The 57,671-nt window shown below is 50.8% G+C and carries 41 protein-coding genes; 23 read left to right on the plus strand and 18 right to left on the minus strand.

The features are described from left to right. Nucleotides 1–462: 462 nt before the first annotated feature. The gene (locus ACN0YR_RS19475) at nucleotides 463–1,515 is read right to left on the minus strand and encodes a type II secretion system F family protein (protein WP_417850884.1); all 1,053 of its coding nucleotides are present in this window, start codon (nucleotides 1,513–1,515) and stop codon (nucleotides 463–465) included. Nucleotides 1,516–1,731: 216 nt separating this feature from the next. Between ACN0YR_RS19475 and ACN0YR_RS19480 the strand changes: the two genes are divergently transcribed. From ACN0YR_RS19480 to ACN0YR_RS19490, 3 genes are all read left to right on the plus strand, one after another. Beyond that, nucleotides 1,732–2,829 (plus strand): hypothetical protein, encoded by a 1,098-nt coding sequence (locus ACN0YR_RS19480; protein WP_417850885.1) that lies wholly within the window; start codon nucleotides 1,732–1,734, stop codon nucleotides 2,827–2,829. A 219-nt stretch (nucleotides 2,830–3,048) separates the two neighbouring features. Then, on the plus strand, nucleotides 3,049–5,886 hold the full coding sequence (locus ACN0YR_RS19485) for a glycosyl hydrolase-related protein (protein ID WP_417850886.1): 2,838 nt from the start codon (nucleotides 3,049–3,051) through the stop codon (nucleotides 5,884–5,886). A 19-nt stretch (nucleotides 5,887–5,905) separates the two neighbouring features. Further along, nucleotides 5,906–6,460 (plus strand): O-acetyl-ADP-ribose deacetylase, encoded by a 555-nt coding sequence (locus ACN0YR_RS19490; protein WP_417850887.1) that lies wholly within the window; start codon nucleotides 5,906–5,908, stop codon nucleotides 6,458–6,460. Between the two features lie 54 nt (nucleotides 6,461–6,514). On the opposite strand, the gene ACN0YR_RS19495 is transcribed toward ACN0YR_RS19490, so the two are convergent. After that, complete coding sequence (locus ACN0YR_RS19495; protein ID WP_417850888.1) at nucleotides 6,515–7,162, minus strand: bifunctional 4-hydroxy-2-oxoglutarate aldolase/2-dehydro-3-deoxy-phosphogluconate aldolase; 648 nt, start codon at nucleotides 7,160–7,162, stop codon at nucleotides 6,515–6,517. Nucleotides 7,163–7,531: 369 nt separating this feature from the next. Between ACN0YR_RS19495 and ACN0YR_RS19500 the strand changes: the two genes are divergently transcribed. From ACN0YR_RS19500 to ACN0YR_RS19545, 10 genes are all read left to right on the plus strand, one after another. Continuing rightward, the gene (locus ACN0YR_RS19500) at nucleotides 7,532–8,236 is read left to right on the plus strand and encodes a 3-keto-disaccharide hydrolase (RefSeq protein WP_417850947.1); all 705 of its coding nucleotides are present in this window, start codon (nucleotides 7,532–7,534) and stop codon (nucleotides 8,234–8,236) included. Between the two features lie 192 nt (nucleotides 8,237–8,428). Beyond that, on the plus strand, nucleotides 8,429–9,481 hold the full coding sequence (locus ACN0YR_RS19505) for a substrate-binding domain-containing protein (RefSeq protein ID WP_417850889.1): 1,053 nt from the start codon (nucleotides 8,429–8,431) through the stop codon (nucleotides 9,479–9,481). Between the two features lie 214 nt (nucleotides 9,482–9,695). Further along, entirely contained in the window at nucleotides 9,696–11,114 is a 1,419-nt protein-coding gene (locus ACN0YR_RS19510) for a hypothetical protein (RefSeq protein ID WP_417850890.1), read from the plus strand. A 132-nt stretch (nucleotides 11,115–11,246) separates the two neighbouring features. Beyond that, a complete protein-coding gene (locus ACN0YR_RS19515; RefSeq protein ID WP_417850891.1) occupies nucleotides 11,247–13,085 on the plus strand; it encodes an ATP-binding cassette domain-containing protein in 1,839 nt (612 codons plus the stop codon). A 208-nt stretch (nucleotides 13,086–13,293) separates the two neighbouring features. Beyond that, the gene (locus ACN0YR_RS19520) at nucleotides 13,294–16,329 is read left to right on the plus strand and encodes a VWA domain-containing protein (protein ID WP_417850892.1); all 3,036 of its coding nucleotides are present in this window, start codon (nucleotides 13,294–13,296) and stop codon (nucleotides 16,327–16,329) included. 142 nt (nucleotides 16,330–16,471) lie between these two features. Continuing rightward, nucleotides 16,472–17,479 carry an AAA family ATPase gene (locus ACN0YR_RS19525; RefSeq protein WP_417850893.1) on the plus strand — a complete coding sequence of 336 codons (1,008 nt, stop codon included), beginning with the start codon at nucleotides 16,472–16,474 and terminating at the stop codon, nucleotides 17,477–17,479. Between the two features lie 50 nt (nucleotides 17,480–17,529). Then, the gene (locus ACN0YR_RS19530; RefSeq protein WP_417850894.1) at nucleotides 17,530–18,351 is read left to right on the plus strand and encodes a prolyl oligopeptidase family serine peptidase; all 822 of its coding nucleotides are present in this window, start codon (nucleotides 17,530–17,532) and stop codon (nucleotides 18,349–18,351) included. Between the two features lie 6 nt (nucleotides 18,352–18,357). Further along, entirely contained in the window at nucleotides 18,358–19,257 is a 900-nt protein-coding gene (locus tag ACN0YR_RS19535) for a DUF58 domain-containing protein (protein ID WP_417850895.1), read from the plus strand. Between the two features lie 238 nt (nucleotides 19,258–19,495). Further along, nucleotides 19,496–21,421: a vWA domain-containing protein gene (locus tag ACN0YR_RS19540; RefSeq protein WP_417850896.1), complete on the plus strand. Its 1,926-nt coding sequence runs from the start codon at nucleotides 19,496–19,498 to the stop codon at nucleotides 21,419–21,421. After that, nucleotides 21,421–23,640 (plus strand): hypothetical protein, encoded by a 2,220-nt coding sequence (locus tag ACN0YR_RS19545; RefSeq protein ID WP_417850897.1) that lies wholly within the window; start codon nucleotides 21,421–21,423, stop codon nucleotides 23,638–23,640. Before ACN0YR_RS19540 ends, ACN0YR_RS19545 begins: the two co-directional genes overlap by 1 nt. A gap of 110 nt (nucleotides 23,641–23,750) precedes the next feature. Here the strand turns inward: ACN0YR_RS19545 and ACN0YR_RS19550 are convergent, their stop codons facing one another. Then, complete coding sequence (locus tag ACN0YR_RS19550) at nucleotides 23,751–24,386, minus strand: hypothetical protein (RefSeq protein WP_417850898.1); 636 nt, start codon at nucleotides 24,384–24,386, stop codon at nucleotides 23,751–23,753. A 142-nt stretch (nucleotides 24,387–24,528) separates the two neighbouring features. Between ACN0YR_RS19550 and ACN0YR_RS19555 the strand changes: the two genes are divergently transcribed. From ACN0YR_RS19555 to ACN0YR_RS19570, 4 genes are all read left to right on the plus strand, one after another. Then, on the plus strand, nucleotides 24,529–25,416 hold the full coding sequence (locus ACN0YR_RS19555) for an NAD(+)/NADH kinase (RefSeq protein ID WP_417850899.1): 888 nt from the start codon (nucleotides 24,529–24,531) through the stop codon (nucleotides 25,414–25,416). 514 nt (nucleotides 25,417–25,930) lie between these two features. Next, complete coding sequence (locus ACN0YR_RS19560) at nucleotides 25,931–27,832, plus strand: 2-oxoacid:acceptor oxidoreductase subunit alpha (RefSeq protein WP_417850900.1); 1,902 nt, start codon at nucleotides 25,931–25,933, stop codon at nucleotides 27,830–27,832. A gap of 146 nt (nucleotides 27,833–27,978) precedes the next feature. After that, nucleotides 27,979–29,004: a 2-oxoacid:ferredoxin oxidoreductase subunit beta gene (locus ACN0YR_RS19565; protein WP_417850901.1), complete on the plus strand. Its 1,026-nt coding sequence runs from the start codon at nucleotides 27,979–27,981 to the stop codon at nucleotides 29,002–29,004. Nucleotides 29,005–29,017: 13 nt separating this feature from the next. Continuing rightward, on the plus strand, nucleotides 29,018–30,382 hold the full coding sequence (locus tag ACN0YR_RS19570) for a hypothetical protein (RefSeq protein ID WP_417850902.1): 1,365 nt from the start codon (nucleotides 29,018–29,020) through the stop codon (nucleotides 30,380–30,382). A 111-nt stretch (nucleotides 30,383–30,493) separates the two neighbouring features. On the opposite strand, the gene ACN0YR_RS19575 is transcribed toward ACN0YR_RS19570, so the two are convergent. From ACN0YR_RS19575 to ACN0YR_RS19585, 3 genes are read right to left on the minus strand one after another with little or no spacing between them, the layout of a single operon-like run. Then, complete coding sequence (locus ACN0YR_RS19575; RefSeq protein WP_417850903.1) at nucleotides 30,494–30,991, minus strand: MOSC domain-containing protein; 498 nt, start codon at nucleotides 30,989–30,991, stop codon at nucleotides 30,494–30,496. Between the two features lie 23 nt (nucleotides 30,992–31,014). Further along, nucleotides 31,015–32,415, minus strand: coding sequence for a UDP-N-acetylmuramoyl-L-alanine--D-glutamate ligase (gene murD, locus ACN0YR_RS19580; RefSeq protein WP_417850904.1), 1,401 nt, complete (start codon nucleotides 32,413–32,415; stop codon nucleotides 31,015–31,017). Nucleotides 32,416–32,427: 12 nt separating this feature from the next. Then, a complete protein-coding gene (locus ACN0YR_RS19585) occupies nucleotides 32,428–33,480 on the minus strand; it encodes a Gfo/Idh/MocA family protein (RefSeq protein ID WP_417850905.1) in 1,053 nt (350 codons plus the stop codon). A gap of 334 nt (nucleotides 33,481–33,814) precedes the next feature. Between ACN0YR_RS19585 and ACN0YR_RS19590 the strand changes: the two genes are divergently transcribed. Next, nucleotides 33,815–35,026, plus strand: a complete 1,212-nt coding sequence (locus tag ACN0YR_RS19590) for a GIY-YIG nuclease family protein (protein ID WP_417850906.1) — start codon at nucleotides 33,815–33,817, stop codon at nucleotides 35,024–35,026. Nucleotides 35,027–35,037: 11 nt separating this feature from the next. Here the strand turns inward: ACN0YR_RS19590 and ACN0YR_RS19595 are convergent, their stop codons facing one another. The 6 genes from ACN0YR_RS19595 to ACN0YR_RS19620 all read right to left on the minus strand — a co-directional run bounded on the left by ACN0YR_RS19595 (nucleotide 35,038) and on the right by ACN0YR_RS19620 (nucleotide 42,329). Beyond that, nucleotides 35,038–36,207: a hypothetical protein gene (locus ACN0YR_RS19595; protein ID WP_417850907.1), complete on the minus strand. Its 1,170-nt coding sequence runs from the start codon at nucleotides 36,205–36,207 to the stop codon at nucleotides 35,038–35,040. Nucleotides 36,208–36,276: 69 nt separating this feature from the next. After that, on the minus strand, nucleotides 36,277–36,957 hold the full coding sequence (locus tag ACN0YR_RS19600; protein WP_417850908.1) for a potassium channel family protein: 681 nt from the start codon (nucleotides 36,955–36,957) through the stop codon (nucleotides 36,277–36,279). A 102-nt stretch (nucleotides 36,958–37,059) separates the two neighbouring features. Beyond that, nucleotides 37,060–38,919 (minus strand): TrkH family potassium uptake protein, encoded by a 1,860-nt coding sequence (locus ACN0YR_RS19605; RefSeq protein WP_417850909.1) that lies wholly within the window; start codon nucleotides 38,917–38,919, stop codon nucleotides 37,060–37,062. Nucleotides 38,920–39,012: 93 nt separating this feature from the next. Then, nucleotides 39,013–40,035 carry a hydantoinase/oxoprolinase family protein gene (locus tag ACN0YR_RS19610; protein ID WP_417850910.1) on the minus strand — a complete coding sequence of 341 codons (1,023 nt, stop codon included), beginning with the start codon at nucleotides 40,033–40,035 and terminating at the stop codon, nucleotides 39,013–39,015. Further along, entirely contained in the window at nucleotides 40,010–41,059 is a 1,050-nt protein-coding gene (locus ACN0YR_RS19615; protein ID WP_417850911.1) for an ATP-grasp domain-containing protein, read from the minus strand. The genes ACN0YR_RS19610 and ACN0YR_RS19615 overlap by 26 nt, the downstream gene beginning before the upstream one ends. A gap of 163 nt (nucleotides 41,060–41,222) precedes the next feature. Further along, the gene (locus tag ACN0YR_RS19620) at nucleotides 41,223–42,329 is read right to left on the minus strand and encodes a hypothetical protein (RefSeq protein ID WP_417850912.1); all 1,107 of its coding nucleotides are present in this window, start codon (nucleotides 42,327–42,329) and stop codon (nucleotides 41,223–41,225) included. A 423-nt stretch (nucleotides 42,330–42,752) separates the two neighbouring features. Between ACN0YR_RS19620 and ACN0YR_RS19625 the strand changes: the two genes are divergently transcribed. Beyond that, nucleotides 42,753–45,257, plus strand: a complete 2,505-nt coding sequence (locus ACN0YR_RS19625; protein WP_417850913.1) for a hypothetical protein — start codon at nucleotides 42,753–42,755, stop codon at nucleotides 45,255–45,257. 35 nt (nucleotides 45,258–45,292) lie between these two features. Here the strand turns inward: ACN0YR_RS19625 and ACN0YR_RS19630 are convergent, their stop codons facing one another. Then, the gene (locus ACN0YR_RS19630) at nucleotides 45,293–46,207 is read right to left on the minus strand and encodes a JmjC domain-containing protein (RefSeq protein ID WP_417850914.1); all 915 of its coding nucleotides are present in this window, start codon (nucleotides 46,205–46,207) and stop codon (nucleotides 45,293–45,295) included. Nucleotides 46,208–46,299: 92 nt separating this feature from the next. Further along, on the minus strand, nucleotides 46,300–47,505 hold the full coding sequence (locus tag ACN0YR_RS19635; protein ID WP_417850915.1) for a GNAT family N-acetyltransferase: 1,206 nt from the start codon (nucleotides 47,503–47,505) through the stop codon (nucleotides 46,300–46,302). Nucleotides 47,506–48,156: 651 nt separating this feature from the next. Between ACN0YR_RS19635 and ACN0YR_RS19640 the strand changes: the two genes are divergently transcribed. The 3 genes from ACN0YR_RS19640 to ACN0YR_RS19650 all read left to right on the plus strand — a co-directional run bounded on the left by ACN0YR_RS19640 (nucleotide 48,157) and on the right by ACN0YR_RS19650 (nucleotide 52,473). Then, on the plus strand, nucleotides 48,157–49,662 hold the full coding sequence (locus tag ACN0YR_RS19640; protein WP_417850916.1) for a sulfatase: 1,506 nt from the start codon (nucleotides 48,157–48,159) through the stop codon (nucleotides 49,660–49,662). A 153-nt stretch (nucleotides 49,663–49,815) separates the two neighbouring features. Continuing rightward, the gene (locus ACN0YR_RS19645) at nucleotides 49,816–50,661 is read left to right on the plus strand and encodes a hypothetical protein (protein ID WP_417850917.1); all 846 of its coding nucleotides are present in this window, start codon (nucleotides 49,816–49,818) and stop codon (nucleotides 50,659–50,661) included. Nucleotides 50,662–51,405: 744 nt separating this feature from the next. After that, nucleotides 51,406–52,473: a P-loop NTPase gene (locus ACN0YR_RS19650; RefSeq protein ID WP_417850918.1), complete on the plus strand. Its 1,068-nt coding sequence runs from the start codon at nucleotides 51,406–51,408 to the stop codon at nucleotides 52,471–52,473. A gap of 69 nt (nucleotides 52,474–52,542) precedes the next feature. On the opposite strand, the gene ACN0YR_RS19655 is transcribed toward ACN0YR_RS19650, so the two are convergent. After that, nucleotides 52,543–53,403 (minus strand): formyltransferase family protein, encoded by an 861-nt coding sequence (locus ACN0YR_RS19655; protein ID WP_417850919.1) that lies wholly within the window; start codon nucleotides 53,401–53,403, stop codon nucleotides 52,543–52,545. Between the two features lie 248 nt (nucleotides 53,404–53,651). Then, nucleotides 53,652–54,500: a sugar phosphate isomerase/epimerase family protein gene (locus tag ACN0YR_RS19660; protein WP_417850920.1), complete on the minus strand. Its 849-nt coding sequence runs from the start codon at nucleotides 54,498–54,500 to the stop codon at nucleotides 53,652–53,654. Nucleotides 54,501–54,910: 410 nt separating this feature from the next. On the opposite strand from ACN0YR_RS19660, the gene ACN0YR_RS19665 reads away from it, so the two are divergent. After that, nucleotides 54,911–55,306, plus strand: a complete 396-nt coding sequence (locus ACN0YR_RS19665; protein ID WP_417850921.1) for a YraN family protein — start codon at nucleotides 54,911–54,913, stop codon at nucleotides 55,304–55,306. 120 nt (nucleotides 55,307–55,426) lie between these two features. On the opposite strand, the gene ACN0YR_RS19670 is transcribed toward ACN0YR_RS19665, so the two are convergent. Both ACN0YR_RS19670 and ACN0YR_RS19675 read right to left on the minus strand, forming a co-directional pair. Continuing rightward, on the minus strand, nucleotides 55,427–56,320 hold the full coding sequence (locus tag ACN0YR_RS19670) for a D-amino acid aminotransferase (RefSeq protein ID WP_417850922.1): 894 nt from the start codon (nucleotides 56,318–56,320) through the stop codon (nucleotides 55,427–55,429). Next, nucleotides 56,320–56,817 (minus strand): peptidylprolyl isomerase, encoded by a 498-nt coding sequence (locus ACN0YR_RS19675; RefSeq protein WP_417850948.1) that lies wholly within the window; start codon nucleotides 56,815–56,817, stop codon nucleotides 56,320–56,322. The genes ACN0YR_RS19670 and ACN0YR_RS19675 overlap by 1 nt, the downstream gene beginning before the upstream one ends. Nucleotides 56,818–57,671: the final 854 nt, after the last annotated feature.

Genomic DNA, 57,671 nt, shown 5'->3' on the forward strand with positions numbered 1-57,671 from the left:
GTTCACTAATTCATCAACCTCACCCCCGCGCTCGCCACGCCCATCACTTCACTCCGTTCCGTTCTGGGTCGTGCCACCCGCCCGATCGTTTTTTTCATATTCATATTGTTTTTCTGAAATCGTATCTGGTTTTATTGAATTCTCATCTAGTGGTTGAATAGTAACCCAACATTTTGAGTACTTGAATTCGTCTTGAATTATCGTCGGTCGAATTCCGACAAGTTTTTTTGTTTTCGGTTGTCACAAACCGTCGGCCTCCGATCTTAATACGGAGCTCGGAAGGAACTGCAACGTTTCGAGTGAACGACCATCGTTCTCAGCCTTGTTGGGTTACGCGAATCTCCAATTGAAACAGAGTTGCAAGAAACAATGCCAACGGTTTCCAGCAACCAAAACAAACTCTCATCCGCTTCACCCCAACTTACCACTGCTTGTGCCCTTGCTTGCTGATGATGATGTTCTTTATATTTCGTTGACCATATCCAGTGCGCCGTTGAGGATGCCGAGGTACCAGAAGACGATGCTGAAGACGATGTAAATGATGAAGGCTGCAACGCCGGCCCAGCAGGCCCAGCCGGCGGCATTTGCGAATGTCTTTAAGCTGCGGCGGGCGTTTTCTTCAAACTGTGGGCTGAGGCGGTGCAGTGCCTCGGGGACGGTTCCGGATGTCTCTGCGACATAAACCGTTTGGATAAACTCCATCGGAAAGAGTCCGCTAAGCTCGAAGGTTTCGGTGAGAGTTTCTCCGTTGTTGATGTCACGAATCATTCCGTCGGCACTTGCGATGAAGGCTCCGTTCGAAGTGGCTCGCAAGCTGGAGTCGAGACAATCGTCAATTGGCATGCCAGCGTTTTGGGTCAAATGAAACGCCCAGGAGAAACGGGCAATCGCGAAATCCTGCAGGCACCTGCCGACAACGGGGACCGCCATCAGCACTCGGTAAACCACTCGCTGAGCGGTCAGTGATTGAAAGATCAGCTTGTAGGCGACAAACAGGGAAATAATCCCCATTGCCCAAAAGCCAAGCCAGGTCAGAGCTCCCGATGCGCCCATCAGTCCCCAACCAAGAACGTCCACAGGAGTTCCCGTTGCATTGCCGATAATCCCGAGCAGAAAGATCATGCCTGCGATTACGAAGACTGCGACCGTCAACTGCACCAACGGCATGGTGATTTGAGAAATGAAGTCTTTTCGCAGCCGGAGGTTGTTCTCGTAATGCGTTGAAAGTGCTTTCAGAGCTTCCGGCAGCGATCCGGTGTATTCTCCAATCTGGGCAACATCTGCAAAAAGATCCGGAAAAAAGGCCCCGTGGGACTCAATCGAAGCAGTCAGATCTCCGCCCGATTTTATCTGATCTTCCATGTCGTTCAGGACCGACTTCATCTTCCCTGAACTCCGCTTGGCAGCCATTTCCAGTGATCGAACGAGGTCAATCCCGGCATGCAGAGAGGTTCCCAACGACTGACACAGAAATGCCAGCTCTTTTTGTGTCGCCCGGGGTGAGAGCAAAGGCACGGGATTTCCTCAATTGAGATTTGGCAAATTTTCTGAACAGGAATGTCTGATCCAATGGCCCTTGCGAATTTGCAAAGGAGTCGTACTTACCTATGATTGCGGCAACGATCTTGAAGTTTACGAAAAAATCTGCAATCTGTTGGATGTCATTCTACGAGTTCGACAATCCACAGGAAATTCCTCATCTTTTAATATAGTGTAAGAAAGGGCGTTCCTTTGAGCGACCAACTTGAACAACAAGCTGATGCAGCCCGCAAGCGGCTCGACGAAGAAGCAGTCCGCATCGTCCAACTTCACTTCGACCCGGAACTGGGTGCCCCATTCTGGTTGGAGAAGGCGAAGGAGTACGACTTCAACCCGCTGACCGATGTGAAATGCTTCGACGACTTGAAGAAGTTTCCACTCTTCGAAGACGACTGGTTCCGCGGCGGACCTGTCGAACGCTTCCTGCCGAAGAAATGGCACAACGAATATAAATACACATTCGAAACTGGTGGAACGACCGGAATTCCGAAGTCTCGCTGCGTCGTGAGAGATCACTTCATCGATTACGAACAGTTCTCGGATACACTTTCCGATGAAGATTTTCCACGTGGCTCAAACTGGCTGATGCTCGGCCCATCGGGACCGCGCCGCTTGCGACTGGCAGTCGAGCACTTGTGCCAGTACCGGGGCGGAATTTGTTTCTGTGTCGATCTTGATCCTCGCTGGGTGGTGAAGTTGCTCAAGAAGGGGGATGTCGAATCGGCAAAGGCTTACGCTGATCACGTTATCGATCAGGCATACACCGTGCTGACCGCCAACCATGATATCAAGTGCATGTTTGCGACCCCGAAACTCCTCGAAGCGCTCGCTATGCGGTTGCTTGACGAGGGGACAAGCATCGCCGAAGTCGGCATCAAAGGGATCTTCGCAGGCGGAACAGAGTTTACACCGCAGTGGTATCGATTCTGCAAAGAAGAACTTCTTGGCCCTGATGTGTTCATCACCCCGACTTACGGGAACACACTGATGGGGCTCGCCTGCGGAAAGCCATTCGATCCGGCAGACGAATTCAAAATCACCTATTACGCTCCGCAGCCGCGAGCTGCCATCGAAGTTGTTGACTTTGATGACTACAACAAAGTCGTCGGCTACGGAGAAACCGGTCGCGTGAAACTGACGACACTGACCGAAGAACTCTTCATTCCGGGATTCATGGAACGTGACGAAGGGGAGCGTGAGCTTCCTTGCGAAAAATTCGCCTGGGACGGAATCAGCGGCGTCCGACCGTTCCACGTCTTCGCCAAGAAAACGACTGTCGGTGTTTACTAAGTAGTTTTAAAAGATGAACGTGAACTGTCTATTGGACATGAGTGATTCATCACGTGAGAAGCGTTCTTCACGGACGCAAGAAACACGAAAGTGTTCTTAAACAGTTTTGAATGAGATGTACGCGAGCTGTCTCGTGGGCATGAGTGATTCATTACATGAGACGCGTTCTTCACGGACACAAGAAACACGAAAGTGTTCTAGAACAGTTTTTGCATTCACATGAAATACAACGATTTGATCGTCCTGGTTCCTTGCCATAGCCTGGAAGATTTCCCAACGGAACTTGGAGAAGAGGCCGCTGCCAGTTTATTGAATGCTTTTTCGATTCTCTGGCACCCTTCGCTTCTTGCATCAACTGGTGCATTTCCGAAATGGGAGCGTTCCGATGAGTCGTTGAGTGTGCAGGACAATCGGCTGGTCGTCGTTCCGACTCCTTGTGACGAGTGGGTTCCCGCAACTTGGGTTGAACGTGCACGTCGTGAAGGCTGCGTGGTCATCAGCGGGGAACACGACCGAGAGGAAATGCTTCATCAGGCATTGGAACCGCTCGAATTGGAGCACGCGGTCGATTCGGATCTTGTCGCTGACTTTCTGGCGCTCGGGACTGTGTATCTTCAAGTTGAGCTGCTGACTCGTCACATGCGGAACTTCAGCCACCTGGATGAATCCCACATGCAGCGAGAAGCGATCGCTGCTGCACAAGCTGCCATCAACCATGATGTTGAAGCGACACGCAAGCACTTGAGCCACTGCTTCGAGATGCTGCTTGAATGCCGGGAGCGATTTTATCCGGTTGCTTGCTATCTGATTGACTTGTGTCTGGTGAATCCAGACTTCGCCAGTGATGAGTTAAAAACGCTGGTTGAAAGTTCCGCGCCGACGAACCTGTTGGCCACAGCTGCCGACTGGGAAACAATCGCCGAGAAGGATGCCTCCTGGTCTCAAACGATTGGGAACTCGATCAAAGCGGGAACTTTGGAGCTGATCGGCGGAGAACAGACAGAGCTGCCGACTCCGTTAATGGCACTCGATTCAACGTTATGGCAGCTGCGAAAAGGACGGGCCACACTCGAAAGGCTCTTTGATGCCAAGCCAACAACGTGGGCGCGGAAACGCTTTGGGCTGGGAAGTCACCTGCCGCAAATACTGGATCGACTCGGCTACACAGCCGGGCTTCATTTTGTCATGGACGATGGAATCTATCCGGACGATGAACAAACTCTCATGCGATGGGAGGGCTCCGACGGGACTGCGATTGATGCCTTCAGCCGCATCCCACTTGCTGCGGACAGCGCGGGGAGTTTCCTGAGGTTCCCGGTTCGGATGGCTGAGTCGATGGACTACGACCACACCGCAGCCGTTGTGTTCGCACGCTGGCCGAAAATGAAAACTCCCTGGTTGGAGGATCTGCGACGTGCCTCAGCTTACGCTCCGGTTCTTGGAAAGTTCGTTACCTTCTCCGAGTTCTTCGAGACGTCTGACTCCCAGGGACGGATGTCCGATTTTAATACGAGCGCGTACTTTACGCTCGACTTGATTCAATCGGTTGCGAAAGAAGAGAAGAATCCGATCAGCCGCTGGACTGAATACTGGGAGCGCCGACGACGCTTTGAATCAGTCGACTGGGCGAAACAACTTGTCAGCCTGTTGAGCAAAGGAGTCGGCTCGTTACCCGAGGAAAACAAACTGGAGAGCTTGCTCGAAGCTGCCCATTCCGAGGCCAGCAGCGAGACCCTTTCAACATTTGATGGGGAACTTTCAGAAACCGAGCAAGCTGTTGAGAAAGATCTTTCTCGAATCTTCGCCAGCAAAGGGCAAGCCGGAAAAGGAATGTTGCTGGTCAATCCGCAATCGTTTGCTCGTAAGTCTCTAATCAAATGGAAAGCAGGCCAACCGGGGACCGATCGGGGAATTCTCCAACGACAAATCGATCAATCTGGAAGCTGCGCACTTGTCGACTTGCCACCTTGTGGATTTCTTTGGGTCTCTGCGAATGGGGATCAAGCGCAGTCGCCTGTTGGCAAAACAGCGATGGCGGAAGATTTGACGTTGCGAAATGAACTGTTTCAAGTCGCATTGAGCGATGTCACCGGAGGGATCGCCCGTGTCTCAACATACACACGCAGCCCGAATCGTGTGAGTCAACAAATCGCTTTTCGATTTCCGCGAGAGCGAACAGTCGTCGTCGAAGATGGTGAAGAACGTGAGTCGTTCAAGACCTACTATTCATTCATGCAAATGCGAGAATCCCGCGTCCTCAGTGCGGGACCGGTTGTTGGAGAAATTGAAACGATTGGCGACTTGGTCGACGGTCAAAATGATGAAGTTGTTGCCACGTATCGACAGGTTACACGCGTTGTGCGAGGACGTCCGAATGTCGATGTCGAGATCGAACTCGACCTGAAAAAGACTCCCAGTGGAGACCCGTGGACAAACTACATCGGTTGCCGATTTGCCTGGAAACATACCACGGCATCGCTGACCGGCTCCATGCAGCAAGCTGCCCATGCTGTCGGCAAGCAGCGAATTGAAGCGCCGCAATATCTGGAGATCGCGGACGATGATTTTCGCACCACTATCCTCACGCCGGGATACCCGTTTCATCGAAAAACTGGCGACCGCATGATTGATACGCTGCTGATCACTGAAGGCGAGACGAAACGAAAGTTCCAGTTCAGTATCGCGGTTGACGTCAAATATCCGATGCAGGCACATCTCGATGCGTTCTCAGAGCCACTGGTCATTCCAACTGACACGGCTCCCCCTGAAGGAGGTCAGCAAGGCTGGCTGTTCTTTGCAGGGGCTGCGAATGTGTTGCTGACACGAATTTTGCCCACTCACAAAAATGCAGAGAAAACTGGTTTCATTGTTCGACTTCTCGAAACCGAAGGTCGCACAAAAACATTCCCGCTTAAATGCTTCCGCACCCCGCAAGCGGCCCGGCAAGTCAATTTCCAGGGTGAAACAATTCACAGCTTGCACGTCCAGGACGATCAGGTGATGGTTGAAATCGCTCCCTATGAAATTTGCGACGTCGAACTGACATTTGATTCGTGATCATCAAGAACGAAACAAGATGAAAACGCAAATTCTAAATTGCACACTTCAACTTGTTCAGGGTGACCTGACAGATCAAAAAGTCGATGCCATTGTCAATGCTGCCAACTCTTCACTGGCGGGTGGAGGAGGTGTTGATGGAGCGATTCATCGGGCAGGTGGCCCGTCGATTATGGAAGAGACCGACGCTCGCTACCCGGATGGATGCGAAACCGGAAATGCCGTCATCAGCTCAGCTGGAAATCTTCCCTGCAAGTTTGTGATCCATACGGTTGGCCCGGTCTGGCAAGGGGGAATCCGACGAGAACCGGAGCTTCTGAAAAGTGCGTACCGCAACAGCTTGCAACTGGCAGTTGACCACCAGTGTGAATCGGTGGCTTTTCCTGCAGTCAGTGCCGGCGTCTACGGCTATCCGATGGATCTTGCAGCAGCGCATGCACTCATGAGCGTCGCTGAGTTTTTGAGAGAACATGAAGCCCCGACGCTTGTGCGCTTCGTGCTGTTTGACAGCGGAGCATATGGGGCCTTCTCGCACGCATTGGAAAACGTCGCGAAGATCGCACAGAAATGGTAAAAGCTGTTCGCCGAACACGTGCAAGTGTCCGGCGAAAACTGGCTTCGTATTCTTCTACAATCCGCGAGCTTCTTTCATTTTCTCAACGTAGGCTTTGGCAAGTTCTTCGACTCGCTTCATGTCTCCTTTTTCGAGAGCCTCTTTTTCGACAAGTGCGCTTCCCAGACCGACAGCACACGCACCTGCTTTCACAAAACTCGGTAATGTGTCGAGATTGACACCTCCTGTTGGAAGCAGCCGAATTTGCGGCAGCGGACCGTGAACTGCTTTAAGATATGACGGGCCGCCAACGTCTGCCGGGAAGACTTTGACGATGTCCGCTCCAGCTTCCCAGGCTGTGAGAATTTCGGTTGGAGTAAACGCCCCGGCCATCACCAGTTTGCTGTACCGTTGGCACAGTTTGATGACTTCGACGTTCACCGTGGGAGTGACGATGTACTCCGCTCCAGCGAGAATCGCGGCTCGTGCAGTTTCTGGATCGAGAACAGTTCCTGCTCCGAGGAGAACCCGGTCACCGATGTTGTCTCGCAATTGCTTGATGATGTCTACGACACCGGGAACGGTGAACGTCACTTCGATGACATCAATTCCCCCTGCGTACAACGCCTCAGCGACCTCCAGAAGTCGATCTCCGTTCGAGGCGCGAATGATCGCAACCAGCCCCAGATCGAGAACACGTTTCAGATCCGTTTCTTTACTCATCGTAATGTTTGCCAAATTGAATAGGTGTCTAAGAATTGATCCGAAAACCCGGATTTGGCCTCTCAAACAGTGAGAAAGCCCTTCTATGCACATGCAGAGGTGATCGGATCAATTCTAAATGTTCTGTCTCTTTCCTGCCCAGCAAAGACCGGCTCAATCGATAGAATTTTCGCCAGAGATGCTGACTTTCGTCAAATGATATCGACAATTTGCTCTAACCGACAACACAGTCTGAAATGGACCTTAAAGCATCCTGACTTTTCAACCTGAAAAACCGGCGCGTAGAAAGTGATGCACAACGATTGGAATTGTTTCGCAGCTTTGGCCATAATCAAAGTCTTCAACCTTGAACTTCATCTGGAGAAAATGATGACTCGATTTTATACCTGCCTGTTCGCAGCACTTCTGTCTGCCAACCTTTTCGCAGCGGACGGAAAAACCCTGTTTAACGGCAAAGATCTTTCTGGCTGGGATGGTGATCCGAAGCTGTGGTCAGTCAAAGATGGAGTGATTCATGGAGAAACAACTGACGAAGTCAAAGCGAATGGAAATACATTCCTGATTTGGCAAGGCGGAAAGCTCGACGATTTCGAACTGCGTCTGACGTTCCGCTGCACGGAGAGTAATAATTCTGGAATTCAATATCGCTCACGCCACATCACAGAAGGAAAACCTCGCAATCAGTGGGTCGTGCGTGGCTATCAACATGAAATCCGAAACGAGAACAAATTCCCCAACGTCTCGGGATTCATTTATGACGAAGGTGGCAAACGGGGACGCATTTGCCTGGCTGGGGAAAAAGCAGAGTGGAACGAGGATGGGAAGAAAGTCCTTGGAAACCTGATTGACGCAGAGGGATACGAAAAGCTCTTCAAACTGAATGAGTGGAACGACGTTCGAATTGTCGCCAAAGGAAATCACATTCAACACTATATGAACGACAAACTTGTCCTCGACTTTACCGACAATCACCCCGAACTCGCACTCTCCGAAGGAATTTTGGCTCTGCAACTTCATGCAGGAAAACCGATGTGGGTCGAGTTCAAAGACATCACATTGGAAGAGCTCAAGTAACAAAGAGTCGAGTCAGTCCGAAAACTTGTGGAATGGCCGCTTCTCAGTCTTTGAGAGAGCGAATTCAGGTTTCAGGTCTGGTCTGAACATTTTCTCAGACGAACGCTTCCCGCATCAGTCAGCTTGTGCGGGGAGCGTTTAGTTTTCCACACACGATGTTCCCCAGCGATCCTTCAACGTCGAGGATGTTTCATGTCGAACTCAGCAAAGAAAATCGCGCTTGGAGTTTCGCTGATCGCTGTTCTCATCGCAGCCTGGGTCAGTGTCGTTCGAAGAACAGACGATGCACTCGTTGTCTATTGTGCACACGATTTAATTTTTGCCGAAGAAATCCTGCATGACTTCGAAAAGGAAACCGGCATCAAAGTGATCATTGTCGGCGACACGGAAGCGACGAAATCTTTGGGGCTGGTGCAACGTTTGATTCGTGAGAAGAACAACCCGAAGTGTGATCTCTTCTGGAACAATCAGGTACTCGGGACTATCGATCTTGCTGAGCAGGGACTTCTTCAGCCCTACAAAGGTTCCGGATATGAACGGATCCCGAGTCAATTCAAAGATCCGGAAGGTTTGTGGACTGGGTTCGCTGGTCGAATGCGCGTGTGGATTTACAACAACGAAACAGTGACCGGTGACGAGCAAGCCATAGTGGAGCAATTTGAAACCGGCGACTTGTCTCGCATGGCGATTGCCATGCCGATCTACGGCACCACGCTTTCGCATTTCAGCATTCTCTGGCAGGATCTTGGTGAGAAGGGAATGAAAGCATGGTTCGAAGATTTGCAGCAACGCGGATGCAAAATTGTCCCGGGGAATTCGACGGTCAAGAATCTGGTCGCGGAAGGAGTTTGTGATATTGGCTGGACTGATAGTGACGACTTCTTTGTCGGATTGGACGATGGAGCTGATGTCTCGATGTTACCAATTCGAGCGAATGGAAAAACAATTTGTCTGCCGAACAGTGTCGCGATCATTCGTGGAACTAAAAAGCAAGAAGATGCCGCCCGGCTCATGGACTACCTGCTTTCGGAAAAGATCGAGTTGGCTTTGGCGAAGTCCGCAGCCCGGCAAATTCCATTAGGCCCCTTCGAGAGTGGCGACTTACCAGACGATGTCAAACCGCTCGCAGAGTGGGCGAAAGAATCGGTCGACGTGACGCAATTTTCTCAATCGCGAAACGAATGCTTGAAGTGGCTGGAGTCCGAACTTTTAGAACAGAATCCCGTTGCTCCTCTCGGTGAATAACGTTATCCATCAAGGGAAAAACTGGAGACCACGAGAGAGTCCGCGCACACCATTCCTGAAATTGCTGATTAGCAGTTTTCGAAGGTGTTCAGGTTCTGACTCGTGGACATGTGCGATTTTCGACATAAGAAGCACTCTCCACCGACTCAACAGGTATTGCAAAATGTTCCGGAAACGACCGATCAAGCCAAGAGATTGAAAGAAATCATAAACGGTGAATTGGACGGAAGCACTCATTTGGTCAGCCGGTCGAAGTTTGATCCTCGCGATCATCGGGACGGTTATCGCCAATGGGCTGCAGACTTGGCTTCGCGGTTTGAGCGGAGCTAAGAAAAAGAGAGCATGGGGCGGGTTGCTGTTACCGTTTTTTGTTCCCTCTTTGATGACCGGTTACTGCTACCGCGACACAGCGATGTCATTGATTCATTTTCCCTGGGCCAAGGAAATTCTGTATGGCCTGATTGTGATGATGCAGGCGGTCCCGGTTGCTGTCATCATTCTGGAGTTTTCCTCCAGCCCAGCCACGTCTGCCACTGCTCTCTATTCCGGCGGGCTGATGAAATTGGCATCGACTGAACGCTGGAAGCTCTTTCTGACATCCCGGTTTCAGTATTCGTTAGCAGCGTTCTGTTTGCTGTTCGTGCTCTCGTTTCAGGAAGCAGATCTGGCTGCCTTAATGCAGGCTTCAGGGTGGACCGAATGGATGTTCACTAAGCATGTGGGGGGGCTGGCACTTCAAGAAACGATTTCTCTGACTCTCTGGCCGATTCTGATACAGATTCCGTTTTTGGTTCCGATCGTGCTCTGGTTAGGAAAAGCAGGTGACCGGAATTTCAACATCATTGAGCGATCAACCCTCTCTCAACCGGGGCGTGACTGGTTCTGCACGGCGTGGCTGTCGCTTGCCATTGCCATTGTGGTGATTGTTCCAGGCTCACAACTCATCCGAGGGATCTTCATCGGATTCGGAAGTTTGTTCCTGCAGCCTTCGACTTTTCGAGAGCTGAGTGATGCACTTCTCATTGCCGGAACGACGACAGTGGGAACTTTGGGGCTGGCGGTGGCATGTCGTTTTTTCCTGATTCAAAATGGATCATCTGCCGGTCGCTGGTTGCTATTTTGCCTGCTGATACCGGGCTCAATGGGGAATTTGGCATTAGGTTTGATGCTTGCGGGGATTTTTCAAACAGAACCATTTCAGATTGCGTACGACACACCAGTTCCCCTCGTACTTGGGGAAATCCTGGCAATTCTCCCGCGTACCTTAATTCTATTACACTGTTTGAGTCGCATGAATTTCCCAGCTTCCGAATACCTTGTCGAGATGCTGAAATCCTCGCCTGATGTGCGTCAACGTGATCAGGCGATTGAGCTTGCGTGGCAAACACAAGGTAGAATTCGGTTCATCACGGTGGCAATTGTCGGGTTTTGGGCGTACTTCGAAGTGATGCTTCCGTCGATTCTGGCGATGCCTGGATTGGCTCCGGTCGGTTTGGTTTTGTACAATAATCTCCACTACGGTCGCATCGCAGCGTTGGGAGCAAAGCTCGCTTTAGCGTTTATGTTTCCGTTCCTGATCGCTCTCGGAGTTCTCCAGTTGCGCAAACTTTGGTCTCGTCTTTTATTGAACTAAGAAGCGGGGAATTGGTCGGGGAAAGTCAGGATTACATGCAGTTCCCATCTTTCTCTACCCATTTTTTCCAGCCACTACTCACTTTCAGGGGATGGTTCTCAAGAATCTGACCCCTTCGACGAATCGCATGGCATGAACTCTGAACTCTGGAATTTGCAAAAGATTCACTTCGGACCGGTTGCTCGACCGCGTCTGCAGATTGAGTCTTTGTCTATTCCGACCGGAGTGACAGCCCTACTCGGGAAATCGGGCGCGGGGAAAACGTCGCTGTTGAATCTGCTTGTTGGCTTCGAAAAGCCGCAGCAGGGGACGCTCTCGCAAATACGCCCTGAAAAGACACAAGGTCTGCTTCTCAGTTGGGTCCCCCCCGATTTCGGCTTGTGGCCGCATCTCACAGTGCAGCAGCATCTTCAAGTTGTTGCGAGTGAGAATGATGCTCTCGTCGCTGAATTGCTTCAGGCGTTCGACCTGGAAAGTGTTCGCGATCAAAAGCCAGAAACGCTCTCGATGGGAGAACGGGCACGTGTCTCAGTTGCGCGGGCTTTGGCATCGCAATCAAAAATTCTGGTGATGGACGAACCGTTTGCGCATGTCGACCCGGGACGCGTCGACCGATACTGGCAAGCCTTACGAAAACACCTTCTCTCAAACAATTCCTCGCTGATCTTTTCGAGTCACTCTCCCCAGGTTGTCATGCGGGAAGCCGATCAGGTTCTCTGTCTTGATCAGGGAAAAATCCTCTGGCAAGGAGATCCGCAATCGCTGTACAACTCGCCACCCAGCAAATCGCTGGCACTGATGATGGGGCCTGCGAACTGGATTGAGAACGCCGACTCAATCGCGGGAATCAGCGAACCGGTTGCGGGGCCTTGTTGCCTCCGACCGGAGCAGGTCCTCCTTGAAGAATCTGAATCAGCGAGTTGCACAATCGAGCATTCCTGGTTCGTTGGCTCTCATCAGGAGACGGAGGTCTCTCTCGATGGACACCAGAAAATCGAAACGTTCTATCATCGCCCTTTCATCAAACCTCTTCCAAAAGGAACCAGGGTTGCCTTGCGGGTGGTGACGAGTTGCATTCTCTTCATCAGTCTTCTGATGTTGAATGGATGTCGCGAATCGTCCGGTGATGAACCGAGATTGCGTGTGGGCAAGCCGAGCCAGTTTCTTCTCCCCGCTGAAGGAGCGATGCTTCCAGCAGCTCGAGGAATGACCTTCTCTCCGAATGAAGATTTATTGATTCTGGACAACGTTGGTCGAGTGCTTCGCTACGATTCTGCAGGAAAACTTTTAACCAAGTGGTGGATGCCAGAGTATGATGTTGGACGCCCCGAAGGTGTCTGCGTGATGCAGAATGGTCACATTGCCGTTGCGGATACCCACTACCATCGCGTGGTGATCTTTGATGATCAATGCAATGTTGTGCGAATGTTTGGAGAGAGCGGACATGGTGAAGGGCAATTCATCTACTCTTCAGCAGTGACTCAAGACCCAGATGGTTTTTTGTATGTCGCTGAGTATGGTGGGAACGACCGGGTTCAGAAATTCACTGCGGAGGGTGAATTCGTTTTAATGTTTGGAGCAGTAGGGACAGAAGAAGGTGAGTTTCAACGTCCCAGTGGATTGGTCTGGCACGAGGGTGTGATTTACGTTGCCGATGCTATTAACAATCGAATTCAGGCATTTTCACCGAACGGGAAATTTCTCCGTGTGGTTGCCGATGCAAAGTCGACCGGATTGTATTATCCGTACGATATCGCCATCGGACCTGACGGTTCGCTGTTCGTACCGGAATACGGAGCCGGGCGAATTTCGCAGATTTCAATAGAGGGTGAAGTGATCGGACGTTATGGACAAGAAGGACGTGGGGAAGGACAATTCTGGACACCTTGGGGAATTGCCGTGAGCCATTCCGGAAAGATTACGATTGCCGACACCGGAAACAGAAGAGTTGTTGAATTACAGATGAAGTAGTAATTGAAGAAGTAGGAATTGAAAGTGAGAGACTTTCGTGTTTTTGATCTCCGTGAAGAGCCCATTTCGCATGTTGAAAAGTTCATTTCCACGAGACAGAACGTGAAGGCCAACATTGGATTTCCTCCAGGATTTCGGATCAGTGCATGTTGAATCGCATCCGTTTTTGTTCTCACGTTGATTTGGCAATTGCCATACTGAGGAAGCTGTGACGTTCAAACAAATCGTCAAACGTGTTTTCCCCGCTGCTCGTCACCGAGTGACGTGGATCGACGCACTGCCTCTACTCATCTTCCTCTCCTGCTATGCCGGCATTCTCTCAGCTCTTTCCTTTTCCGACAGACTGACCTTTTCACACCCCTGGGCGTTCTGCTGGATGGCAGTCTCGGTCTGGGTCTGGTGGATGGCGATCAACGGCTGGAGCGGCTTGAATCGTCGCCGGTCAACACAATCATTGATCGTTCGATTACTCCTGGTTGGAACGTTTGTCGCACTGATGGCGGGTCCACGAAGTGTGCGTACCAGTGACCAAATCTCGGTTGTCTATGCCGTCGACATTTCTGAATCGATTCATCCGGACCGGGTGACTGAAGCCCTGAATTTTGTCGCCACCACAACCGCAGAGAAGCCGAGTCAGGACGTTGCTGGCTGGATTGCATTTGGAAGCTCCGCAGCTGTCGAAGTTCCTCCGATTCAAACAGCCTTTGGCAGTACAATGTCGAACCCGGACGACATCCAATTCAATAGCCGCGTCGATCGGGATGCGACCAATATCGAAAATGCTCTGTCGTTGGCAGCTGCCATTCTTCCTGAAGATACGCTCGGAAGAATCGTCCTCATTAGCGACGGTTCGGAGACTTCGGGCGATTTAAAATCCGTATTGGATCAATTGAACTCGCGCGGTATTTCCGTGGATGTGATGCCGGTGAAATATAACTACACCGATGAAATTTGGATTGAACGACTTGACCTGCCACAAACCGTCAAACTGGGTGAACCGTACGAAGCTTCGGTGGTCATCTCATCGCTCAAACCGGGCAAAGGTCGCCTGATCATCGAGGAAAATGGGGAGCCTATTACTGACGAACCGATCGATGTCGAATTCAGCGAAGGGAAGAGCCGGGTCGATATCCCCATTTATCTGCGTACGCCTGGTTACTATGAATACAAAGCGAAGTTGATCCCTGAAGAGGGAACGGACGGTCGCGATGAAAACAACGAAGCCGTAGGCTACATCTATGTTGAAGGCGAAGGCAAAGTTCTCATCGTTGCAGACCCGTTACGCGATGATGACCGCGATTTCGAACGTCTCGTACAAGCGATTCAAGAGGGGGAACGGGCTGTTGAAGTTGTCGATTCTTACAAGTTCCCACGTGATCCGCTGTCGCTGCTTCCATACGATTGCGTGATCTTCGCAAACGTTCCGAACGATGCGTTCGACGAAGTGCAGTTGCAGGCGATGCGAGACGCCGTCTTCAATCAGGGGACCGGTTTTCTGATGATCGGCGGCGAGAACAGCTTCGGGCCGGGTGGGTATCATCGAAGTATTGTCGAAGAAACACTCCCTGTCACGATGGACATCACCAAGAAGAAAATTCTACCCAAAGGGGCATTGGCGATCATCCTGCACACTTGTGAATTTCCTGAAGGAAACACCTGGGCCAAACGCATCACTAAGCAGGCGATTAAAGTTCTCGGCAAGCAGGATGAAGTCGGAGTCATCGCCTACGGTCCGGGGGGAGAACAGTGGATTTTCGAATTGACTCCCGCTGGCGAATACGACTCGATGGTTCCGAAAATCAACGCGGCAGCCATCGGAGACATGCCCGCCTTTGGGCCGACGATGCAGATCGGTTTAGATGGACTCAAGAAGAGCGATGCTGCCACGAAGCACATGATCATCATTTCTGACGGCGATCCACAACTCGCTCCGCCGAGACTGATGCAGGATTTCATCAAAGAAAAAGTCAGCATCTCAACGGTCGCGATCTTCCCTCATGGCGGAACAGAAATTGGCACACTCCGAAACATCGCCAATGCGACTGAAGGACGTTATTACTTCCCAGCTGACCCAAACGAGTTACCATCGATTTTCATCAAGGAAGCGAAGACACTCAAGCGGAGCATGATTCAGGAAAAGGAAATCAATCCGCAAGTCGGTTTCCCTTCGCCGGTCCTGGAAGGAATTCCGGAACTCCCCAAGCTGAGTGGTTTCGTACTGACGTCCCTAAAAGAGAACGCGCTGACTGAGAATGTTCTTTTTGCCGTCCCCGACGATGCCGCTGAAGAAGAGACGGACCCCGTGCTGGCGATCTGGCGTTATGGCCTCGGAACGACCGCTGCGTTTACATCATCCCTGTCTAATCAATGGGCATCGGACTGGGTCGACTGGGAGCAGTACACTGCGTTTGTAAAGCAACTCCTCATTCGCATTTCACGCGTCGAAAAGGCGGGCCAGTTGAGAATGTGGACTTACAATTCCGGCGGACAGGGAGTCATCATGGTTGAAGACTTTCACCCAGAAGAAGATTTCCTCGACGTGGCTGCTAAAGTCTCCGGCCCCGGTGGCATGGAACTGACGATCCCCCTTAAACAAGTTGGTCCAAGACGATACCAGGGGACATTTCCGGTTGCAGACAAAGGGCAATTCCAGGTGACAGCACTCGGGAAATCTGGAGAACGGGAAGATCGGGTTCACGGCGGGTTTATCGTTTCGTACTCACCGGAATTCCTGAAGTTCACTTCAAACATGGGTACGCTCCAACAGATCAAAGAACAAACAAACGGGGAAGAACTCGATAGCACGACAACTGCCGAGCAGATCTATAATCGCCGCTCACCGAAGACCAGTTCGAAGCCAGTCTTCGACTGGTTCCTGATCGCCATCGCCTGTTTAATTCCGCTCGACGTCGCGGTCCGACGAGTTCAACTCGACTGGGTCGCTGTGATGCAGGCACTCGGAATAGGTCGCAAAGCAGAGACGACTCAGACGATGGGTGCTTTGCTCTCACGCAAAAAAGAAGTCGGCGAAAAGCTGAAGGCTCAAGCTGAATACAAACCGACCCCAACAGCAGGCGGCAAAAGCCCGTACATACAACAGCCCGTCAAACGGACAGCTTCGGAATCAAAACCAAAGCCGAAAACTCCAGAACAAACACCAGAAAGCCAGGCAGAGACAACGACCAGTCGGTTACTCGCCATCAAGCGAAAGCGGTCAGAAAACCAAGATGAAGAAGAGACGTAGCTGTTCGCAGTTGGTCGTAATTGATCCGATCACGAACTCCCTTTGAAAACGAATTCAAAATAAGAGCCGGACAATCGATTGTCCTGCAAAATGTTCCCATCAAGACAATCGCCAGCAAAGTACAACTCAGGAAAGCAGAATAATGACAGACGAGAACATCGCTGTACTTCAAGCTGAAGCAAACGAATTCAGCAACACGTTCAAAGCAGTCCGAGAAGAGATCGGCAAAGTGATTGTCGGTCAGGAACGCGTTGTTGAGGCCGCCCTGACAGCCATCATTTGCGGGGGCAATGTCCTTCTCGAAGGGGTTCCCGGTCTCGGAAAGACGGAACTGATCAAGGCGATGTCTCAGGTGCTTGACCTTGAATTTCGCCGGATTCAATTTACTCCCGATCTGATGCCAGCGGATATCATCGGAACGAACATGATGCAGCCCGATGAGAAAGGACGCTATCAGTTCGAGTTCCGCAAAGGTCCGATTTTCACTCAGTTGCTCCTCGCAGATGAAATCAATCGGGCGACCCCCAAAACGCAATCGGCACTTCTGGAAACAATGCAGGAAGGGACAGTCACAACAGCAGGGACCATTCATTCTCTGGAACAACCGTTCTTTGTGATGGCGACTCAAAACCCGCTCGAACAAGAAGGAACCTACCCACTCCCGGAAGCTCAACTGGATCGTTTCCTGTTCAAAGTCGACGTCCCCTTCGTTTCGTTGGCAGAGCTCAACGACATTGTGAACAGGACGATTCTCAGGCAGAAGATTGATGTCAACAAAATCCTCAGCGGTCCGCAGATCATGCACCTTCGGACAGTCTTGAACAAAGTCGTCGTCGCTGACCCGATGCGAGATTTTGCTTGCCGACTGGTCCTTGCGACACATCCTGAAACAGAGTTCTCTCCAGAAGGTGTGAAGAAATTCATTCGTTGGGGAGCCTCACCTCGCGCGGCTCAAGCATTGATCCGCGCGGCTCGCGTGCGAGCTCTCAGTGCCGGTCGTGTACATGTTTCCTTTGATGACATCAAATACTTTGCCGACGAAGTTCTCAAACACCGCACACTCCTGAACTACGACGGACAAGCTGAGAACGTCAGCGTGGGAGATTTGATCGACGAATGTGTTTCCGTACTTCCAGAACAAGCTGCGTAATCACTCACTTCATGTCTGATGCTATACATCAAAAAAGCGAGAGCGTTCAAATGTCATCACGTCAAAATGGGTCAGCAAGTCTTTATTTCATCGCAGGTTTCTGCTGTTTGACGATAGGCCTGAGTTCGTATGTCCGAAGCGCTGAGAAGGAAACCGATCTTGTGAAACGCTTTGAATCGAAAACATTTTCCGCGAGCAACGATCTCGATTTAGGATACCGGATGCTCTCACCGAAAAAGGTGGAGTCGGGCAAGAAATATCCTCTCGTCCTGTTTCTTCACGGAGCTGGTGAACGTGGAGAGGACAACAAAAAGCAATTAGTGCATGTGGCTCAGGAACTGGCAACCGACGAAATGCAGGCTCGACACCCCTGCTTTGTCATCGCTCCTCAAGCCCCCAATGAGACTCGCTGGGTTGAAGTAGACTGGGGACTGGATGCACACAAGATGCCAAAGACCCCTTCGGTTCCAATGGCTGCAACCTTTGAACTTCTAGAGCAACTCAAAAAAGACCTCCCGGTCGATGTGGATCGCATTTACATTTGCGGTCTCTCGATGGGTGGCTACGGAACCTGGGACGCCATACAGCGACACCCCGAGCTCTTTGCAGGTGCGATTTCAATATGCGGTGGAGGTGACCCTGCATATGCCGAACAGATTGCGAACGTCCCGGTTTGGGCGTTCCATGGAGATGCAGACACAGCTGTCAAAGTGCATCGATCTCGAGAGATGGTCGACGCGGTCCGTAAAGCAGGCGGAGAAGCCATCTACACCGAATATCCTGGTGTTGGACACAACAGCTGGGCCGTGACGGCTGCTAACCGTCTCGTCTGGGACTGGCTCTTCGCACAAAAGAAACAGGTAACAAAGTAGTATTTTATGGCAGTTGTCACGAATCAATTTACGACATTACTACCGAACGATGTTCTCGCTCGGGCGGAGCGAATGCGTTTGAACCCGTTGCGTCGACGGACGAATCGTATGCGGGGTGAGCATATGTCCGGCAAAGGGGGAACGAGTATTGAGTTCTCCGACTTCCGTGAATATGTGCCGGGCGACGACATTCGATATATCGACTGGAATATCTTCTCCCGCCTGAATGAACCGTACCTGAAGCTGTACGCTCACGAAGAAGAAATGCACGTTGCAATTCTTCTCGACAGTTCCGCTTCGATGCAGTTCGAGGGAAAATTTGAACTGGCTCGTCAAGTCGCTGCGGCACTCGGTGTGATGGGGCTGATGAGTGTCGAGCGAGTGAGTGTTTATACATGTGGCCAAGGTCGCGGTCAGGCTCCTTTTCTGAAACCGTGCAGCGGACGTGTCAGTCTGAAGCGATTCTTTCAATTCCTTGAACAAACAGAACCGGGCGGTTCCATTCCAATCGAACAATGCCTCGAAGAGGTGCTCAAGCAGCATTCCGGAAAAGGAATCGCAGTGGTGATTTCCGACTTTTTGACATACGGCGATGTCTCTCGAAGTTTTAACCTGCTGCATGGATCGGGATTAGAAATCTATGGTTTGCAGATTCTTGGCCCAACGGAACTGAACCCGGAACTCGCCGGTGACATGCGGTTTGTCGATGCCGAAAGCAACGCAACACTCGATGTTTCCTCGGTGGGCGAACTTCTGGGACTGTATCATCAACATCGACAAGCACTGGAAGACTATCTCGGTGCGCAATGCCGCAAGCGAAGCGGTCGGTTCATATCAACATCAAGTGAAACCCCTGTGAAGACTCTACTGTTTGATCAACTCCTTAGAAACGCCTGGATCCGCTAGAGCATGTTTAGAACTGGTCCTGAAACGTGAAGTTGCTCTCTCAAACGTTGAGGAAAGCACCTATTCCAGAGGTTTTCGGACTGGTTCTACTTTAAATCTTCAGTTTTCAATTCAGTCCCGGTGACTCACCAGTGGCTATATGACTGAAGGCCAACCGTGAAAATGCCTTAAACTGATAAACTTGAATCCTGTCGAAAAGATTTTTCCCACTTCGAAAATCTCAACCCCTAGTTCCTAAATGTCCTGGCTGACGAATTTGATCCCGAGCTTTTTCCATCCCATGGGAGCGATCCTGTTCGCACTCATGATCCCGGTGATCATTTTCTACTTCCTCAAACTTCGCCGGACACGTGTTGAGATTTCTTCGCTGGCGTTATGGCAGCAGGTGATCAACGATCAGCGAGTGAACGCGCCATTTCAGAAGTTCAAGCGGAATATTTTGTTGCTGCTGCAGCTTCTGTTGTTGTGTCTCATTGCTCTCGCAGCGATGCAACCGTACCTGCGAGGCAACGCGGAACAGCTGACATACCTGCCAATTCTGGTTGACGTCTCTGCGAGTATGGGAGGTGTGGACGAAAAGGGAGAGACTCGACTCGATCTTGCCAAGAAAGAAATCAGGGAAATTGTCGATGGATTATTACCGAATCAGAAATTGACGCTCATTGCCGTCGGAGCTTCTGCTCGTCGATTGACAGAATTCACAGACAATAAACAGATCCTTCGCGACGCACTTGCCAAACTCGAAGTTCAGGATGTCCCAAGCCATGTTGTTGATGGATTACGACTCGCACAAGCTCTCTCACGAACTCAGGAGATTGAGTCGGTCCGGTTCTACTCGGATGGAAACCTGCCGACGAAGCCGAATCCAGCGACTGGAAAACCGATGGCAGAAGTCGATTTTGATTTGCCGTTCAGAGTCGATTTCTTTCAAATCGATCCCGCTGGAAACAACCTGGGAATCACAGCGCTCAACGCACGTCGTGCGACACCTGAAACCTGGGATGTGTTCCTGCGTGTCGAAGGGACTGCTTCGGGAAGTACGGAAACTGATGTCATTCTCAAAGCAAACGGCGAAACCGTGGGCGAAGAGCATCTTGTTCTCGGCCCCGGTGAAGCACAGCGTCTGGTCTTCAAAGTCGATGCTCAGGTCGATGAGTTTCTCGAAGCGACTCTCAAACCGAACGGACACGATGCAATCAAAGTCGACAATCAAGCCTGGTTGAACTTACCGAAAGGGCGCGATGTCGATGTCTATTGTCCGGGTGAACTCACAACATTCCGCCATGCCCTTGAGGCTTTGGAGGGGGTTGATGTTTTTCCACTGGCTGACGGCAGCGTGAATGCTGCTGAGTTTGACTTGTTGATCTCCGACAAGTCCGCCGACGCCCAAAAGTCGGCCGGCGTCTCGGTGTTAATCGGAGTCGTCCCGGACGATTTGAAAGAACTGATCACCATTGAAGATCAGCAAGCAGAGGTCATTGACTGGCAGCGTGATGCTCAGATTTTACAACATGTGCAATTGAAGGAGGTGGTGATCTCCGAGTTGCCAGTCAAGAATCAAGGGGTCGAGGATCTTCACATTGAAGAGCTCGGTTACACAATTTTGGCTCACGGCAATCGTGGACCGTTGATTCTCAGCAAACGCGACGGGATTCGCGTTCAGTACTTCCTCCTTTTTCATACCGATCGATCCACGCTCCCTTATCGGGTTGGCTTTCCGGTTCTTGTCGCGAATATCATGACCGAAGCGATGCAGCGGGCATCCTTAACCGAAATACGCGCTCCTTCGACGGGAGTTCTTCCGGGGCTCGTACTCGATAAAAAAACTGCGTACCGAGTCACATCTCCTGATGGCAAGCATGAAACCCGAAGCAGTGATGACAACGGCGTCCTCAAGGGAATTTCAGCGACGATGGCAGGTGAGTATGAAATTCGCCAAAGTGGAGAACTCGTTTCGAAGATCGGCGTTGGGCTTCTGAATGCGACAGAGACCAGGCTGGAAACCGTCGACACAATCACATTCAACGAACTCTCCGTTGAAGCTGAAGGCGAGCGGTTGCTCACAGACAAACCACTTTGGGAATGGTTTGCAGCGGTCGCGTTTTTTGTCTTACTCTTCGAATGGTGGTACTTCCAGAAGAAGCCAGCGGGAATTCCTGACTGATGTCAATCGAGCGACAGTTTCTGAAATCGTTCTTCGTCGGGACGGGCAAGCGGTCAGTTTCTTTCTCGCTGATGCTTGTTTTAGTCGGCTTCTTTCTCTGCACTGTCTTTACAAATTGTTGTCTCGCTCAAAAGAAAGAACTTGCGTTAACGATCGAAGTTGATATTTCGTCAAGCGTGAATCGCAGCGGAGGACCGATCCCTCTCACGCTGCGCCTCAACTACTTTGGAAGCAAAGCAGGGCTGGCGGGAAAATTGAGATTCCGGATGGTTTCTCAAAACGGGGCGCTCGTGGCAACGTATCTGTTTGAAGACCTGTTCATCCCCCCCGGCGAACAGACATACGAGTTCCTCATTCAGCCCCCCTCTTCGGCGGTCTGGATGGATGCTTACGATTTCTACCCGATCTTCGAAACACAAGAAGGCGAAACCTTCGCCTACCCCGAGCAGTTGCTGCGTCTTCCGGGAGCGAGTCGCCGATCAATGGTGATCACGATTGGGACTCTCAACAACGAACGCCTGGATGTCACTCAGAAAGAATTCGGTTCGGAGTTGGCATTGGAAAAGAGGATGCCCTCCCTCGACTCTGTTCGGCCGAATCAGAAATCGATCGTGACGCTCTCCCGTTCGTTGAGTGTACAAGATTTTCCGAACAGCGCACTGGAACATTGTGTCAGTGATATTGTCATTTTAACTAAAGAAACTTTTGAGAAATTAAGTATCCGTCAGGGCGAAGCACTTCTCGCGTGGACACGTGCGGGCGGTTCGGTGGCAATCTTTCTTGAAGAGAAGGTGAGGTTGCCGGCAGAGAAAACGGACCTGCTCAACGAGTTTCTCAGCGCTCCCAAAGATGATCCGCTGGTGTATCAACTCAGCGACGGAACGTGGCAGTTCGCGAAGGCCTCAACCGAGACGTTGCTACTGCGACGATGCAGTTTCGGTCGCGTCGCGGTTGGAGTTCGTCAAGATTCTCAGCTCCTGTCAGAGTTGTACTCCCCAAGCGATCGTCAACAACTTTTTTCACACTTATGGAAACTTCGCAGCGACCAAACCGATTTGATGATGCACTCAACCGACGGAAACTGGTCGTTCGATCTGGCGCGACGTTCTGTCGTTCGAGACAACATCAACTTCAGCAACATCAACGACCCCGGCCTCGATCAGTTCCTTCGCCGATTTCGCCCGACTCCAACAATTTACGGGAACGGGTTGCTTGCTGAAACACTTCCAGTCGGAATGCAAATGCTCCCGCTGTGGCTGATCGGCCTCACACTTTTGCTTTACATCATCGCGATTGGTCCGCTTGATTACTTCCTTCTGGGGGCACTAGGACTCCGGAAGCTGACCTGGATCTTCTTCCCTGTCGTCACAGTTCTCTTCACGGTGGGAGCAATCGTCGCTGCGAATCGCACGATGCAGGGCAAAGATGAAGGGGGGCGAGTCATCATTCACGACATCACTTCAGACGGATTGATCGCTCGGGAGAATGAAATCGAGACCGTTGTCCCCAGGTCGGGAGGAATCCGTTTCGTGGAGGCCAAGCAAGAGTTACTGACCCCGATCAACCCATTTCGGCTAGGAATCAGTCCCGACTACACTGCTCAATATGGACCTCGACCGGGTGAGACCATTGAGGAAGCCCCGCCACTCTTCCGTGGTCGTTTCCCCAGCGAGGCACAACTTGTGGAACAGGTCCATAAATGGTCTCCCAGAATGACCCGAAAACTGCGGATCTCGACAAAACCGACTCCCGAACCAAGTCGATTTGACTGGACACTCCCAGTAAATCCAGAAGATCGAGACAGTTACCTGGAACTCACGCGAAGAATTCAGGCAGCTTTTGGAAAGAATGTCCACGCGATGTTTTTACGTCCACGTCCATCTCCAGGCGCCTACGATTTGCACAACTTTTCCGAAAAGATTGTGCTTCTGGGGCATGGAGAAATCTTCCAAGATCCGTATTACGACGAGAGCAGGTTGGACCTGCCTGGCATGAACTCTCCACAGAGGCAACGTCAGGACTTCCTGCAAGATTCCACCTACAGCGAACAATCGGGCATCTACTCTGTGGTGTCGCAACTTTCCCCAAAGTGCGACGACTTCCTTGAAGACCTGCCGATCCTTGATACGTCTGAAAAGAAGGCTTGGGTGCTTCTGATTGCCGTTCAAGATGGAAACGTCTGGAACATTTACCGGCAGTACATCAAAGGCAAACTGTAGAACAAACTGCTCTACATCTTTCGAATTGGTGTGCAGGTTCTGCCTCGTGGCGAACAGCAATTATATTGATGAAACGCGTTCTTCACCGGCACATGGTAGAGCAAAATGCTTCAATTGCTCGGGAGTGCTGGCTTGTCTGTCTGATCACGGCGGCGAAGTTTAGCGAGTTGCTCAAAGTATCTTCGGACCCGTTCTTCGTATCCGGGAAGATATGATTCGCTGTAAGTTCGGAGCAAGTCGTTTCGTTCCTGTTCAGGCAAATGTCCCCAAACGGAATCGACCAGATTTGAAGGAGCCTTGAGATCCTCAACTTCAGCTGGTTGGTTCTGATGATCTCGCGGGGCCATTCCCGCGTTCCCGGATTGCTCTGAATTCCCTGCAGTCTTTCCCGAATCGCCTTGGCCGTCGGAGTTCATCGGGGTTTGGCCCGTACTGGACTGTTTACCAGCGGACTGTGAGATAAATTGTTCGAGCGCTTCAATCAGTTTTTCCTGAGCAGTTAAGCTTTCCCGAGTGACGCCATCAGCTTCGAGAATCGCAAGCCTCTTTCGAGAGAGTTCCGTGATTTGCGCGGTGACATCCTGAAGTGAACTCTGTTGCTCTGTTCGAATTGTATCCTCTGCGCTCGCGGCTTGAGAAATCGCAAAGAGCACCAACACCGGCAGGACCAAAACAGGTCGAGAACATTTGCATGCGTGCTCTGCGACTGCTTTTGGAAAGATTTGCGATGTGAGGTAGTCCGACATTATTCAAACTTGGTAGAGTGAGTGCGGTACATTCTGCTCTTCTGTTAATGCCCGAAAGAATTGTTTCAGGTTTGGTTCGAGTTCCACAGTTTACCACACCCGACTGACCACCGTTCAAGTCAATTTCGAGATTCATTCAGAAATGTCTCCACCTCCACTCAGAGTACTTGTTGTGGCTCGTGACCAGTCGGATCATGTGCAAGTCGCTCAGCGAGCACTCTGTGAGTTACTCACACAGCACGCTGGAATTGAACTTGTCGCGACACTGACAGCGAACGACGATGCATATGAGGACATCGATGCAGAGGTCGCTTTCGTTGTAGGTGGTGACGGGGCGATCCTCCGTGCCTGCCGCTGGTTCGGGGTGACTCAAATCCCGATACTCGGTGTTAACTTGGGAAGATTGGGCTTTCTGGCAGACCTTTCTCAGGAGGCATTGCCAGAAATCCTTGATGAACTCGCGAACAGAAAATTTCAAGTCTATTCACACTTGATGTTCGAATGTCATCATCGAAAAGTATCTGGAGCAAGTGAACGCTATCTGGGGCTGAATGAAACAGCTCTACTTTCAGGGGCGTCGCTGTCGCTGATTGATGTGGAACTCGCGATTAATGGAGTTCCCGTCACCACGTACAGCGGAGACGGGCTGATTATCAGTACGCCTGTCGGCTCGACCGCACACAATCTTTCAGCTGGGGGGCCCATCCTGCGTCAGGATCTTCGGGCATTCGTGGTCACTCCGATTTGCCCGCACACACTGACCGTACGACCGATTGTCGACCGGGCTGATGCAGAATATCGAATCACAGCGCCCAGCGTTCCTGAAGGAGTGATGCTCGTTATCGATGGACAGATCAAGGTTCCGTTCGAATCAGGTGATGTCGTTACGATCCGGGAAGCGAATGTTTCGTTCCAGCTTGTCCGGGTCGAGGGGCATCGTTTTTATCAAACATTGCATCGTAAACTGGGATGGGATGGTCAACCGAGATACCAAAGAGGTCGAATCGGGGAGGGGACAGCAGATGATTGACTCAAAGTCAACAGCTTGACCAGCCGATTTTGCTTGAATCTGAGAAAACAGTTCAACTCTGGCTGTTTCTTCAATCAAGGTCTTTGATTTGTTTCGATGAACTGTAAGAATAACTATTAGTTCAGCTTGACGACAAACTGCGGGTCTAGAGCATTTTAGGAAATGATGAATGCGTACTGTCTTGTGGGGCACAATCTTTCAGCTCATGAAGGACATTCTTCACAGACGCGAGAAACGCGAAAGAGTTTCAGTAAGTTTCGTCTCGGAATGAACTCTTTGAAACATTCAACTTTACGATTCGAAGGGCAAGCCAAGATTTTGCCCAAGATCATGTTTAGCCAAATACATATTCATTTGTTGCGTTTCCTGATTCAAATCATTGGTGGCTCACCTCTGATTCCGATCCATTCGTTGATTTATCAATACAAAATTCTTGATCTCAATGTTTCTCATCCGAGATCCCTCCCAATAGGTTTTTCCTACTTGCGGAGTTCTACCGAGGAGTAACTCGATAATGTCTTCTGAGAGTTCTGCATCCAAGACCAACGGTCAACCAGCGGGTTCCGCTGACGCGAAAACTTTGCAAACGATGGAATCGGTCGTCATCCGATTTTGTGGTGATTCCGGAGACGGAATGCAATTGGCAGGAACCCAGTTTACGAATGTCTCCGCAGTCTTCGGTAACGACGTCAGTACATTGCCTGACTTCCCTGCGGAAATTCGTGCGCCCGCTGGATCCTTATTCGGAGTGAGTGGTTTCCAGGTCTGTTTCTCAAGTGGAGAGGTCTTCACTCCGGGGGACGAGGTCAACACTTTGGTGGCCATGAATCCGGCGGCTCTGAAAACAAATCTGGAGGACCTTCAGCGAGGTGGCACGCTCATCGTCAATGAAGATGCCTTCGACAAGGGGAACCTGCAAAAAGCCCACTACGATTCAAACCCGCTGGATGACGTAGACGGAAACTTGGCTGCGTTTCGTGTCCACAAAGTCCCGATGACTCGCTTAACGCGGGATTCTGTCGAAGGACTCGGCTTGACGGTCCGTGAAGCAGATCGGTGTAAGAACTTCTTCGCACTCGGACTCGTGTTCTGGCTTTACGATCGCGACTCCACACCGACCGAAGATTGGGTAAAAGAAAAATTTGCCAAACACCCCAGTATCGTCGAAGCCAACTTGCGAGCACTCAAAGCTGGTTACAACTACGGATTTTCGACGGAACAGTTTACCGTTCACTATGAAGTTCCCTCCGCGGAACTTGAACCGGGACGCTATCGAAAGATCACCGGGAACGAAGCTGTTGCAATGGGTTTAGCAGCTGCCGCCAAGCTCGCTGAAGTAGAACTGTTCTACGGCGGGTATCCAATCACACCGGCAAGTGACATTCTGCATGAACTCTCCAAGCTGAAACGCTTTGGCATCAAAACGTTTCAAGCAGAAGACGAAATCGCAGCGATCACCTCAGTTGTCGGAGCAGCCTTCGGCGGAGCGTTAGCAGTCACTGCCAGTAGTGGTCCCGGGATCGCGCTCAAGGGTGAAGGAATCGGCCTTGGTGTGATCACTGAACTTCCAATGATCATCGTCAACGTTCAGCGTGGTGGCCCCAGTACAGGACTCCCCACGAAAACCGAACAGTCCGATCTCTTTTTGAGCTATTTCGGACGAAATGGAGACTGCCCGATGCCGGTCATCGCAGCACGCTCTCCTGCCGACTGCTTTCAGATGGCACAGGAAGCTGTCCGGATTGCCGTTGAATTCATGACCCCTGTCTTCCTGATGACGGATGGCTATATCGCTAACGGAGCTGAGCCCTGGAAAATCCCAGCCATTTCAGATCTCCGTAAAGTGAAAATTTCGCACCCTCAAGAATCCAACGGAAACGGAGATGGATTCCTCCCATATTTGCGAGACAAAAACCTTGTCCGTCCTTGGGCAGTTCCCGGAACTCCGGGGCTGGAACACCGCTTGGGTGGGTTGGAAAAAGCAGATGGTTCAGGAAACGTTTCGTACGATCCAGACAACCACGACAACATGACTCGCATTCGTGCTCAGAAAATCATGAACATCGCTGAGACGATTCCTGAGCAAGAAGTTGAAGGACCAGAATCAGGTGATTTGCTGGTTGTCAGTTGGGGCGGAACCTACGGAGCAGTGAAGTCCGCCTGCATGGAATCCCGTCGACAAGGGAAATCGGTGGCTCATTGCCATCTGCAGTACATTCACCCCTTCCCCAAAAACCTGGGAACGATCCTGAAGAACTACAAAAAAGTCCTCATTCCGGAACTCAACGCCGGGCAAATGTGGATGATTTTGCGAGGCCTGTACCTTGTTGATGCGGTCAGCTTCAGCAAAGTGAAAGGAAAGCCGTTCCTGATCGGGGAATTGTGTGCAAAGATTGATGAGGTTCTGGAAAGTTAACAGTTGAAGAAGCCATCACGAATCCTTTGAGACCGTTGTGATTCCATTGACTTTCGATCACATGTTCAGAGCTTTGTGAGAACGAATAAGTTTACGTTGCCGTTTGCTTTTTACTGATACAAGTTTGATTACTTAGGTGTATTACGATGTCAGCTGATACAAGTCTTCCAGTATTGACTCAAAAAGATTTCGCGAGCGATCAGGAAATTCGCTGGTGTCCAAGGTGCGGCGATTACTCGATTCTCGCTCAGATGAAGAAAGTATTGCCAACACTGGGCATTCCGAAAGAGGACATCGTATTCGTCTCAGGAATCGGATGTTCCAGCCGCTTCCCGTATTACATGTCGACATACGGAATGCACAGTATCCATGGACGAGCACCGGCGATTGCCACAGGGTTGAAAGTTGCCCGCCCGGAACTGACTGTCTTTGTGATTACCGGTGACGGAGACGCGCTTTCCATCGGCGGAAACCATTTGCTGCATGCTCTGCGACGGAATGTTGACCTGAAAATCATCATGTTCAACAACCAGATCTATGGGCTCACGAAAGGTCAGTATTCACCGACCAGCCCACTGGGTAAGAAAACCAAAAGTACACCGTTCGGTTCAGTCGACCGCCCACTCAACCCGCTCTCCGTGGCGATCGGAGCAGGGGCGACATTTGTGGCTCGCAGTGCCGATGTTGACATCAAACACTTGACCATGGTGCTCGAACGAGCTGCCCGGCATAAAGGGTCTGCCTTTGTTGAAGTTTACCAGGACTGCAACGTCTTCAATTCCGGAGCCTTTGAGTTTGCCACTAAGAAAGACCAGAAGCAGGAAAACTGCATCTATCTGGAAAACGGTAAACCACTCATCTATGGAAATGATCGAGACAAGGGAATCCGCCTGACTGGAGCTGGTAACCCGGAAGTTGTGAATCTCAGCGACGTCAAGGAAGATGATTTACTCTTCCACGATGAATCCTCTGACGATCCGACACCGGCATTCCGACTGGCTCAAATGCGCTGGCCAAATTCACCCGAGCCAATGGGCATCTTCCGCAGTATTGATCGCCCAACTTACGATGGCGAAGTCGACCGCCAATTCAAACAATGTATGGAACAAGGGACAGCCGATCTGGAAGCGCTGTTCAATTCCGGAGACACCTGGGACGTGAAGGCGAAGTAAGTTCGACGTTGATTTGCCGCCTTCAAAGTCCTCACCGTCGATCGCGTTCATCACCAAATCTGTCGTCATCAGTCAAATGCTCTTCACTGCGGGGAATTCGCTGACGACGGGCGGGTCCCTCTATTATTTCGTCTATGAATTCAGTGCGTTTCGGTCGTCGCCATTACTTTTAGCGGCCCTCCAAATTGCCCCGGAATCCTGCGAAGCCCTCAGCCTGTTCACGCGTCGAATCCTAAGGCTTGTAAAGAGTCGAAAATGGTTGTGGGTTTCCTGCTTGATGCTGGCGCGGATTGCAGCGTTACTCATCCCGGCAACCTTGCTTTTCGATGAAGACTCGAAGTTCGCATCGGTTTTGATTCTTGGCGCGGTCGCTGTTTGGCATCTCTTGCAAGGGATCGCCTATTGCAGCTACATCTCCTGGCTCAGTGATCTGGTTCCGGAAATGAACTGGGGACGATTCTTCGCCAAGCGGAAAATTGCTTCTCTGTCGATCGCGATCATTGTTCCAATCAGTGCTGGACTCGCCAGAAAAGCATGGATCAATGAGTTGCCCGAAGTTTGGAAAACTCGCAGCTTCGCCGCCATCTTTATCGTCGGAGCTGCGCTGGTCATGCTTTCCATTATTCCAATGCTATGGATTCCAGACTGTACGATTCGTATTCAGCCAAAGCAGAAGGGCCGGACTTGGGGAAATTGGGTCTCTCTGTTTCGTAGTCAGTTCGGCTGGCTGCTCGCGTCAAGATGGTGGCTCGCCTTCTTTCAGGGGCTCACACAAGCGGTAATCTTCAAGTTCAGCGTGGACCTCCTGAAGATCAGCCTCAATGAATATTACATTCTTCTGGCAGCAATGCTTAGCCTGCAAATGGCAACATCCTGGTACGCCGGATTACTGTGTGACCGAGGCCGGGATCGTCAAGTTTTGATTTGGAGCCTGATCGGCGTGAGCTTCGCCATGTTCTTCTGGATGGCAGCCACTCCCGAGACAAAATGGATGGCAGCCGGGGCGTATGTACTTTGGGGTGGCTTTGGGTTTGTGAACCTCGCCTTGCAGAACCTCACTCTCAAGTTGGCACCATCTGGTGACAACACCTTGCACATCAGCCTGTCGCGACAAGGGAGCGGGCTCGTTGCTGGATTCGCAGGATTGCTGGGAGGGCTTTGGTTGCAGGAGTTGTTACAGAGCTCAACCCTTTCAGAGCTTCGCTCATACCAGTTGATCTTTCTTATCTCCTGGCTCGGACGAGTAAGTGCCGCTTTCTGGCTTATCCCGCTGCAACAACCTGACGCGGAGCAAAAAGAAGAAACTACCGAGGTTCAGAGACACGGAGATTCAGACCGGAAAAATCAGTCTGTGAGAAATAGAATCCACATGGGGTGACTGCACGAATTGGGAGGTGATCGCTCTCTTCGATCCCCCTTCGAATCATTTTTTTGTGACGTTGTGAGTCTGGGGTTTGCCCCGATTCAGCTCGTGGAGTCACCAGGCATTTCAGTCGCTGTCGGACTTTTCGCCGAGAAAGACGACGTCATCACCGATATGAATCGTCCCTCCCGACAGAACTCGCGAAGTCAGTCCACCGTGACCGCGCATCGCTTGAAACCCTCCTTCTCCCAAATTTCTCTCCATCCGTGAGCAGGGAGCACAATCCCCGGTCCCCTCGAACACAACATCTCCAATGCGGAATCGCTGCTTCTTTAACGATGCCAGATTGATCCCCGATATGACCAGATTTCGACGCAGCAATTCGGGCTTCACTTCTCGATTGTTCAGGAGTTGCGCAACCACAGAAAGATGTTCATGCTGAAACATCGTAACTTGCCGCTCGCCACCTGGTTTGTGTTCGCTGTGATAATCTCCGACCAATCCGGTATCGACGCGTACTTCAACTTGTTTAACGGGTTGAATCACCGATTGTGACCGAGACGACAGACCGATCCATTCCAGCTTGCCGACTTGCGGAACAGTTTGGAGTAACTGGTGTAACATTGTTTGTCCCTTTTCGTTCGGTTTCAGAAAGGCAAATTCATCACATGGCTTTGAACAAGGTGACGGAAGACTTCGCCCCGCTGTGCGTAATTTGCAAACTGTGAGCCGCTACTGCAAGCGGGTGAGAATAATACTGTCCCTTCCGAGTCCACTCGTTGAACGGCCCAAGTGAATGCTTCCGGCAAAGTCTCGACGACGATCAATTCAACGGATCGGTCCGCATGGCTGATCATTTCTGCCATGTGGGGACCGGTTTCACCGATGAGGGCGACTGCTTTGGCTCGCTTCGAAATGGCTTGGCAGAGAGAACTCAGATCGACATTTTTACTTTTCCCACCGGCAATGAGCACGAAGGGGGAATCGATGGAATGCAAAGCAGCCAGCGTTGCTTCCGGTGTTGTTGCTTTTGAGTCATTGAGAAATTTCACGCCGCCCGCTGTGGCAACATCTTCTAGTCGGTGAGGCAACTGGTGAAACGAATTCAAACTTTGCTGAATTTTATTCAGCGGAATTGAGAATCGAGAACAGACGGCAGCGACGCTCGCGGCGATGTTCAATCTTTGATGCGGTGGATTGAGCGAAGCAGGAAGTGATCGGAAATGAATCTCTTGTTCGTTCCCGGCGAGATTGATAACGAAGCGATCTTGTTCCAGAGAAACAGACGCTGAACCTGCCGAACATTCAGTTCCAAAGAGAACTCGATCTCCGTAAGTTTCCCAATCGCGTAAACTTTCGTGAAGTACGGAGACGTCCTCGGGGAGTTGCCAGTTGAGTGCCTGTTGCTTCGCAGTGCGGTAGCTGTCCAAGTCACCATGCCAGTCGAGATGATTGGGAGCGAAGTTGGTAATCACTGCCACTTCAGCCCGAGGCTTCAAAGCAGCAAGGTGTTCCAACTGAAAGCTGCTCAGCTCGAGAATGACCCATTCATCCGGAGAGATGGACTCCACGTCAGGAAGCAGGCTGATCCCGATATTCCCACCGACTCGACAGGCGACACCATTGGTACTGAGTAGATGATGAATGAGTGCCGTCGTTGTCGACTTTCCCACAGTCCCTGTGACAATCATTTTCCTCGCCCGGCAACGTTCCCAGAAGAGGTTCATCTCGGTTGTAACAGGAACATCTCGATTCAGAGCGACCTTCGTGAATCGATTTTCATGAATCGCAATGCCCGGATTCACCACGACCAAATCGGCATTTGCAAAGTCCACTTCGCGATGTTCTCCCAGAACAAGCTGGGAGAGTTGATCGACATCAATCTGAGAAAGCGAATCTGCGAGTTGCTCTTTTGTTTGCAGATCTGTCAGCGTAACTTCAGCGCCACGCTGCAATAGAAAACGGACCACGCCAACTCCTCCACCGAATCGTCCGAGCCCCATTACGGTCACTCGTTTGCCAACGAATTCGGAAGCAGAAGATGTCATGAGTTTTGCGGGTTACGACTCGAGAGGAAGGGGCACAGGAGCGTTCGCTTCAGCACTTCGCGAAACGGCTTCGACAAATTCCATATATTTGACGCCAGTTCTGAAGTCCGTCAGCGTCACTTTTTTATTTCCACGAATCGCGTCAACGAAGTCCTGCTCGACATTCCAGGAACCTTTTTCTTCCTCTGGAATTTCCATGATTTGCAACTCTTTGTCATCCGCACGGCCGCATGAGACTTTCTCTTGACCGTCGACAAATTCAACTTTGATGGTTCCTCGGCTGCCGTAAAGATGGATCTGCATTCCCGGTCCAAACAGGGTGACACCGCTGAGGTGGTACATGCAGCGAACACCACCTTTGAGTTCCGCCACGATTTGCAAGCTGTCAGGGACACCAACATCGACAAAACAGTTCTCTTCAGGAAGAGGACGTGTCGGCTCAAAGAGTTCTGCCTGAGCGAAGACTTGCACAGGCTCGGGAGCCCATCGCATCAACGATTCATGCAGGATGCCGAGTGCAAGTGTGTTCTTCCCGCTGAGTTCGGCATCTTGTCGCGGATGCAGCGGTTTGCTGTAGTCCCAGAACTGGTCGTTGGCTCCCAGGACGATGGCCTCACGAAGGTCCCCAAGAAAATGAGCCTTCAGCAAGCTTGTAATTGCTGGACCGCACTCAAGTCCAAATGGACTGGGGACGACTTGTGCGACAAGCTCTGGGTGAGCCTTGGACGCTTCCAGCATCTGATTTGCTTCGGCGAGATTTCTGGCCATGCGGGCTTCGGTCAGAACATGCTTACCTGCTTCCAGAGCGGCACAAGTGACTTCGCAATGGAGATTCGGCCAGGTTCCAATGACAACGGCATCGATTTCGGGAGACGCGACCAGCTCTTGCCAGGTCCCGATAGTTTGCGGGATGCCGAACTCGTCAGCGACGCGTTGACTCGATTCTGCGGTACTGTTCGCGACAGCTGTGATCTCGACCCCGTCAATCGCCTGAAGACCGGGGATGTGACGCACGCGAGTATTTTCACCCGCTCCAATAAGCCCGATACGAATTGATTCTGACATAGCCAAGCACGCCTTTATAGTGTCCGCGGTGATAGTCGTCTGATCTTCTAAATATTCATCTCTCGAGACAGAACCAGACAAACTGACGCGAGAATCGTATCAAAATCTGCAAAGGAGAGTTTCGATATTATTGCAAATTGAGGCAGGCCAATCCCTGCATAATAATTCGCTGGGATAGTATCGACTTTTGGAAGCTGCAGGGAGTCTTGTTCAGAAGAACCGGAGAATCAGGAAAATTCACTGAACAAAATGACAGACATTTCGTTATATTCCGCATGGATCAAAAAACTATTCGCTTTAAGTCTCGACGAAAGCAGGGAAAGGACCTCCCGAAATGGCAAGGAAGCAAGTCAATGTGGAGACTCTTCCGCAGTTGACCTCCATGTTCGACGAATGTGGATGGGCAGCGGTTTCAAGTGACGTGAACTGGTTTTCATTTCACGGGACTCTCCGCAGTATGCGTGAGCGGGTCCGATCCAGTTTCCCGGAATATCCCGGCGTCTACGCGATGGTCAATGCTCAAGGGCATGTCGTTTATGTGGGGATGTCGAAACAACTTCCCAAGCGATTGCAGACATATTTCTCATCGACCACCAAACGCAAGAAGGAATCCTGGATTCGTCGCACAGCTGTCGGATTTTTGTGGCAACCGTTTCCGCATCCGTTGCTGGCCCGACTTCGTGAACGAGAATTGATTCGCCGGTTCCGTCCGATGATCAATGTTCAAGGACATCCTGTGCAGATGAAAGTTGGCTACATCGTCGCCACCCAGCAGACTGCGGAATCGTTTCAGATGGTGACCGAAATCCCGAAACAGCATGCGGGCATCTGGGGACCGGTCCCCGTAAACCAATTAACAAAGTCCGCTGTTGAAGAACTCAATATTCAGTTCGGCTTACGAGATTGCCCCAAGCGGACAGCGATGTATTTCAACGGAGACAAACAGGCTCCTGACACAGTTCCGATTACGTGCATGCGAGCGGAATTGAAGACTTGTCTTGCTCCCTGTCTTGGTTCCTGCACCGAAGGGAAATATCAGCGGGCGTTCAAAAGTGCCAAGAGTTTTCTCAGCGGTCGCTCTCAAAAAGTGTTTAGCCAGATCGAAGAGGAGATGACGAAAGTTGCGCTGAATCGCCAGTTTGAATTGGCTGCCAGGCTTCGAGATCGCACCAAAGGGTTTCGCTACGTAAATGATCACTTACGACGTTTTCACGACTGGAGCAGCCGAGCAAATTTCATTTACCCCGTTCAGTGTGAACTGTCGCAGGCCGAACTTTGGGTCATTGTCGTGCGTGGAATTATTGTCGATGTCGTTCCAACTCCGAAAGAGACGGAGGATCGAACCCAGGTTGCGTCGATGATCGAGACTTCACGAAAACAGCTCAGCGGAGAGTCAGCCAAACGAAACGTTTCAGAACCGGGAGACTTTGAAGCTGCGCGAATTCTGTTTCGCTGGTTTCAAAAAGAGAGCGACGAAACGCAAAAGCAATTCTCACTCACGCAAGCATTAAAGCGACTGAACGCCAACAAACGAAAAGCGTCCTGAAGCTCAAAGAGTCACTTCAATTGTTGCGAAGGGGGAAGAAGATCAACACTTAAGTTCACCGGAACCGGGAGTTCATCTTTATCGTTTCGGACTTGAAAGTATCCCCAAAGTTCTGCTGTTCGCCCATCTTCAAGTGTGGCATCGATTCGGTAGCTGACCGGTGTTGGACGATCGAATGCTCCGATCGAAATGAGTTGAGCTTCTTTCACACCGACACCCTGAATCTCGTTCGGAACCTGAACCCAAGGCCCGTTGAGGTCTGTTTGAATCTGAATTTTAACCTCCTTGATGCCGACTCCCTCAGGCCAGTTGAATTTGAGTGAAACCTCTTGTTCCGGTTGTGGAACGAGTGGTTGGACAATTGCATGAAACTCGCTGAAGAGTTTCAATTGCGGTGATGGCTCTGCGTGCTGTTCAGGATTCCAGTTCATGTGAAGTTTTTGCTCTCGATCGAGCCAGGACTCATTAAGCCATCCGCGGTATTGCCCCATGCTCATGACCGATCCGTTACCCGGTTCTGGATGCGGAAGCCCAACCGTATGGCCGACTCCTTCGTGATAGACCACGCAATCGCTTCCCCGGTAGGGAACTCGCCATCCACCGGCACTGACCAGTCCCCAACCTTTTCGCTGGTCGGCGAGATAGGTTGCCCTGGCGCCTCCAGAAGCGGCTCCGGGAAAGTGCTGTTGCTCGTTGTAATTTCCCTCAAATTTGAAGCCTGCGTCGTCCGGAACGAGTCGATAAAAATCGTCTAAAGGTCGCCAGTTGATCTCGGACAGAACGAGCAAAATCGGAAATGCGGCACTTTCGTTCTGGGCAAATTCTAATCGTCGATCTGCTTCAAGAAGCGTCTTGAAGAAAATCACGTCGGCGTCACCCTCACGAAGCTGGTCAGTCGTCAACTCTGAAACCAACGGAGCTGCTTCCAATACGGTTATCAGGACCGACTGCCCACCGTATTCCCGTTGATGAAACTGCTCGATCCGCTTGCAGTAGTAGTCCGCACGGGCTTTCCAGTCACGTAGTGGATGACGATCTTTGGGAACAAAGTAAACAACGCGGACTTCGATCTTTTCAATCGAATGCTTTCCATCCCAGGTTCTTGGTTCGGCAGTAACTTGAACATCCCCCAACAGAATGAACATCAAGAAAAGCAGCAGGGGCGTTTTGTGAAATTGCATGTCGTTGATAGTCTCGAATGAGTTTGAGAGTGCGACGAATGACGATTGAGAGAACTGTGGAACAGCCGATCATTCCCGAGGAAGTCGAGTGAGCGCTTCATCGCTGCCGACCACGACAAGGATGTCGTTTTCGCGGAGTTCCTCATCTGCGTAAGGAAAGATTGTTTCCAGAACAGGAGCTTCTTCGGGGTCCGTTTTCCCTGCAACTTCTCTGCGAATCACAACAAGGTTCACTTCGTAGCGATTTCTCAAGGCAAGTTCACGAATCGATTTCCCATGGAATGTTTTTGGAGCTCGGAATTCCATCAGTGTGAATCCGTCAGCCAGTTGAATAAAGTCAACCAGTTGCGGATTTGAGAGTTGTCGGGCAAGGCTTTCACCGGAAACTTTTTCAGGCTGAATGATCTTGTCAGCACCAATTTTCTGGAAGATTTCCGCATGGAATTCTGACTGGGCACGGCAGATGACTTCAGGGATTCCGATTTGCTTGGCCAGAACCGTCGTCAGCAATGCGGACTCAAACTGTTCCCCAATGGCGATGACACACACGTCAACTTTATCCAAATCCTGGCTGAGCAACACTGCCTGATCCGTGCTATCTCCCCGGACAGCGATGTCGACGTCGTCCTTGATTTCGTTGACAGACTTGCCGTCCCGATCAATCGCGACGACCTGCACACCGCTGGCAGAGAGCGTCTTTGCGAGTGCCATTCCAAATCTTCCGAGGCCTATCACGGCAATTTTTCTCATGTGGATGTCTCACTGAAATTGATCTGCGGTTGATTCGAAATGCTGTGCAATATTTCTCTGAACATGTTAGTCACTGTTCACTACTGCTTTACCACTGTGTTGTTACCCAAGTGTGACACGCTCGGTCGGGTACTCATAACGAGTTTGTCGACCTTCTCCGGCAAGAGCGAGCAGCAATGTAAGCGGGCCGATGCGTCCGAGGAACATGGCAACGATCACCACAATTCTTGAAGGAGAGGTGAGAGAAGATGTTGTGGAGGCGAATTCATTTGTATCAAGCTGAACTGTTGAAGAGACCCCTACCGTTCCGACGGCACTGGTCGCTTCAAACAAATGATCCAGAAATAACTCTGGGCGGCCTTCGAAAATGACAATCAAAATCGTTGTGGCCATAACGGTCAACAACGACGTAAAGACAATCGCTAACGCCCGGTTGACTGTTGTCTCCGAAATCGTTCGCCCGAAGGCTTCAACCTTTCTCCGTCCTCGAATCACGGTGAGTAATCCAACGGCTCCCACAGCGAAGACGATTGTCTTGATCCCGCCACCTGTCGAGCCGGGTGAAGCGCCGACGATCATCAAGAAAATGGCGATCAGCTTCGTCGATGGCTGAAGCTCTCCAAGGTCGACCGTGTTGAAGCCAGCTGTCCGAAATGTGACCGATTGAAACCAGGCGTCAGCAAGTGAAATACTGGATTCATGTCCCGCGCCTGTTCGCTCCAGCAGGTAGATCATCCCCCACCCGCCGAGTAGCAACACAATTGTGGAAGTCAAAACAAGTTTTGTTTCGAGTCTCAATCGATGTCGCTGTCGCGGAACATAGAACAACCGCGAGCCCGTAAACCTCTTGAATTCGGTTCGAACGAAAGTTGCAAGGTTATACAGGACAGAGAACCCGAGACCTCCCGTAATGATCAGGGCTGCGATGACACCACTCACGCACCATGTATCCCCCATCCCTACGAAGCTGTTTTCTGTAAGTGCAAAGCCTGCATTGCAGAACGCACTAATGGAATGAAAGAGACTCATGAAGATCTGCTGCGAGAGTGGTAGATCTGCAAACATTGGCCACAAGAAGATGGCACCGATCAGTTCTGCAACAAACGTAAATCCGAGTATGGCGTAGATCAGTCGACGAATATCACCAACACCATCTGAGGAGAGCAGATCACGGAGCGTTGCAAATTCGCTGAGCCGCACGTTTCTCCCAGCGATCACCGCGAAGAAGGCACTAAATGTCATAATGCCCAGCCCACCAATCTGAAATAAACACATGATGACAAATTGCCCGATCGGACTCCAATACGTCGGAGTGTCGACAACAATCAAACCGGTGACGCAGCTGGCACTTGTGGCTGTGAAAAAGGCAACGAGGAAAGGGGCTCCTTCGAGTGCCACTTGGGGAGGGAATGCTCGGCAGGCTGGCAACATCAACACGATTGTTCCGACCGTGATGAGCATCAGGAACGAAGCTACAAGCAAAAACGCGGGGTTCACTCCGCCAGAGGTGAATTTTCGGAGTCCACGAATCGTCCCGGTCAATGAATACAGGATGACAACGAACTCTGAGAGATGAACCAGTCCCCACCAGCGAGGCCCGCCAAAGCCATCGCCGTTTGTATCGGGCAAAATTGGACCAATAATCAGGACAGCAACGACTCCCAGCGGCCACACAGCAGCGGCAAGCACTGTCCAAAAGTTCCGCTTTGCAAATGACTGCTGAGCCAAACTCCAGCGAAATCGCACCAGAGTTGAGACGCTAATGAACAGCATCACCAGGATCGGGACTACTCCAAGCTCCCACGGAATGATTCCCGATCGTCGCAAACCATGGCCAATCACAATGACTGTTGAGCCAATCACTTGAGACGTCGCATCCATCCGCCGCAACCACTTCACCCGCACTGGGTAACGTGTCGGCTTTGAACTCCATTGGTGAGGAAGCGACTGAACGGATTTCATTCGTATCGATATAATTCAAGCATCATTTGAAAACAAAGCGGACAAAGAATATTGCCATCGAAAGATATGACAGTATCCAGTCGCCGGCGATTATCAAAGTCTTTCGCGTCCAAGAATTGCGAGTGCATACGCACAAGCAGTCTGCGAATGAACCGGCCCAATCATCTCTGACATTGAAAGGCACTCTTGTTCCAGCAGATTCGGAAAGTGTTCTGACAACATTTTCTTCGCGAGAAACTCCCCTTCTCCAGAGAGAATGATCGTTGAAGGAATCATTTGCATTCGCTTGAGAACAGACTCCATCGCAGCCGACAGAGTAGCAAGCTGAGCTCTGCGAACCTGGGAGGCAATCTCAAGAATTTCATTTTCAGAAAGTTGATCAGAATCAGAACAGACCGATCGGGCGACTCGGTTGAGCGATTCTGGAATCGTCAGAGGGCGGGAGTTCGCAGTCTCCATCTCCTGCGGATTCTCCCTGCAGTCACCGAGCAGGAGGGAGACATCGTGAGCTGTGGCGAACAATTCGGCAGCCAAAGGAGTTACTTGTCCGCGAACATCGACAGTCGGAGTGATTGCAAAAAGTGGAGTCCGCCGGACCCCTGTATACACAAGCTCTCCCGAGCCAAGGCGATCAAGATCGGTCGTTCCTTGCGGAACTGGAATTCCAGATTCCATCGGGATGAAATCTGTCGTCGTGGAACCGATGTCGATCAAGAGGGAGGAAGTCCCAGACGAGGCAGCCCGGCCAGCCCAGGTGGCTAACGCATGCCAGTTTGCTGCAGCGACGAGTTCCGGGATTTCGGCAGCTTCTTCAGGCGTAAAAAACTCTCCGCCGGTTTGCCAGATTGAGATCTCCCGAGCACCAGCTGCACTCTGAACGGACTCGACAAGATGTCGCACTCCAGCGGCCCGGGTCGGAAAGCAATCTGCGAGCTCGCCAGTCATAGTCACAGCGAGTTTCGAACATTCTGGATACTCACCAAGTAAGCTCTGAATAGCATCAGAGAGTTGATCGGGAGATTTCCAAAGTGGAAACGGGCGTGACATCGACGTCGTCCCGTCTGAAATTTTGAGGTTCGCGCCTCCGATATCAATTCCAACCACAGTCACGTTCATTCCTATTGAGGGTTCGCCCTTGGGTTTCTCCATTCGGCTGGAAAGTGATGTGCTGCCCCCAGTCGATCTTGGCAGCTTTCGGGAGTTTTAAGAAATATTCTGCGAGGTTCGACTTTGTCATCTTGCGATAGCCGACATAGCTTGTTGTCAATCGAGGATTCACTTCGACGAGCACCACCTCCCCTGCCGAGGTGAGAATCATGTCGACACCGAAGTACCCGTTCAAGCCTCCGACGGAATCAACGAGCGATTCGACGAGCTGAGTTGCAGCCGACCGTTTCGCAGTGACCAAAGGAATTTCTCCTCCTTGATACTGAAATCGTCCATCTTCCGAAAGCTGCTGTTTAGCGATCGGCAAACAGAGTAATTCGCCTGTCACTGCATTATGGAAACATCCCATGGAGCATGGCTGTCCAGAAATGAAAGGTTGCCAAATCGTGTTCTTGACTGGACTGAGTGATGCCGCCCGGGCTTCCTGTTCTAAAAAAAGTTGAACACCTGACGAACCTGCACCGTCTCTAGGTTTTCGGACGTAGTGACTCGATAAAGGGAGATCTTCTAAAACCGTGGAGGTTGGAATCGTCGTGATCTTTGCATGCTCAAGATGTTGAGCGAACAAGAGCTTCTCAGCACAGAGTTGAATCGCAGTTGACGACGAATTCAGAGAGCGGCAATTACTTCGCTCCACGAGTTCGCACAGCTGTTGAAGTCGCATCCCGGATTCAGGGGCGACGACCAGAACAGCGTCGCAATGTTTCAATGTCTCAGAGAATGCTACATCAGCTTGCCCTTCCTCAATATTCACAACCTGAAGATTCTGACTGTTTTGAAACGGGGCTGATCCGTGCCTGAGATCCCAGTGCGTGATCAGCTGAGGTTCCGTTCCGGAAAAAGCAGAGGAAATGAGAGAAAAGTCTTGGATCAGCGCATTCAGCATCGCCAATCCTTCGGTCTTCAGCGATGGAATCTCGAGGAACTCATCGCAACCTCCCCCGCAAAGATCCTCGTAGAGAAACAACCGCATTCCCAATTCCTGTTGAGACCGTGTCCATGAACACGCGTCACACGGAAGTGTTCTAGAACTGGTCTCAAAACTTGCTTTTCACTTCTCTGATACAGAGAGAGGTCGCAAGTCAATACTTGCTGATGCCACGAGGCAGAACCTGCAAACCAATTCGAAAGATGCTCTAGAATCCAGATTCGCTTCCACGGTATTGCTGATGGCATTCCGCGCAGGTGACTTGGATTTGATCCAACCCGGCCCGGAAGGATTCATAGTCTTCCGCTTTCACCGCTTCCGCACCGTTCATCGCCCCTCCGACGAATTTAGCAATGAAAGCCTGATATTGTTTTGCGTCTGTGTTCTCGTAACTCTCGGTTCCCATCATTGTTCCCAATGCAGCCAGGATGCGGAGTTCTCTTTCAACACCTGGCAGATCTTCTTTCATCCGAGCTTCGGTGTTGATGTTTGCTTTGAGATTGCTGAACGTCACTTCGATTCGCTGCATCATGTCCGCGACATAAACGACATCCGCGAACGGAACGACTTCTTCGACATCATCGCCCAAATCTACGTTTCCACCGTCCATTGCTGTTTGCAACTTGAGAAACGGATCTTCGACCGACTTAAACGCAGAGCGTCCTGACTCTCCTGAGTTCGAATAAATTTCGTAACCGAGCGCACGAATAAACTTTCCTCGCTCTTTCCAGGTGTCAGCCTCTGGATGAACCGTCGTGATTGCTCCCATGGCAGCAATCATGGAACCATCGAGGGCGATCGCTTCGGCACTTCGATTGTATGTTGCGACAGTTTGCAGGTTTCCGGTTAAGCGTGTTCGGATCGACTTAAGCTCTTCAATGAGAATTGGCATAGGCAGTACCGTCGCCCAGTCTACTTTCCCTGTCGCTGAGGAACTTCCGCCTGTTTCTGGAGCTGGGGTGTTTTCCTTTGGAGCCATTTCCTGAGGAGACGTTCCGGCATCGACAACACTCGCTGGGGCCGTTCCGCCAATAGCTGTGCTGTTCGCAGCCACAGTCAACGGTTGGTCGTAGAAGACGTCGTAAGGAATGTCTCCGATCCACTTTGTTTCCTTGCGGTCAGGATCGACTTTTGAATCCGTCGCAGCGGGCTGAGCCGGTTGCGGTGTCGTCGCCGTCGTGACCGGAGCAGGAGCCGGAGCTGACGAAGTGTTGCTCTCAGGTGGAGTGCTATCAGCCCCTCCTCCGCCACAACCGATAATCGTGAAGGGGAGAACTGCCAACAGACTGAATGCGATTCGAGGAATCTTTCGCATGAGAATCAACTCCGCGCTGTGCTGAATATCAATGAGATGAATTGATCATCCGTAAAATCACGATCAACAACCAGGGTATCATGGTTGTGACAATCGTGTTTGAAAGACTGATCCTGCTTATTCAAGGTGAAATGGCCAATTCCGACTCACCGGAACTGGAATCTCTCTTGCAATTCTAACAGTTTACCGGAATTGTTATACTAGATTGTAGTCTGTTCCACGCTCAAGGAAGCAAAAGTTTTCCGCTGATACAGATTCAAATGCGGAGAGACCTGTTGATTTCCTTGAGAGTTGGCGTTCGAGTCAAGACTCGAACGCTGATATCATGTCCCAAAGATGCGGCGTTCCCGCAACAGGTCGAGGATTCAATTTTTGCATTGATTCTCCGATAAATCCCATCAATTCAGCCTGAAATTCACAATTATGGACTTTCGCAAGTGCCCGGCCTGCCAAGCCTCTGTTCTTGAAGATGATGTCGATGACTGCCCATTTTGCGGGGCGTCCATGTCTGGCAAGCCGAAGCCTAAGGCTACCAGTCCGAAAGCACCATCGGGAGCCAAAGCAACCACGGCGAAAGATCCCGGACAGAAGTCATCCAAGTCGGCAACCGGAAGTGCGAAAGCGAAGCCATCTTCCAAAGCGGCAGGAACGGATCAGAAAAAGGATGACGACGATCCTTTTGAAGTCGACACGTTCGCTGTCAAAAAAGCGATCAAGCTGGCTCCACGTCCCACGAAAACCCGGACGTATGAAATCATCTGTCCAATGTGTGAAACGAAAGGGTACATGCTCCCACAGGATGCCGGGAAGGATGTGCAGTGTGCCAACTCGGAATGTATCGTCCCCGTATTCAAGTCGAAACGTCCAAAGGTGGAAGCCCCACCGGAAGAAGAGAGTGACAATAAAAAGACAATCATCATCGCAGCCGCAGCTGTCGTATTACTCGGCGTCGGCTTTGGCGTTTACAGCATGCTGAGCCCGAAGGATCCGGTCGTCAATAACGGAGGCTCCCAGAATCCGAATCCGAACGGAGGCCCCGTAGATTGTGACAACTGCCCCACTGTGGTTGATTGTGACGACTGCAAACCCGAAGAGATCTCACTTTCCGAAATCAGAAGTCAGTCGCTGCAGAAAATCGAATCTGCCGTCGGTGGCAAAGGAAGCGGCAATCAAAATCCGTTCATTGGAAAACAGATGACCGCCCAAGCCTTCGCTGTTTCCGGTCAAATCGCAGAAGCTCAGAAGCACCTGAAACGCTTGCGAGAAGGTGGAGTCTCGACCGGGTATCTTCAATTGCAGCCAGCAGCTGACATTGCCTGGGCTCAACTCAAAAAAGGTGATACCGAAGCAGCGACGACCACTGCAATGAATGCAGTCGCAGAAGCACGCAAAGTCCCATTGAACTTAAGACGAACTCTCGGAAACGTCCGCTCGTCGCTTGATGCAGCCACTTCAATCACAGCCGTTCTTGTTGCAGTCGGAAAACAGGATGAAGCTGCAAAATTCATCTCGGAGCAAGTCAGAGACGCTGAAGGGGATCTTGGATTTCGTGGGAAAGCCTCTGCGTTATGGAGAGCAGCGTATGACTCCCATACGTACGACATCGGTTTGGAGGCCTCTCGTCCCTATCACCTTGTGATGCCTGAACCATTGCGAATGAGCGTCATCGAAACGCTCGTCGCTAAAGGACGGGAATCCGAAGCGTTCGCTGTGATCTCCACGGCACAATCAGTCTCCGGAACAGATGCCTGTCGCGCCAGCTGGGCTGGGCGACTCGCTGAAATGAAACCAGAGTCTGTCGTCGAGACCGTCACCGGCAAAGAGTCAGGCGTCTCCGCGACTGGTCTCACGCGGATGTGGGCTGCCGTCGCCTCGCATTTGAAAACTAAAAAACAGGACCAGGCCGCTCAAATTGCATTCGATAAAGCAATTGCTGCAGCCGCGAAGATTCCTGAACCGAAACCAGAAAAATTTCCTTCCATGAAGGAGATCTACAATTCTTCCGGAAAAGCTCATCTGGGACTCAGTAATCCTGCTGAGGAACGATCCTCAGCAATGGCGTGTGCCGATATCGCTTTGATCAGTGTTCAGTTTCAAAAAACGGACCAGGCCAAAGAGTACATGGAAAAGTCGATGGCTTACGCCCGAGCGACGTCACCCAGCCCCGTGAAAGCTCAAGAGATTCTCGACGAATGCCGGAACCAAAGTAGCTCCGTTCAAAGCCAGTTACAAAGGACGCTGGACCTGAGTTCATCCCAGGTCCGCGGAGCCTTTATTCGATACCGCAAACAGTGTCAGGATCTCAAGGATGCTGCCGATGCTCGACTGCAGTTTCAAGTGAACTTGCTTCGTGGAATCGCGAAAGCAGGATTACTTCAGGAAACCTGGGACTACGCCGTTGCACGTCATGAATTGACCGACAGCATGGAACGAGAACCATTCTTGGATAGCTCACTTCCCGGCCTGTTGATTGTGCTCGCAGAATTAGAGAATTCTCAGGATCTGAAACAGAGTATTTACGTCGCCTTAAAGAACAGGCCCGAGTTCGATGCTGTTGACAGCGGAACTGGTGCAATTCGTCTCGACTTCCAAAAGGGAAACATGCGAGCTGCCGCTGACAATCTTCGAAAGTTCTATCGTTCCAAATCGGCACACGAAGCACGTGATCGTTCAGATATGATCGCACTGGAAATCATTGGGCGAATCCAACAAAAAAGATCGGTCAAAGAAACGTTCGATTTCCTGACAACACTGACTGACCCCGTCCTGCGGCAAGATGCGTTTCTGCTCTTCGCAGCACATACCACCCAAGCTGATTCCGCACCTCAGCTCTGGAAAATCCTCAAGACACAAAGCATCCGAGACCTGAGCGGCCTCGAACAGGGAGCGGTCTATCTTGGTTTTGTCACTGCGATTCCAGCACCGTAACACACAACATCGGCAGCCACCTTCCGTCGAGATCCTCAGCCCTTATTCAGGCGACTGGTCAATCGTCGCCAGGCACGAAACCCGTTGTAATAAAGTTGATCTCTCAGCTGACTTTTCCCAACTGGCCAAGGTGAATAGCCTTTGTCCCGCAAGGCTGCGTTCGTCTGGTATAATGCTCGTCGTCGATCGAGGTCTGGAGTTCGGAAGGTAATGCTGAACGAAATCGAAACGGATTCTCCATTCTTCACCCAGTGTGGAAATGTGACTGGAAAGTGCAATCCTTTTCCCGATTGAAGATCAAAGGTCCATCCGCTCTCCTGATGCTCCGTTCGGAGCTTGAGATTTCGTCCACGATCAGAATAAAACTGTTCCAGGTCTTCTTCACCAACGATCGACTTCTCTCGACCATCGAGCATTCTCACTTCCTTGCTGCCTTGAATCTGCAGAAGGAAGTTGTGTTCTGGATCGATATGATACGGTGTCACAGAGCCGGGTGAGGTGATGAAGACAAACGCCTGCGGTTGCGTCATTCCAGGGGCGATTGGATCAGTATAAGGACGCAACTGTTCCAGACAGACGTCCAAAAGCTCGCGATAAGCGGGGTCTTTTTCGGCGTACTTGATGACCATCCAGGACTCGCACTCTTCAATGCGGCGAATCGTTTCGACCGGAGAAAGACCATTGCGAGGCGTCAGGCTCGGGTCGATGCTCACCGGCAAATTTCCGGCGTTATATTCAATGCACTCTTCCGGTAATGTCTTCGTGAGATCAATCAATCGATCAAGCTGAAACAAAGGATGATCACACAACGCATGGTCGATTAAAAAAGGCTCACGCGAGAACTTCGATTCGAAGTCAACCGGATTCAAGGAGAGGAGTTCTTTAGCAACAGAAATCTCTTCCGAGGCTTCAGCAGTCTGGTTCACTTGATTTGTAATCGTAGATGACATGGTTTCTCTCCAGGAAGATTTTTTGACCGTACAGATCGCGGTAAGGAAAGGTCCGAAAGCCTGACTCTGGCACCACAGGCATTGAAAATGCCCTAACGTTTTGGTTTACGAAATGTTCTTTTTAACGAACGCAACAGAGGCATTGCTCCCAGGACAATATTCGCCCACGGACGCCCCAGCGATATCACCACATGTTCGATCGATCGACGTTCACTCCAAAGCCGGTTAATCATTGGGTGATTTGGAACTGCACAGGAGTCGACCCAGGGTGACTTTTGCGATTCGAGAAATTGCTGCATTTTGTGGAGCTGAACCAGCATCCCGGGAGAGTATTTTTTGTACTCCTGGTCAAAGGCAATTTTGTATTCGAAGGAACCTCTCCGGGAGAGCAGCGTGCAGAGCATCGCCACAGGCTCTCCATCAAGGAACATTCCCAGCACCTCAACATCACCCGCTCTGGTCCCACTGGTGACGAGTTCACGAAAGAATTCTTCCTGCTGAGGATCCTGCTTCAAGGCAGAACCCTCTTCTCCTTTCCAGCTTTTCAATTCCAGATCAAGAAACCAGTCTGCCCAGCATTCGCCGTATTCTGGATCTCCATTCGTGCGAAACTCGACCTGTCCGAGATTGTTCATCCGCCGGAGTTGACGTCGATATTCTCTGAAGTGATGCCGTCCAATGTTTTCAGTCAGCAACTCATCGTAATTGTGCCCGACCGTCAGAATTGCCCTTGAATAATGATCGTAGTGATAGGTGGTCAACAAGTTGTCGCGAATCAGGCGATGCAGTTCCTGATGGACTCGCCCTTCCGCAAGAGCCATTGGAAGCTCAACAAGATCGACTCGCGGTTGCATCGTTCGCAGGTGTTTCAGCAACAGCTTAAAAACTTGCTGTTCCGACCCACTTCGTATCAATGGAGAGGTCAGGAAGCTGAGTTCGGACTTCCAGAGAGAAAGCTCAGCAAGCCGAGAGGGGCCTCGCCCCCTTACAAATGGGAAAAAACCTAGCAGCTTGTTGTCAGCATCATCTTTGATCAGAACGACTTGCCAGTCTTCTTGCGAAGCTAACTTTTTCACTGCTGCTTGAAAGAACGTTGGTTCGTAGAACGCATTACAGAATTCGGTCTGCTGAGCCAGTTCGCTCCATTCGCTAACCCACTGATCCATTTCTGACGGGGAGGAGAGCGTGATGGCTGTTATCTGGCCCTCGGTTGTCAACGGGCCAATCGAGGAGGGAACCTGAACTTTGTCGACTTGGCGGGTCTCTTCAGGAGAGCATGCAAGTTGCACTTCGGACATGAATTGTCTTTCCGGACTAGGACGATTTCGAGGAGAATTATGGGTTCAAAACGTCTCGCTGGGAGGGGGAAGTCCGGTTGATATTTGTCCTGATTCTTTCATGGGTGCATTCCGAAGTGTTCTCTTTCACAATTGATGACAGGGTTTCACAGACATGTCGCCTCACCCAAATCCTCTTTTGTGAATCATGCTGAACGTCGCTCAGCTACCTTTCTCATCACGAAATGCGGGAGCAAATCGAACATTGGTCTTCAAGTTCTGCCTCGTGGTAAGCAATCCACGAAGTCATGACTGTGGTCTTCACGGGCACACGGGAGAGCAAATTGCTCTAGAACTGATCCTGAACTCTGAATTTGCTCTCTCAAGCACTGAGAAAAGCGAGAATTTCACAAGTTTCCGGACTGGTTCTAAAAATGGGCGTTGTCGACTCCAAATATCAGTTTTCCTGTTTTTTGAGTTGACGGTTCAAAAATATACCCTGCCGCCGCAACAATGCTCCCGATTCCCTACAATTCCTAGCCTCTTCCTCTGTGACACAGCTCACCAGCACGACAGAACTCAAGGAACCGTTGCAATCAGACCTCAGACATGTTTGAATCAATCAGCATCCATACCTCATCTGTCAGAGTGCACGCATTAATAGGGTTAAGTATGAAAACTCGCTTTGGTTCTCAGAGTTTCCCTCTGGTAAGCATTTTCTTGTTGCAATTTTGCATCACTGGTCCAGTTGCAGCTGACCAGAAGGCAAATCAATCAACGAAACCGAATGTCCTTTTCATCGCGATTGACGACTTGAACGACTGGGAAGGCTGCATGAGCGGGCATCCACAGGCCAAGACCCCGAATATTGACCGTCTGGCTGCTCAAGGCACACTTTTCACCAATGCACATTGCCAAGCCCCACTTTGCAATTCTTCCCGAACCAGCTTGATGACCGGGTTACGCCCTACGACGACGGGTGTGTATGCGCTTCAACCCTGGTTTCGTACTGTCGACAAATTCAAGGACCATGTAACCCTCCCGCAGCACTTTAAGGCAGCTGGTTACAAAACACTCACTGCCGGGAAGATCTACCACGGCGGCTACCCTCCCAAAAACGAGAAGCTGAAGGAGTATGACGTATGGGGTCCGGCAGCTGGTGTCGGCGTTCGCCCGCCTGAAAAACTGGTCGAAACACCAATGGGCAATCATCCGCTCGTCGACTGGGGGACGTTTCCACACAAAGACGAAGACAAGGGAGACTGGAAGGTTGCCAGCTGGGCAGTCGATCAACTCGCTTCTCCACCGGAAGAACCGTTCTTCATGTCTGTCGGTTTCTTTCTGCCTCATGTCCCATGCTACGCCACACAAAAGTGGTTCGACTTTTATCCTGAAGATGAACTTCTCCTGCCGAACGTTCCGCTGGACGATCGCGCGGATGTCCCGGAATTTTCCTGGAAGTTGTATTGGTACTTGCCGGAAGTTCGCCTCTCTTGGCTGAAAGCCAATCAACAATGGAAACCACTTGTCCGTGCCTATTTGGCTTCAGTCAGTTTTGTTGACAGCCAGGTCGGTCGAGTTCTGGATGCACTCGAAGAAAGCGGAAAGGCAGACAACACGATTATCGTCCTCTGGTCCGATCATGGTTGGCACCTCGGAGAGAAAGGGATCACCGGCAAGAACACTCTCTGGCACGAATCGACCCGCGTCCCACTTATCTTTGCCGGACCGGGTATCGAATCGGGAGCGATCTGTAAACAGCCCGCGGAACTCCTCGACATGTTCCCGACACTCATCGATTTGTGCGATCTTGCTCCTCGGAATGACCTTGAAGGACACAGTCTGGTCCCACAACTCAAGAATGCAGACGCTCCGCGAAAGTGGCCTGCCATCACCACGCACAACGCCGGGAATCACTCTGTTGTGACAGACCAATATCGATACATTCACTACGCAGACGGTTCCGAAGAATTATACGACATCCTGCATGATCCAGATGAATTCACGAACCTTGCAAACGATCCACAGTTTCAGAAAATCAAAGCATCGCTGGCAAAACTTTATCCTCGTAATGATGCCCCTCCTGCCCCGGGGAGCAAGTCCCGCCTATTGACAAAAGAGGGAAACCAATGGTTTTGGGAAGGCGAGCCGATCATTGAGTCTCAACTCGTGAAGTAACGCAAACAACACTTCTGAAATCACTCTGATACACTGGAAAGACAATCACGTTTTCAGATTCTGTAAGAACCCATCAGCCATTGTGGAAACTTCCAATCTTCACGATGACACTCATTTCATTTTCGAATACGCACAAGCTGTTCAGGATTTCTCATGAAACCTAGCCTCGCCGTTTTATGTCTGGTGATATGTTTCGCATCATCCCCATTGATGAGCCAGGAAGCACCCCCGACACCAAAAAAAGTGACATCGCTCCAGGAACTTGTTGAGATCCTCAAAGCAGAGAAGATCGAACATCAAGCCAATATTCCAGAGCAATACGTCGTGATCCCTGTGAAACGGGGAGGCTTGAACTCTGCACAAGTTATTCGCTGGGCGGCCCGCGACGGTTTTGTCCATTTCATTCAAGTTATTCCTGTACAGATCCCTGATGAGAATCTGACTGTTGTCGAATCAGCGATGGTGCGAATCAACCATAGCTACCCGGTCCCCGGACTTGGGATGAATCACGATAACAACACCACCTACTTCCGATTCACCGTCCCGATTCTTCCACGTGGATTTTTGCTGGAAAGTGAAGTGAAAGAGTACTTCAGCTTTTCTGTGAACCAGGCTGTCCAGCTTCTCCCAACAATCAAAGCTCTTGCCCAAGGCGAAGTCGCAGCGGAAGATGCCTTGGAATTTCATCGCAACCGAATTCAACAGGCTCTCGGTCCGCTCGGAGCATGGCGTCGCGAGTTCGGCGATAGTCAATGGGTGATGAAAGTGACCCCCAAGGGAGAGGTGACTCTCGAGAAAGATGGCAAAATTGTCGTTGATTCTCTCGTCAATGTGAAAGATGATCAAATGACATTTGACGATGTGACCGGCGAATTAGCTGTTGAAGGAAAAGGGACTTACAAATTCAAAATCGAAGGCAAAACGATGACATTCACCGTCGTCGAAGATGCCAGCGAAGGCCGAAAACAAGTCCTCAGTAGCGGTCCCTGGACTCGCTGACGAAATCGCCTTTCACTCGAACAGACCTGCGAGCTTGTCTCCCTCTTATCAATTTCAAAATTCTCAGAGTTCCGGGTGAAAACGAACCATTCGGCCTGCTGAAACCCCGGATTTAATGGGAAAAACCTTTTGATCTCTGAGAAACTGAGATTGAGGACTCTGAAGCTGTTGTTTCAAGCGCAAGCGATTCTAAACTAGAGCAACTTTCGAATTGGTTTTCAGGTTCTGCCTCGTGGCGAACAGCATTTTTATAAGAGAAATGCGATCCTCACGGGCACACGGTAGAGCAAACTGCTCTACTGTTTCATCAGACTTGATTTGACAGGTCGTCGACATCTGGAATGTACGCCAGCAGGCATGCAGAGGGACTGTTGCGACGTGTCACTCCAGGCCTGACGAGATCTTTTGAAAGTGATGTAGGCGCTCAGCCTCGCGGCGAGCCGTCTATGAAGTCATCAAAGTGACCTTCACAGACACGACAAAAATTGAAACTGCTCAGTTGAGACAAATCGCTCGATGAGCGAGGTCGGTCTGCATCTTCCACCAAACAGAACTTTTTCATTGAGAGCCGATCCAAAACTTGATGATGGTCTCTCAAGCACTGAAAAAATAATCAACCTGAATTTCGGATCAACTCCGAATTGAATTTCATCCTTCGACCCGAGTCCAGCGGCTTCATTGGACACTTCCTTTTTTAAGTGCGGCCTGTTGTGAAGCCGCGTTAGATATCTATACAGGTGAATCATGTCCACTGCGGCAGATGTTGAATCCACTCTTGGAGCGTTCGTCGATCCTCAATTCGAAATCCCCCTCTCGCGGGCGAAGATGCTCAAAGGCGTCACGGTCGAAGGAGCCAAAGCGACCGTTAAGATCGAACTCCCTACTCCAGCATATCCCAATCAGGAACAGTTGAAGGAATCGCTCCAGTCCGCCGTTCGAGAAAAACATACTGATCTCGAACAGGTTGACGTCGAGATCACGAGCGTTGTCCGTGGGAAAGATTCCGGAGCGAAGGTCGGACTCAAGGTCAAGAACGTCATCGCCGTCGGGAGTGGAAAAGGGGGCGTTGGCAAATCGACGGTCGCTGCCTGTTTAGCCTATGGGTTAAAACATTTGGGAGCGAGTGTGGGACTGATGGACGCTGATGTCTATGGGCCGAGCGTTCCCCATCTGCTCGGAGCCACCGGGCAACCCGCGATGCGTCAAATTCAAGCCCCGGATGGTCGGACTATCGAACGGATCGTTCCGATTGAAGTCGACGGCATCAAGTTGATGTCGATGGGGTTTATGGTCGGAGAAGACCAGGCGATTGTTTGGCGTGGCCCAATGCTTCACAAAGCTCTCAGCCAATTCCTCCAACAAACCGAGTGGGGCGAACTGGATTATCTGGTTGTCGACATGCCTCCAGGAACGGGTGATGTTGCGTTGACCCTTTCACAAATGGTTCAACTCGCCGGAGCCGTAATCGTTTGCACCCCACAAAAAATTGCATTGCTCGATGCAGGCAAAGCGATTTCAATGTTCCAAACGGTCAAAATTCCGATCCTCGGAATGGTCGAAAACATGACTGGTGATATTTTCGGACGCGGAGGAGCAAAAACCAAAGCGGAAGAAATGGGAGTTTCCTTCCTTGGAGAAATTCCGTCAACTTCCGATGTTCGCATCAAGGGAGACGAAGGAAAGATCTCTGCTCTTGTCGCCGAAGAGAACCCTGCACGTGAAGCGATTCTTGAAATCAGCAGCAATGTTGCCATGCGAATCGCCAAAGAAATCATGAAGAATCCAACAATGCCAACGCTCGAAATTCTGTAACGTGACGGACTTTTTACAGGCCACTCTGTAAAAGTCCTCACTTCAGAGTCTCGATTGACTTCACACTCACTACTTCACTCTGGCGACTTTGTGAAAGTGAAGTTCAACTTCCCGATCGACGACCCGGCGAAGACCTTCAGCGAGACAGCGCGGTTCGTTGTCTTTTTCTCCACGCTGAATGATCTCTTCCAGGGGAGTCCCGGGGTGGACGGTGAATGTGCTTTGTTGAATGATTTGATTCCCGGCATCAAGCTCGGGGACGATGAAATGGCACGTCGCCCCATAGCTGAGCATGTGGTGACTATAGGCATCGTGATACGGTCGGAACCCCGGAAACGATGGCAGGACTCCGTGATGTAAGTTGATGATCCGCCCCCCTGCAAACTCCCAGCAGGCTCGCGGCGGAACGATGCGCATGTATCTCGCCAGAACGATGTAGTCGACGTCGTACTCGTCGAACAGACTTACAAACTTGTCGTCATCGGGAACACCTTTGGAATCCCCGATGTTGTGGAACTCGACACCGAACTGCTCCGCGATTCCGCGACACGAATCCCGGTTTCCAATCATCACCGGGACAGTCGCGTTGAGACGCTTGTCGCGAATATCTCGAAGCACCGCGAGTGCTGGCTCCGGGCGATAGGTTGTGCAAAGTGCAATGCGAGGTGGACGGTCATGTTCATCACGCGCCCAAACCCGAATCTTCAGCCCCTTGAGTTCCCCGATCTGATTCATCCGCTCTCGCAGCACCGAAATCGGTTCATCCTCGGCCGGCCATTCCATACGAATCAGCATCGCGAACAGTTGCTCAAAGTCGCGGTCGTACATTTGAATCTCATGAAGATTCGCTCCGGACTGTGTCACGTAGTGGACAATCGGATCTGCAAGCCCCCGATTATCAGGACCAACAGCGGTGATAATGACCTGCATAAAATTGACTCAACTCTCTGTATGTCTCTTTGCGGATTCCAGGGAAAGAAACAGGGCAAAATTCAGCGAGGAAATGTGCTGAGGAATCACGGAAACGATTCGCTGAAGAGCCCCAATAGCAAAAAATTCAGCAAGTGTGGGGAGTATCGCAAGTTTTGAAATGCGCTCACATCGTCGATTTCGCAAACGGATCAACAAACCGCTGAGCAACAGACTCGGGCCAGTTGCTCAGCGGGCATAACTGAAAATTAAAGGATTTTCGAGCGCAGCTCTTCGAGCAAGCTGACGGCTGCCCCGACGTCCGCTTTCTGCTGATCACGATCTTCCGGAATTTCTCGTTCAATCGTGAGTGGTCCGGTATAGCCGATTTCTTTGAGCGTCCGCAGATAGGTTTCCATACCGACGTCACCTTGGCCGAGTGCGACTTCACAACCCCACGCCGTACCACGTTCACCTTCAGGTGCCCACGTTCCATCTTTGCAATGAATACTCCGCACGAGGTGCCCGACTTTTTTGAGTGCTTCGATCGGATCGCCGGTGCCGTAGAGAATCATGTTGGCTGGATCAAAGTTGATGAAGAGGTTGTCGCGGTCGACATCGCTGATGAATTCAAGAAGATGGTCCGCCGTTTCCTGACCGGTTTCCAGGTTCAGTTGTTGACCATTCTTTTTGATGTAATCCAGCAAATCGCGAGTCACTTCCAGCAGCCCTTTGTAATCGTCTCCGTTTCGATCTTCCGGAACGAATCCAATATGCAGAGCGACCGTCTGGACGCCGAGCAGCTTCGCGAAGTCAGCGATTTCTTTCATTTCCTGAGCACGCGCTGCACGTGTCTCTTGAGGAACGAGCCCGACTGTTTTGACAGTCTCAGCGATGCTCGCATAACTTTCCCCTTCGAAGCCTCCGAAAACACATGTGACTTCGATTCCAGCGTTTTTGCACTTTTGCAAGAAGTCTTTCGCGGTTTGTTCCGTTCGCGTTTCCTGATGTGGAGCGTGAATCTGAACTGTTGGGATCTTCAATTCTTCCACAACGTCAAGACGAACTCCCAAACCAGCATCGACAGAGGTAAACACCCCGATAGGCCATTGACTCATTGATATTCCCCTGAAATAAAATTCGACCGTCTCGTTTTAGACAGTGCCATGATCGACAGTCTATTGCTGTCATTCTTGACAGTGTCTTAACGAAACTGCAATTCTTGAAACAACACCCGATGAGAGACGTCTCTCGGGTCAGCTTGTCCGGTTCTGTCTTGCGGTCGAGATCGTGTGCAAGACCAGACAATTTCCATCGCTCACAATAGAACGTAGACAATATAACAACTCGTGCATCCTGACTCTATTGCACCGCAGCACCTCCAGAGATTGAATGCCTGAAGAGCGATAGAGCAGTTTGCTCTACCGTGTGCCCGTGAAGAACGCAGTTCTCCAGTAAAAATACTGTTCGCCACGAGGCAGAACCTGCAAACCAATTCGAAAGATGCACTAAAACAAATGGAATACAAATGCAGATTGGCTGGCTGAATCGTTTGCTGGGGAATCGTGGAGAGCGAGCAGCGGCCCGATTTCTGAAGAAATTGGGCTATCGCATTCTGTCGCGACAAGCTCGCAATCAAATTGGGGAGATTGATCTCATCGCCCGAGATGGTGAGACGATTGTCTTCGTAGAAGTGAAAACGAGATCTTCAGCAACGACCGGCCACCCCAGTGAAGCGGTCGGTGTTCAAAAGCAGAAACAGCTCACGCGGACCGCACTTGCGTGGCTGAAACAAAGAAACTTACTCGAACATCGCTGTCGCTTTGATGTTGTCTCCATCATCTGGCAGGACGGAAAAAAACCTGTCATCGAGCATTTCATCCACGCTTTCGAAGCAGTTGGTCACGGTCAGTTTTATTCCTGATTGACCTCGTGAGTGCGTAGTGCATTCTCAATAATTGAGGCGCCCGGAGGAGGTCACTTTCACGACCTTCATAGACTGCTCGCCGCGAAGTCGAGCGGAAGGAGCAACATGCGAATTGCTCTATCCACCAGAATGCCGGAAGCGTTCAATCGTCTTGGCGTACGCGGTGATGAGCTGAGAAACAACCGGACCAACAGTTCCGTCACCGATTGTTTGGTCTTCGACTTGAATAACCGGCAGAATTTCCGTTGTTGTTCCGGTAATAAAGAGTTCATCCAGCTTTGGAAGATCGTTGCGATAAATCATCGCTTCGCTGATTTCAACATTGCACTCTCCGGCAAGTTGAATCAGCAGCTTACGCGTGATTCCCGGAAGGATATTTTGCCCAAGTGGAGTTGTTAAAATACGACCGTCTCGGACACCGAACAGGCTTGTGCGAGATCCCTCGATGAGTCGATCTTTCTCATCAACGAGCAAAGCTTCAGGACATCCAGCTTCATAGGCGGTTTGGGCAGCCATGCAATTTGCCAGCAGGTTGACCGACTTAATGTCGCATCGCTTCCAGCGGAGATCTTCCAAAATGATCACACGCGTGCCGACTTTTCTCAGTTCCTGATACGGATCTTTGAAGTGTGAGACATAGATCAGTTCGCTCGGCGTTGGCGGAGTTGCCGGATATCGGTGAATTCGCGGTGCGACTCCGCGCGTCACCTGAATGTAGACAGTCCCTTCTGTGACATCGCTGGCTGCGATCGTTTCTCGTACTCGCTGAGCGATGATGTCAGCATCTGCTGGGAGTTGCAATTTTTCGAAGTTACGTCTCAACCTCGCGATATGGTCATCAAAGAGAAACGGTTTTCCGCCGTAAACTCGGAGAACTTCGTAGATTGCATCTCCAAACAGAAATGCCCGATCAAGCACTGAGACCTTGGCTTCAGAGAGCGGCATTTGCGTACCGTTCCAGTTGGCCAATGGAACTTGATCGAACATCTGACTGACATCGGGGTCATACATTATTCTGGAATCGTCTTGGGTTTGTACTCGTGTTTTCGCTTGCGAATGACAGTCGCTTTTTCAATCACGTCGTCTTTCTGCAATGAACGTACCACATCAAGCCCTTCGACCACGCGACCGAAAACGGTATGGACACTACTGGGGCTGATTTCCCGGTCCAGGTGCGGTGTTGGCAAGTGAGTGATGAAGAACTGCGAGCCGCCAGTATCTTTCCCGGCATGAGCCATGCTCAATGTTCCGGAGAAGTGGCGACGTGCGTTCGGCTGGTAGGCTTCACATTCAATATTATAACCAGGTCCGCCGCTGCCGGCTCTTTGAGGGTTGGTTTTGCTGAGTGGGCAGCCTCCTTGTGCCATGAAGTTTGGAATCACTCGATGGAACAGCAGGCCATCGTAGAACCCTTTTTCGACCAAGTTCACAAAATTGGCGACCGTGTTTGGAGCTTCGTTTTCGAAGAGTTCAAGAACAATGTCGCCTCGGCTTGTTTCAAATTTCACACGAGGAAGTTGATCATCACCGGTGGCAGCCGCTTCTTTTTCACGAATCGCCTGCTCTTTCGCCCAATAGTCGATATAGGTCTCAGACGTTCCCAGGTATTGCCCCCCCAGGTCTCCCAGAAGTTGACCTTTTTTCTTCGCCAGGCTGAGAATGCGATGAGCATCTTCAAAGTTGTGCTCTGCGAAATTTGCGACACCCGCAAAGTTGGCAGCCACATCATTTTGGGCATCCGCTTTCAGGACAGCTTCAGCAACGGCCTTTGTTGTCGGATAGTCATTGCGACTGAATGAGAATTGCATCAGTTCATTTGCAACTTCCAGAGTTGTCTCATCCTTTGGGTTCTTTTCGAGTTCTCCTGCGACCTGTTGCCCCAGTCCCGGGAAAATTTCATTCTGCAGCCGAGTCGCAATCTGGGTGTATTCTTTGACAAGCTCTTCTCGCTGTGCGGGAGTCGCTTTTTGTGCTTCTGCCTGAAGCTCTTTCAATCGAGTGAAGGAGTCTTCGCGGACTTTCAACAGTTGCTCCCAAGAGAGTTCTGCTTTCTTCTCCTGAGCATTCACGGGACCGCTCCCGGCGAACAGAAACAGACTAAGAAGCAATGCACAATGGATTCGTATAAACATTTGATCTCCGAAAATATGGATGTTCTAACTGGACAGCGTCACTTTGAATTTCGTGTCACATCGAGTTTAGTAGGTTGCGCAAAACATTGAACTGACAAAAGATGGAAAGTGTTGACCCGGATCGAGACTCAACAAGACCGGCTGAGCTGACGTTCATCGCAACCTGTCTCACACAAATTCTTTACGGAGAAAACACTCCGGAAAATTACGCTGCCGAAATTCGTGTGAAC

The organism is Thalassoglobus sp. (genome assembly GCF_048270125.1).
GTDB lineage: Bacteria > Planctomycetota > Planctomycetia > Planctomycetales > Planctomycetaceae > Thalassoglobus.

Excerpts from the sequence above, each read along its gene's own strand:
- ACN0YR_RS19485 (WP_417850886.1), top strand. The coding sequence starts at position 3,049 with ATGAAATACAACGATTTGATCGTCCTGGTTCCTTGCCATAGCCTGGAA.
- ACN0YR_RS19490 (WP_417850887.1), top strand. The coding sequence starts at position 5,906 with ATGAAAACGCAAATTCTAAATTGCACACTTCAACTTGTTCAGGGTGAC.
- ACN0YR_RS19495 (WP_417850888.1), bottom strand. The coding sequence starts at position 7,162 with ATGAGTAAAGAAACGGATCTGAAACGTGTTCTCGATCTGGGGCTGGTT.
- ACN0YR_RS19500 (WP_417850947.1), top strand. The coding sequence starts at position 7,532 with ATGACTCGATTTTATACCTGCCTGTTCGCAGCACTTCTGTCTGCCAAC.
- ACN0YR_RS19505 (WP_417850889.1), top strand. The coding sequence starts at position 8,429 with ATGTCGAACTCAGCAAAGAAAATCGCGCTTGGAGTTTCGCTGATCGCT.
- ACN0YR_RS19515 (WP_417850891.1), top strand. The coding sequence starts at position 11,247 with ATGAACTCTGAACTCTGGAATTTGCAAAAGATTCACTTCGGACCGGTT.
- ACN0YR_RS19525 (WP_417850893.1), top strand. The coding sequence starts at position 16,472 with ATGACAGACGAGAACATCGCTGTACTTCAAGCTGAAGCAAACGAATTC.
- ACN0YR_RS19530 (WP_417850894.1), top strand. The coding sequence starts at position 17,530 with ATGTCATCACGTCAAAATGGGTCAGCAAGTCTTTATTTCATCGCAGGT.
- ACN0YR_RS19535 (WP_417850895.1), top strand. The coding sequence starts at position 18,358 with ATGGCAGTTGTCACGAATCAATTTACGACATTACTACCGAACGATGTT.
- ACN0YR_RS19540 (WP_417850896.1), top strand. The coding sequence starts at position 19,496 with ATGTCCTGGCTGACGAATTTGATCCCGAGCTTTTTCCATCCCATGGGA.
- ACN0YR_RS19545 (WP_417850897.1), top strand. The coding sequence starts at position 21,421 with ATGTCAATCGAGCGACAGTTTCTGAAATCGTTCTTCGTCGGGACGGGC.
- ACN0YR_RS19550 (WP_417850898.1), bottom strand. The coding sequence starts at position 24,386 with ATGTCGGACTACCTCACATCGCAAATCTTTCCAAAAGCAGTCGCAGAG.
- ACN0YR_RS19555 (WP_417850899.1), top strand. The coding sequence starts at position 24,529 with ATGTCTCCACCTCCACTCAGAGTACTTGTTGTGGCTCGTGACCAGTCG.
- ACN0YR_RS19560 (WP_417850900.1), top strand. The coding sequence starts at position 25,931 with ATGTCTTCTGAGAGTTCTGCATCCAAGACCAACGGTCAACCAGCGGGT.
- ACN0YR_RS19565 (WP_417850901.1), top strand. The coding sequence starts at position 27,979 with ATGTCAGCTGATACAAGTCTTCCAGTATTGACTCAAAAAGATTTCGCG.
- ACN0YR_RS19575 (WP_417850903.1), bottom strand. The coding sequence starts at position 30,991 with ATGTTACACCAGTTACTCCAAACTGTTCCGCAAGTCGGCAAGCTGGAA.
- murD (WP_417850904.1), bottom strand. The coding sequence starts at position 32,415 with ATGACATCTTCTGCTTCCGAATTCGTTGGCAAACGAGTGACCGTAATG.
- ACN0YR_RS19585 (WP_417850905.1), bottom strand. The coding sequence starts at position 33,480 with ATGTCAGAATCAATTCGTATCGGGCTTATTGGAGCGGGTGAAAATACT.
- ACN0YR_RS19590 (WP_417850906.1), top strand. The coding sequence starts at position 33,815 with ATGGCAAGGAAGCAAGTCAATGTGGAGACTCTTCCGCAGTTGACCTCC.
- ACN0YR_RS19595 (WP_417850907.1), bottom strand. The coding sequence starts at position 36,207 with ATGCAATTTCACAAAACGCCCCTGCTGCTTTTCTTGATGTTCATTCTG.
- ACN0YR_RS19600 (WP_417850908.1), bottom strand. The coding sequence starts at position 36,957 with ATGAGAAAAATTGCCGTGATAGGCCTCGGAAGATTTGGAATGGCACTC.
- ACN0YR_RS19605 (WP_417850909.1), bottom strand. The coding sequence starts at position 38,919 with ATGAAATCCGTTCAGTCGCTTCCTCACCAATGGAGTTCAAAGCCGACA.
- ACN0YR_RS19610 (WP_417850910.1), bottom strand. The coding sequence starts at position 40,035 with ATGAACGTGACTGTGGTTGGAATTGATATCGGAGGCGCGAACCTCAAA.
- ACN0YR_RS19615 (WP_417850911.1), bottom strand. The coding sequence starts at position 41,059 with ATGCGGTTGTTTCTCTACGAGGATCTTTGCGGGGGAGGTTGCGATGAG.
- ACN0YR_RS19620 (WP_417850912.1), bottom strand. The coding sequence starts at position 42,329 with ATGCGAAAGATTCCTCGAATCGCATTCAGTCTGTTGGCAGTTCTCCCC.
- ACN0YR_RS19625 (WP_417850913.1), top strand. The coding sequence starts at position 42,753 with ATGGACTTTCGCAAGTGCCCGGCCTGCCAAGCCTCTGTTCTTGAAGAT.
- ACN0YR_RS19630 (WP_417850914.1), bottom strand. The coding sequence starts at position 46,207 with ATGTCATCTACGATTACAAATCAAGTGAACCAGACTGCTGAAGCCTCG.
- ACN0YR_RS19635 (WP_417850915.1), bottom strand. The coding sequence starts at position 47,505 with ATGTCCGAAGTGCAACTTGCATGCTCTCCTGAAGAGACCCGCCAAGTC.
- ACN0YR_RS19640 (WP_417850916.1), top strand. The coding sequence starts at position 48,157 with ATGAAAACTCGCTTTGGTTCTCAGAGTTTCCCTCTGGTAAGCATTTTC.
- ACN0YR_RS19645 (WP_417850917.1), top strand. The coding sequence starts at position 49,816 with ATGAAACCTAGCCTCGCCGTTTTATGTCTGGTGATATGTTTCGCATCA.
- ACN0YR_RS19650 (WP_417850918.1), top strand. The coding sequence starts at position 51,406 with ATGTCCACTGCGGCAGATGTTGAATCCACTCTTGGAGCGTTCGTCGAT.
- ACN0YR_RS19655 (WP_417850919.1), bottom strand. The coding sequence starts at position 53,403 with ATGCAGGTCATTATCACCGCTGTTGGTCCTGATAATCGGGGGCTTGCA.
- ACN0YR_RS19660 (WP_417850920.1), bottom strand. The coding sequence starts at position 54,500 with ATGAGTCAATGGCCTATCGGGGTGTTTACCTCTGTCGATGCTGGTTTG.
- ACN0YR_RS19665 (WP_417850921.1), top strand. The coding sequence starts at position 54,911 with ATGCAGATTGGCTGGCTGAATCGTTTGCTGGGGAATCGTGGAGAGCGA.
- ACN0YR_RS19670 (WP_417850922.1), bottom strand. The coding sequence starts at position 56,320 with ATGTATGACCCCGATGTCAGTCAGATGTTCGATCAAGTTCCATTGGCC.